This window comes from Candidatus Symbiopectobacterium sp. 'North America' (assembly GCF_015762685.1).
In the GTDB taxonomy this organism is placed as follows: domain Bacteria; phylum Pseudomonadota; class Gammaproteobacteria; order Enterobacterales; family Enterobacteriaceae; genus Symbiopectobacterium.
The window spans coordinates 1-46,793 of record NZ_PEHF01000023.1; the positions used below are offsets into that span (position 1 = coordinate 1).

At 50.5% G+C, this 46,793-nt stretch carries 41 protein-coding genes and 6 pseudogenes; 29 read left to right on the forward strand and 18 right to left on the reverse strand.

All coding sequences use genetic code 11. From position 1 onward, the window contains the following. Window positions 1-731 precede the first annotated feature (731 nt). From rfbD to rfbA, 3 genes are all read right to left on the reverse strand, one after another. Entirely contained in the window at window positions 732-1,577 is an 846-nt protein-coding gene (gene rfbD / locus CS369_RS05100; RefSeq protein WP_196906260.1) for a dTDP-4-dehydrorhamnose reductase, read from the reverse strand. Continuing rightward, the gene (rfbC, locus tag CS369_RS05105) at window positions 1,577-2,110 is read right to left on the reverse strand and encodes a dTDP-4-dehydrorhamnose 3,5-epimerase (RefSeq protein WP_196906261.1); all 534 of its coding nucleotides are present in this window, start codon (window positions 2,108-2,110) and stop codon (window positions 1,577-1,579) included. Before rfbC ends, rfbD begins: the two co-directional genes overlap by 1 nt. A gap of 83 nt (window positions 2,111-2,193) precedes the next feature. Next, entirely contained in the window at window positions 2,194-3,069 is an 876-nt protein-coding gene (gene rfbA, locus CS369_RS05110) for a glucose-1-phosphate thymidylyltransferase RfbA (protein ID WP_196906262.1), read from the reverse strand. Window positions 3,070-3,275: 206 nt separating this feature from the next. Between rfbA and CS369_RS05115 the strand changes: the two genes are divergently transcribed. The 8 genes and pseudogenes from CS369_RS05115 (at window position 3,276) to CS369_RS23040 (ending at window position 11,414) form a co-directional block, all read left to right on the forward strand. Next, window positions 3,276-4,178 carry a sugar phosphate nucleotidyltransferase gene (locus CS369_RS05115; protein WP_196906263.1) on the forward strand — a complete coding sequence of 301 codons (903 nt, stop codon included), beginning with the start codon at window positions 3,276-3,278 and terminating at the stop codon, window positions 4,176-4,178. A gap of 168 nt (window positions 4,179-4,346) precedes the next feature. Continuing rightward, on the forward strand, window positions 4,347-5,753 hold the full coding sequence (gene gndA / locus CS369_RS05120; RefSeq protein ID WP_196906264.1) for an NADP-dependent phosphogluconate dehydrogenase: 1,407 nt from the start codon (window positions 4,347-4,349) through the stop codon (window positions 5,751-5,753). A 408-nt stretch (window positions 5,754-6,161) separates the two neighbouring features. Then, window positions 6,162-6,428 (forward strand): hypothetical protein, encoded by a 267-nt coding sequence (locus CS369_RS05125; RefSeq protein WP_196906265.1) that lies wholly within the window; start codon window positions 6,162-6,164, stop codon window positions 6,426-6,428. Between the two features lie 74 nt (window positions 6,429-6,502). Beyond that, window positions 6,503-7,180 carry a YjbF family lipoprotein gene (locus tag CS369_RS05130; protein WP_196906266.1) on the forward strand — a complete coding sequence of 226 codons (678 nt, stop codon included), beginning with the start codon at window positions 6,503-6,505 and terminating at the stop codon, window positions 7,178-7,180. A 9-nt stretch (window positions 7,181-7,189) separates the two neighbouring features. Then, complete coding sequence (locus tag CS369_RS05135; protein ID WP_196906267.1) at window positions 7,190-7,969, forward strand: capsule biosynthesis GfcC D2 domain-containing protein; 780 nt, start codon at window positions 7,190-7,192, stop codon at window positions 7,967-7,969. Continuing rightward, window positions 7,969-10,137 (forward strand): YjbH domain-containing protein, encoded by a 2,169-nt coding sequence (locus CS369_RS05140; RefSeq protein ID WP_196906268.1) that lies wholly within the window; start codon window positions 7,969-7,971, stop codon window positions 10,135-10,137. Before CS369_RS05135 ends, CS369_RS05140 begins: the two co-directional genes overlap by 1 nt. Window positions 10,138-10,353: 216 nt before the next feature. Next, complete coding sequence (locus tag CS369_RS23035; RefSeq protein WP_244664780.1) at window positions 10,354-10,773, forward strand: MASE2 domain-containing protein; 420 nt, start codon at window positions 10,354-10,356, stop codon at window positions 10,771-10,773. Between the two features lie 170 nt (window positions 10,774-10,943). Continuing rightward, window positions 10,944-11,414 (forward strand): annotated as a pseudogene (locus tag CS369_RS23040) (diguanylate cyclase). 33 nt (window positions 11,415-11,447) lie between these two features. Here the strand turns inward: CS369_RS23040 and CS369_RS05150 are convergent. Then, window positions 11,448-12,041 carry a hypothetical protein gene (locus CS369_RS05150; RefSeq protein WP_196906269.1) on the reverse strand — a complete coding sequence of 198 codons (594 nt, stop codon included), beginning with the start codon at window positions 12,039-12,041 and terminating at the stop codon, window positions 11,448-11,450. 305 nt (window positions 12,042-12,346) lie between these two features. Between CS369_RS05150 and CS369_RS05155 the strand changes: the two genes are divergently transcribed. The 10 genes and pseudogenes from CS369_RS05155 (at window position 12,347) to CS369_RS23045 (ending at window position 18,200) form a co-directional block, all read left to right on the forward strand. Next, complete coding sequence (locus CS369_RS05155; RefSeq protein ID WP_196906270.1) at window positions 12,347-13,168, forward strand: MurR/RpiR family transcriptional regulator; 822 nt, start codon at window positions 12,347-12,349, stop codon at window positions 13,166-13,168. A 289-nt stretch (window positions 13,169-13,457) separates the two neighbouring features. After that, entirely contained in the window at window positions 13,458-14,000 is a 543-nt protein-coding gene (locus CS369_RS05160; RefSeq protein ID WP_196906271.1) for a hypothetical protein, read from the forward strand. Window positions 14,001-14,167: 167 nt separating this feature from the next. Further along, window positions 14,168-14,560: an extracellular solute-binding protein gene (locus CS369_RS05165; protein ID WP_196906272.1), complete on the forward strand. Its 393-nt coding sequence runs from the start codon at window positions 14,168-14,170 to the stop codon at window positions 14,558-14,560. Further along, on the forward strand, window positions 14,560-14,799 hold the full coding sequence (locus CS369_RS05170; RefSeq protein ID WP_196906273.1) for an ATP-binding cassette domain-containing protein: 240 nt from the start codon (window positions 14,560-14,562) through the stop codon (window positions 14,797-14,799). Before CS369_RS05165 ends, CS369_RS05170 begins: the two co-directional genes overlap by 1 nt. After that, complete coding sequence (locus CS369_RS05175) at window positions 14,799-15,419, forward strand: ABC transporter ATP-binding protein (protein ID WP_196906274.1); 621 nt, start codon at window positions 14,799-14,801, stop codon at window positions 15,417-15,419. Before CS369_RS05170 ends, CS369_RS05175 begins: the two co-directional genes overlap by 1 nt. A gap of 20 nt (window positions 15,420-15,439) precedes the next feature. After that, a complete protein-coding gene (locus CS369_RS05180) occupies window positions 15,440-15,700 on the forward strand; it encodes a hypothetical protein (RefSeq protein ID WP_196906275.1) in 261 nt (86 codons plus the stop codon). Window positions 15,701-15,709: 9 nt separating this feature from the next. Beyond that, window positions 15,710-16,270: an ABC transporter permease gene (locus CS369_RS05185; RefSeq protein ID WP_196906276.1), complete on the forward strand. Its 561-nt coding sequence runs from the start codon at window positions 15,710-15,712 to the stop codon at window positions 16,268-16,270. A 146-nt stretch (window positions 16,271-16,416) separates the two neighbouring features. Then, window positions 16,417-16,872, forward strand: a complete 456-nt coding sequence (locus CS369_RS05190; RefSeq protein WP_280514723.1) for an ABC transporter permease — start codon at window positions 16,417-16,419, stop codon at window positions 16,870-16,872. Next, window positions 16,832-17,071 (forward strand): ABC transporter permease, encoded by a 240-nt coding sequence (locus tag CS369_RS25055; RefSeq protein WP_374191033.1) that lies wholly within the window; start codon window positions 16,832-16,834, stop codon window positions 17,069-17,071. Before CS369_RS05190 ends, CS369_RS25055 begins: the two co-directional genes overlap by 41 nt. Continuing rightward, a pseudogene (locus tag CS369_RS23045) lies at window positions 17,064-18,200 on the forward strand (M24 family metallopeptidase). Before CS369_RS25055 ends, CS369_RS23045 begins: the two are co-directional and overlap by 8 nt. A 103-nt stretch (window positions 18,201-18,303) precedes the next feature. On the opposite strand, the gene CS369_RS05210 reads toward CS369_RS23045, so the two are convergent. Continuing rightward, a complete protein-coding gene (locus CS369_RS05210) occupies window positions 18,304-19,290 on the reverse strand; it encodes a class I SAM-dependent methyltransferase (protein WP_196906279.1) in 987 nt (328 codons plus the stop codon). 163 nt (window positions 19,291-19,453) lie between these two features. Between CS369_RS05210 and CS369_RS05215 the strand changes: the two genes are divergently transcribed. Then, window positions 19,454-20,365, forward strand: a complete 912-nt coding sequence (locus CS369_RS05215) for a helix-turn-helix domain-containing protein (protein ID WP_196906280.1) — start codon at window positions 19,454-19,456, stop codon at window positions 20,363-20,365. A gap of 71 nt (window positions 20,366-20,436) precedes the next feature. Here the strand turns inward: CS369_RS05215 and CS369_RS05220 are convergent, their stop codons facing one another. The 4 genes and pseudogenes from CS369_RS05220 to CS369_RS05235 all read right to left on the reverse strand — a co-directional run bounded on the left by CS369_RS05220 (window position 20,437) and on the right by CS369_RS05235 (window position 26,955). Continuing rightward, window positions 20,437-21,174: a carbonic anhydrase family protein gene (locus CS369_RS05220; protein WP_196906281.1), complete on the reverse strand. Its 738-nt coding sequence runs from the start codon at window positions 21,172-21,174 to the stop codon at window positions 20,437-20,439. A 294-nt stretch (window positions 21,175-21,468) separates the two neighbouring features. Beyond that, on the reverse strand, window positions 21,469-22,932 hold the full coding sequence (locus CS369_RS05225) for an AMP nucleosidase (protein WP_196906282.1): 1,464 nt from the start codon (window positions 22,930-22,932) through the stop codon (window positions 21,469-21,471). Window positions 22,933-23,203: 271 nt separating this feature from the next. Beyond that, window positions 23,204-25,570, reverse strand: a pseudogene (locus tag CS369_RS05230) (TIM-barrel domain-containing protein). A gap of 77 nt (window positions 25,571-25,647) precedes the next feature. Further along, a complete protein-coding gene (locus CS369_RS05235; RefSeq protein ID WP_196906283.1) occupies window positions 25,648-26,955 on the reverse strand; it encodes an MFS transporter in 1,308 nt (435 codons plus the stop codon). Window positions 26,956-27,286: 331 nt separating this feature from the next. Between CS369_RS05235 and CS369_RS05240 the strand changes: the two genes are divergently transcribed. Beyond that, on the forward strand, window positions 27,287-28,357 hold the full coding sequence (locus tag CS369_RS05240; RefSeq protein ID WP_196906284.1) for a LacI family DNA-binding transcriptional regulator: 1,071 nt from the start codon (window positions 27,287-27,289) through the stop codon (window positions 28,355-28,357). A gap of 60 nt (window positions 28,358-28,417) precedes the next feature. Here the strand turns inward: CS369_RS05240 and mgtA are convergent, their stop codons facing one another. Both mgtA and CS369_RS05250 read right to left on the reverse strand, forming a co-directional pair. Then, a complete protein-coding gene (mgtA, locus tag CS369_RS05245) occupies window positions 28,418-31,126 on the reverse strand; it encodes a magnesium-translocating P-type ATPase (RefSeq protein WP_196906285.1) in 2,709 nt (902 codons plus the stop codon). A gap of 726 nt (window positions 31,127-31,852) precedes the next feature. Next, window positions 31,853-32,584, reverse strand: a complete 732-nt coding sequence (locus tag CS369_RS05250) for a GntR family transcriptional regulator (protein WP_196906296.1) — start codon at window positions 32,582-32,584, stop codon at window positions 31,853-31,855. Between the two features lie 280 nt (window positions 32,585-32,864). Between CS369_RS05250 and CS369_RS05255 the strand changes: the two are divergent. Both CS369_RS05255 and CS369_RS24820 read left to right on the forward strand, forming a co-directional pair. Further along, a pseudogene (locus tag CS369_RS05255) lies at window positions 32,865-34,217 on the forward strand (adenylosuccinate lyase family protein). A gap of 39 nt (window positions 34,218-34,256) precedes the next feature. Then, window positions 34,257-35,677: pseudogene (locus CS369_RS24820) on the forward strand (DASS family sodium-coupled anion symporter). A gap of 140 nt (window positions 35,678-35,817) precedes the next feature. On the opposite strand, the gene CS369_RS05265 reads toward CS369_RS24820, so the two are convergent. Together CS369_RS05265 and CS369_RS23050 are read right to left on the reverse strand one after the other, a co-directional pair. Continuing rightward, complete coding sequence (locus tag CS369_RS05265; RefSeq protein ID WP_244664782.1) at window positions 35,818-36,990, reverse strand: GGDEF domain-containing protein; 1,173 nt, start codon at window positions 36,988-36,990, stop codon at window positions 35,818-35,820. Window positions 36,991-36,996: 6 nt separating this feature from the next. Continuing rightward, entirely contained in the window at window positions 36,997-37,227 is a 231-nt protein-coding gene (locus tag CS369_RS23050; protein ID WP_244664783.1) for a hypothetical protein, read from the reverse strand. 264 nt (window positions 37,228-37,491) lie between these two features. On the opposite strand from CS369_RS23050, the gene CS369_RS05270 reads away from it, so the two are divergent. Continuing rightward, a complete protein-coding gene (locus CS369_RS05270; protein ID WP_196906286.1) occupies window positions 37,492-38,064 on the forward strand; it encodes a hypothetical protein in 573 nt (190 codons plus the stop codon). Between the two features lie 187 nt (window positions 38,065-38,251). On the opposite strand, the gene CS369_RS05275 is transcribed toward CS369_RS05270, so the two are convergent. Together CS369_RS05275 and katG are read right to left on the reverse strand one after the other, a co-directional pair. Continuing rightward, window positions 38,252-38,863: a DJ-1/PfpI family protein gene (locus tag CS369_RS05275; RefSeq protein ID WP_196906297.1), complete on the reverse strand. Its 612-nt coding sequence runs from the start codon at window positions 38,861-38,863 to the stop codon at window positions 38,252-38,254. A 485-nt stretch (window positions 38,864-39,348) separates the two neighbouring features. Further along, a complete protein-coding gene (katG, locus tag CS369_RS05280; RefSeq protein ID WP_196906287.1) occupies window positions 39,349-41,547 on the reverse strand; it encodes a catalase/peroxidase HPI in 2,199 nt (732 codons plus the stop codon). Between the two features lie 505 nt (window positions 41,548-42,052). On the opposite strand from katG, the pseudogene CS369_RS05285 reads away from it, so the two are divergent. Next, window positions 42,053-43,006: pseudogene (locus CS369_RS05285) on the forward strand (chemotaxis protein). Window positions 43,007-43,070: 64 nt separating this feature from the next. On the opposite strand, the gene CS369_RS05290 reads toward CS369_RS05285, so the two are convergent. Beyond that, on the reverse strand, window positions 43,071-43,964 hold the full coding sequence (locus CS369_RS05290) for a DMT family transporter (protein WP_196906288.1): 894 nt from the start codon (window positions 43,962-43,964) through the stop codon (window positions 43,071-43,073). A 267-nt stretch (window positions 43,965-44,231) separates the two neighbouring features. On the opposite strand from CS369_RS05290, the gene CS369_RS05295 reads away from it, so the two are divergent. From CS369_RS05295 to CS369_RS05315, 5 genes are all read left to right on the forward strand, one after another. Then, on the forward strand, window positions 44,232-44,570 hold the full coding sequence (locus CS369_RS05295; RefSeq protein WP_196906289.1) for a hypothetical protein: 339 nt from the start codon (window positions 44,232-44,234) through the stop codon (window positions 44,568-44,570). Between the two features lie 95 nt (window positions 44,571-44,665). After that, on the forward strand, window positions 44,666-44,944 hold the full coding sequence (locus CS369_RS05300; RefSeq protein ID WP_196906290.1) for a hypothetical protein: 279 nt from the start codon (window positions 44,666-44,668) through the stop codon (window positions 44,942-44,944). 33 nt (window positions 44,945-44,977) lie between these two features. Then, on the forward strand, window positions 44,978-45,334 hold the full coding sequence (locus CS369_RS05305; RefSeq protein WP_196906291.1) for a hypothetical protein: 357 nt from the start codon (window positions 44,978-44,980) through the stop codon (window positions 45,332-45,334). Continuing rightward, window positions 45,327-45,566, forward strand: a complete 240-nt coding sequence (locus CS369_RS05310) for a hypothetical protein (RefSeq protein ID WP_196906292.1) — start codon at window positions 45,327-45,329, stop codon at window positions 45,564-45,566. Before CS369_RS05305 ends, CS369_RS05310 begins: the two co-directional genes overlap by 8 nt. Before the next feature lie 80 nt (window positions 45,567-45,646). Further along, window positions 45,647-46,036 carry a CesT family type III secretion system chaperone gene (locus CS369_RS05315; protein ID WP_196906293.1) on the forward strand — a complete coding sequence of 130 codons (390 nt, stop codon included), beginning with the start codon at window positions 45,647-45,649 and terminating at the stop codon, window positions 46,034-46,036. A gap of 107 nt (window positions 46,037-46,143) precedes the next feature. On the opposite strand, the gene CS369_RS24450 is transcribed toward CS369_RS05315, so the two are convergent. Together CS369_RS24450 and CS369_RS05320 are read right to left on the reverse strand one after the other, a co-directional pair. Further along, the gene (locus CS369_RS24450) at window positions 46,144-46,302 is read right to left on the reverse strand and encodes a hypothetical protein (protein WP_280514721.1); all 159 of its coding nucleotides are present in this window, start codon (window positions 46,300-46,302) and stop codon (window positions 46,144-46,146) included. Further along, the gene (locus tag CS369_RS05320; protein ID WP_280514722.1) at window positions 46,247-46,693 is read right to left on the reverse strand and encodes a Na+/H+ antiporter NhaC family protein; all 447 of its coding nucleotides are present in this window, start codon (window positions 46,691-46,693) and stop codon (window positions 46,247-46,249) included. Before CS369_RS05320 ends, CS369_RS24450 begins: the two co-directional genes overlap by 56 nt. Window positions 46,694-46,793: the final 100 nt, after the last annotated feature.

Below are 46,793 nucleotides of genomic sequence, written 5' to 3' on the forward strand. Positions count from 1 at the left end.
GGACATAATCAGTATGTCAGAAGATCTCTAAAAGTGAATGGTTCGGTTTACCGGGATACTTACATCACCACCCAAGAGATTGGAACCTATGGTGGTGGGTAAATACGATCCTCATCGGAGGCTGCCTCAGGCTACAATCCTCAACCAGACTCACTCGTTATTGACCGTTCCATTTAACGCAGGCACTGATTTCACTGTTCTGGCCGCATTTTTCAGATGCTATGCTCGAATGTGATGGTAGTGCTCTGAAGCTGACACTGTGTGGTCGACTCGCTACCTGTCTCAGGTTATTGAAATCCAAACTGAATGCATCCATTCCGCATCATCTTGTCGAGAGTCTAGCCGTTGATCTGCTTCCTGCCACTCCTCCGCGTTTTGAACCTGATTCTGAATCTCTCTGTCAATATTGCCAAACTTTAGCGCAACTGCTCACGGAGCGGAAGTTATCTTCAGAAATGACTCCGGTTGTCATTGAGCTATTAGCTGAGCTGGTTTGTTTTTTGTGGCTAGTCTAAAAGCCCCGCTTTGGTTGAAAGCAGAACAGGGGATTAGTGAGATTGATGAAAAGCTAATTGATGCCTGCTGAGCAGTATGAAAATAAAGCTGTGATCAGCGGTTGATTATACGAGAGCTCCCGCAGAGGCAGAGAACGTATTTTCCCTGGGGGAGATTCCCGCTTTCGCGGGAATGACAGAAAATGTAGCGCGTAGATGGTCGGGGAAGGGAAACTCTTAAATGGTTTTCTTTAACGCACCTTGCCAGTCTGATAACGCAATTCCCAACCCCATGACTTTTTCCCCGGCCAGCGTCGAATAGGCAGGGCGGTGTGCCGGTGTGGGATACTGTGCTGTAGTAATCGGTGTGAGCGTCGGTGCTTTACTCAGAACCGCTTTCTGCACCGCGACAGAAAAAATAGCCTGAGCAAATTCAAACCAGCTCACTTCTTTATCACCGGCGTAGTGATAAATGCCCCCGGCAGCATTCTGTTGTAGCAGCGCAATAATCGCCTGTGCCAAATCGCCCGCATAAGTGGGGCATCCGCGCTGGTCGTCAACAATGCTGAGCGCATCTCGCTCTTTGCCTAAACGCAGCATGGTTTTCACGAAGTTATTGCCGTATTCGCTAAATACCCAGGCGGTGCGCACGATAATCGCGTCAGGAGCAGCTGCGCTAACGGCGCGCTCACCCACCAATTTGGTGATGCCATACACGCTGAGCGGGTTGGTCACGCTTTCTTCGGTGTAAGGCGTGTTGGTGTTGCCATCGAAAACGTAGTCAGTTGAAACGTGCACCAAACGAATGCCGTGTTGAGTAGCCACACTTGCCAAATTAGCCGGGCCAACTGCATTAATGCGTTCCGCGACTGCTACTTCGCTTTCTGCTTTATCAACTGCGGTATAGGCTGCTGAATTAACAATGGCATTCGGTTTAAAGGCACTGACAGTTGCAGTAACTTGAGCCAGATCGGTGATATCCAATTCGGTAGAATCAGTGGCAAGAATTTGCCAACCAAATGGCAGTCTATCTTGAAAACAGCGTCCTAGCTGGCCGTTAGAGCCGGCCAATAGCACTTTCATCAAAACAACTCCTTGAAGCGTTTACCGAGTTTGTCCTTTTCTGAAAGCTGTGGCGATTCCAGCGGCCATTCAACCCCTATGTCAGAATCGTTCCACAATAGACAACCTTCATCGGAAGGTTGGTAATATTCTGTGCATTTGTATTCAAAGTCGGCGATGTCGGAGAGCACAGCAAAGCCATGTGCCAACCCTGGTGGCAGCCAAAATTGCGTTTTGTTTTCCTCGGTGAGTAGCACGCCAAACCATTTGCCATAGCTAGGGGAATCTCGGCGAATGTCGACCACTACATCATAAACTTCACCAAGCACTACACGCACCAGTTTTCCCTGTGGGCGTGTTTTCTGGAAATGCAGCCCCCGCAATACGCCTTTGCTGGAGCGTGAGTGGTTATCCTGCACAAAATCCAGATCAATATTCAGCATCTGCTGATAACGGTTTTTTTCAAACGTTTCTAAAAAAAATCCACGAGCATCACCGAAGACTTTAGGCTGAACAACTTTTGCGCCAAAAATAGGGGTGTCGATAACTTGCATAGTATTTTTCAATAAGTAATAGGTTGAAAGTGTGTTTATTCTGCTTGAGATCCCCGGTGTACGCCGAGGATGACGGATGCTAGTTAATGCTGGGATTCTGCAACCAGTCGCGCGAGATACTGCCCATATTGTGTTTTGCTCAGTAATTGGGCTTCTTTTGCTACTTGTTCACGCGAGATCCAGCCCTTACGGAAAGCGATCTCTTCCAGGCAGGCCACTTTCATTCCCTGCCGTTTTTCAATGGTATGAATAAACTGCGAGGCCTCAATCAGACTATCATGGGTCCCAGTATCTAACCAGGCGAAGCCACGGCCCAGCAGCTCAACGTTAAGTGTGCCCTGTTCCAGATACATCTGGTTGAGCGTGGTAATTTCTAACTCCCCGCGCGCCGAGGGTTTAACTTGCTTGGCCATGTCAACGATATTGTTGTCATAAAAATAGAGCCCTGTCACCGCCCAGTTAGATTTGGGCTTAAGCGGTTTCTCTTCAATCGAGAGGGCTTTGAAATCGGCATCAAATTCCACTACGCCAAAGCGCTCTGGGTCGGTCACCTGATAACCAAACACCGTTGCGCCTTGTTCTTGCGCTACCGCACTTTCCAGCTTTTTACCGAAGCTCTGGCCAAAATAGATATTGTCACCCAAAATCAATGCACAACGCTCACCGTTAATAAACTCTTCACCGATGATGAACGCTTGAGCCAGCCCGGACGGGCTCGGCTGCTCCGCATAGCTGAGGTTGATGCCAAAATGGCTGCCATCACCTAACAGGCATTGGAATGAGGGAAGGTCTTCGGGGGTACTGATAATCAAGATATCCTGAATGCCTGCCAACATCAGCACTGAGAGTGGGTAATACACCATGGGTTTGTCATAGATGGGCAGTAGTTGCTTCGATATGCCACGAGTGATGGGGTAAAGTCTGGTGCCAGAACCACCTGCCAATACGATGCCTTTCATTGTTTTAACCTTTGCTGTGGATACTTGAAGTAGCTGGTTGAGATCATACAATATCGATGCGGAATTGTATGAACTATAAGAATAGTTACGCCTTTCAGGTAGCGTTGTGAATAATTGGGTGTAACCTTATTCTCACAATTCTCACAATTCTCACAGCCACGTTATGATGGCAGAAGAATGACAACAGATAACAAGAGAGTTAATGCATGGCAACAACATTGAAAGCGATTATCCCTGTCGCTGGGCTGGGTATGAACCTGCTGCCGGTAACAAAAGCGATCCCAAAAGAGATGCTGCCGTTGGTGGATCGCCCGGTAATTGAGAAAATCGTTAACGAGTGCGTCAATGCGGGTATTAAAGAGATTGTGCTGGTTACACACGCCTCGAAAAACGCCATTGAAAACCATTTCGATACCTCTTTCGAGCTAGAGTCTTTGCTGGAAGAGCGACAAAAACGCCAATTGCTGGCCGATGTGCAAGCCATCTGTCCTAAGGGCGTGACGATTATGAACGTGCGCCAGGGCGAAACGCTGGGGCTGGGCCATGCCATCAACTGCGCGCGTCCTACCGTAGGCAACAACCCGTTTGTGGTGGTGTTGCCGGATGTGGTGATGGATGAAGCCAGTGCAGATCAGAGTAAAGAGAATCTGACACAGTTGATTGCGCGTTTTGAAGAAACGGGCCACAGCCAAGTATTGGTAAAACATCGTCCTTATGAAGTGTTGCCAGAATACTCCGTGGTGGAGTGTGAAAAGCCGCTTAACCACGCAGGTGACGCAGCAGTTATCACTTCCATGATCGAAAAACCGGAAGTGCCGCCGGAAGAAGGGTCTGATTTATCGGCGGTCGGCCGTTATGTACTGTCTGCGGATGCCTGGTCTATTCTGGAAAAAACGCCTGCCGGTGCCTGGGGGCGTATCCAACTGACTGATGCCATTGCCGAACTGATTGAGCAAAATCATCAGGTAGATGCGGTGCAGATGTCGGGCCGCAGCTTTAACTGTGGGCGCAAGCTGGGTTATATGCAGGCATTTGTTGCATATGGGTTGCGTAATCCTGAGTTTGGCGATGCGTTTAAAGCCAGCATCAAAGAATTGCTGAATAAATAATTGGCATTGATACCATGCTACTAAGCCCTGCCACCGTGCGGGGCTTTTCTCTTCTTTAGACCTATCACTATCCACATGCCTTAAGCTGAGTTACCATATCTGCCTGCTTTTGCGTGTCTGTCGTCGTCGTGATACAGGCAGGTTATCCTTCAGACAGGAGTTGCTTTAATGTCCAAACAGCAAATTGGCGTGGTGGGTATGGCGGTGATGGGGCGCAATCTGGCGCTTAACATCGAAAGTCGTGGTTACACTGTGTCCATTTTCAACCGCTCTCGTGAAAAAACCGAAGAGGTGGTGGCCGAAAACCCCGGCAAAAAACTGGTGCCTTATTACACCGTTGAAGAATTTGTGGCGTCTCTGGAATCTCCGCGCCGTATTCTGTTGATGGTAAAAGCGGGCGAAGGCACGGACAAAGCGATCGAATCCTTGAAACCTTATCTGGATAAAGGCGACATCATCATCGATGGCGGTAACACCTTCTTCCAGGACACTATCCGTCGTAACCGTGAGCTTTCTGCTGAAGGGTTCAACTTTATCGGCACCGGTGTATCCGGTGGTGAAGAGGGCGCGCTGAAAGGGCCTTCCATCATGCCGGGTGGGCAAAAAGATGCCTATGAGTTGGTGGCCCCGATTCTGGAAAAAATTGCCGCCCGCACCGAAGGCGAAGCCTGCGTCACCTATATCGGGCCAGACGGTGCCGGTCACTATGTAAAAATGGTGCACAACGGTATTGAATATGGCGACATGCAACTGATTGCTGAAGCCTATTCATTGCTGAAGCATGGCTTGAATCTTTCCAACGATGAGCTGGCAGAAATCTTCTCTGAATGGAATGCGGGCGAGCTGAGCAGCTACTTGATCGACATCACCAAAGATATCTTCACCAAGAAAGATGAAGAAGGTAACTATCTGGTTGATGTGATTCTGGATGAAGCGGCTAACAAAGGCACGGGCAAATGGACCAGCCAAAGCTCTTTGGATCTCGGCGAACCGTTGTCGCTGATCACAGAATCTGTGTTTGCTCGCTATATTTCTTCACTGAAAGATCAGCGCGTTGCTGCGTCCAAAGTGTTGACCGGGCCGCAGGCAAAACCGTTTAGCGGTGATAAAGCGACCTTTATAGAGAATGTGCGTCGTGCGCTCTATCTGGGTAAAATTGTTTCCTATGCACAAGGTTTCTCACAGTTGCGTGCAGCTTCAGAAGAGCATCAGTGGAACCTGAACTACGGTGAAATCGCCAAGATTTTCCGCGCCGGTTGCATTATCCGCGCACAGTTCCTGCAAAAAATCACCGATGTCTACGCAGCAACGCCGGATATCGCTAACCTGTTGCTGGCGCCTTACTTCAAGAAAGCAGCCGATGACTACCAGCAGGCATTGCGTGATGTTGTTGCCTATGCAGTGCAAAACGGTATCCCGACACCAACTTTCTCTGCGGCCATCGCTTATTACGACAGCTATCGCTCAGCGGTGTTGCCTGCCAACCTGATCCAGGCGCAGCGCGATTACTTTGGCGCACACACCTATAAAAGTACTGATAAGGAAGGCGTATTCCACACCGAGTGGTTGGAATAAGTTATTTCTTAAAATCACGTTGTTAAATAAACGCCGAATAGTGTCGCTATTCGGCGTTTTGCATAGGAAATTATGATTAAATCAAAGTTAATCATACCATTATGATTAATTCTCTTTTTATTACTACTTGTTTTTGTTAACGTCAATACGAGCGTAATTTACAATTTCACTGTTTATTGTAGCGAGATCTTGCTATTTTTAAGCGTGTGTAAAAAACCTGAGTCAGGGAATGGGGAGCGTTGAGATTCCCTGTCCTATAATTTATTGCTGAGAGTCTCCTCAGTGGAGCGATGTCGCCGCGGTCGGAGTGGGCTGTGCCGCGCATCGCGGTTAAAGAAAGTAGGGATGCGGTTCTACTGAACGGTATTCCTCCCTGAAGCGCTTCATTTGTTAATAAAGGAAATAGTAATGAAGAAGACGTTATTTACGTTGGCCCTTGCAGTGGCTATGTCCTCTAACGCGTTTGCTGCTACAGTGGGTACAGCTGGCACCGTTTCTACCACTACCACGGCAGCTGCCGCTGGTGCTGCAGGTGCGGGTGCCGCTGCGGGTACTACTGCTGCTGTGGCACTAGGTGTCACTGCGGCGGTCGCGGCAGGTGTGGCTATTGCTGTTGCTACTAGTGATGACGGTGGTAACACCGGTACCACCACGACGGGTACTATACCTCGTTAAGGTCATTTGATAACCAAGGCCACTTCGGTGGCCTTTCTTTTATTTTTCTGGCCGTTTCGCGAGATATTCACGCAATGATAAAAAAAACGCTCGTGGCAAAACGCAGAGTGCTGGTGCTATTGCCACTGTTCGCGCTGGGATTGGTCGGTTGTTCACAAAAAATGAATGCGTTCCAAAAAACGGCCAAACTGGCGATTTGGGGCATGGATGACGTGCAGGTCTCTGCAGAGAAAGTGGCACAAACCCCTTATGCATCAGCCTATCTACGGGTAGGAAAAGCATCTCAGGTTTTTGTGGTGCTGGCCTTTGCTGAAAACAATCGGCTTAAATGGATTGGCGCTGACAGTAATATTCTGGTGACGCAGAACGGCCGCATTGTTAAAACTCAGGGATTTGGTGAAGATATCACCCACGTCCTTAACGTGACGCCTGATCCACTTGCTGCTGGCTTGCTAAAACCGTCAACGTCGCTGAACTGGCAGGGGAAAATGGCTTGGTCACAGGTGCTGCGCGGTGATTATGCGGTAGAGTCCGTATTTCAGGCGCGCGGTAAAGAAACGGTGACCATTTTGGACAAGCCGCGCCAACTGTTGAAATTTACCGAACAGGTTTCGGTTCCCGCCTTAAACGCGGAATATACCAACACCTATTGGCTCGAACTAACCACAGGGCAAGTGGTGCAAACCTGGCAACAGATGGGGCCGGACATGGCACTGGTTAAATTCACGGTATTAAAACCCTACGTACAATAAGGGACTGACATGTTGGCATTTTCCCGTATGGCACTCCTGATGCTGTTCACGGCGGGGGCTGCACAGGCAGCACAGTTAACAGTAAAAACCCCGCAGCAAACGCTGGCGGTGGTGAAACAAGCCTATGGTACGCGGCTGACGGCGTTTTATCAGCAGGTGGCGTTTCCCGCTGACGTTAACTGGCGCACCGCATTGATTTCTGATTATGCCAGCACGCAAAAGGTCTATGCACAGGCAGAAGCGCTGCGTAAATCGCTGGCTGAGTTGGAAACCCGCTGGCGTAACTCCGGCGATGGCGATTTGGCTATCTCCGCCTGGCTGATGCGCAAAATGCTGGATCAGGTTGACGTGGCTGGGAGAATATTAACGCCGCTCGACCCTGACCAGGTTCGTGTCAATCCGCGTCTTAACCGCCCGTTGGTGGGTGACTATGCGCTGTATATTGCGCCGTTGGCATCCCGCTTTAGCCTGGCTGGGTTGATTAACACCGATCCTGATATCGCGGAGCTGAAAATCGTGGGTGATGTGGCGTTGCAATCCGGCGGGACGGTTAGAGATTATGTGCTGGATCGCCGCTTTCTGACCGGTGCCAATCGAGATGCCGGTTATCTTATCGATGGTCAAGGCGCATGGCGCAAAGTGCCACTGGCACTGTGGAACCAGCAGCATATTGAGCCTGCGGCGGGTGAAATGCTGTTTATTGGTTTCGATCCCGGCGTATTACCCAACGAGTTTGCTTCTCTGAACGATCAAATTGCTGATTTTCTGGCTAACCGGATCCCACACTAATGACAAAGAACAGAAGATTTAAAATTGGCTGTCTGTCGTTGGCCATCGGCAGTGCCTTGAGTGGTCAGGCTATGGCGCAGGATGTCGCCGATAAAAGTGATATCGTTAAAAGCGTTACCAACCCCAATACCCGTTTTGATAGTGCAGGTGTATCACAGTCTGACTTTGGTGGCACCGGACTGTTGCAAATGCCGACGGCGCGCATGGCGCGCAGCGGTGAATTCAACCTGAACTATCGTGATAACGAAGAGTACCGGCGTTATTCCGTGTCTATGCAACTGTTTGACTGGTTAGAAACCACGGTGCGCTATACCGATATTCGTACCCGACCTTACAGTAACAATACCGATTTTAGTGGCAATCAAACCTATAAAGATAAATCTTTCGATGTTAAAGCGCGGCTTTGGCAGGAAAGCGCATGGCTACCGGATGTTTCTTTCGGTTTACGTGATATTGCTGGTACCGGACTGTTTGATAGCGAATACTTGGTCGCCAGCAAGCGTATGGGGCCGTTTGATTTTACGTTCGGCATTGGCTGGGGCAACATGGCCGAAAGCGGCAATATTAAAAACCCTGCCTGCGAATTTAAAGCCAGTTTCTGTCAGCGCAGCGGTAGTTATAAAACAGGCGGCGGGCAGTTTGAGGTGGGGAACTTTTTCCATGGCCCGGCTGCCCTATTTGGTGGGATAGAATATCAAACCCCATGGAATCCGCTGTGCTTTAAGCTTGAATATGACGGCAATGATTATAGTGATGAGGCGGCCGATCGTATCAAAGGTCGAAGTGATGTGGGCATACGCATCAAACAAGACTCCCCCTTCAATATCGGTATGGTCTACCGCGTCAGTGATTACTTTGATACCACGCTTTCCTGGCAGCGCGGCAACACCCTGATGTGGGGCTTTAGCCTGCGCACCAACTTTAACGATCTGCGCCCGGTGCATCCGGAAGATGTTCCGCCTGTTTATGCGCCTGTTAATTCTGATAATGGAACCAACTGGCAACAGGTGGCGCGTGAACTGGATGAGAAAGCCGGTTACAGCGATGCCGATATTTATGCCGATGCACAGCAGGTCACTATCGTTGCCGATCAAGAGAAATACCGTGATAAAAACGAAGCCAATCAGCGCGCTGCAACCATTTTGGCGAATCATGTGCCAGATAGCGTAGGGGAATACCATATTGTGCGCCGCAGCCAACGTCTGCCTGTGGAAAGTACGGCGGTAAACACCAAAGCGTTCCGCGAGGTGCAAACCGCCTCAACGCCGTTAGGGCAACCGGAGCCGGTGAGCCACCTTGCAGAGCCCGTTTCTGATATCAACGGGCAATCGGTGTTACGTAGCGAGCCATCGCGCTTTACCTACGGAATAGAGCCTGCCTTGACGCAATCTGTCGGTGGTGCGGAATCGTTTTATATGTACCAGGTGGCGCTGAAAGGTAGTGCAGATTATCGCCTGAGCGATCACTGGTCGGTCGGTGGTGCCGCATCCTTGAACCTGATCAATAACTACGATCGTTTTAATTATAAAACGCCGCCTAACGATAGTAGCTTGCCGCGTGTCAGGACTTGGATTCGTGAATATGTGACCTCTTCGGACCTGCTGCTGACCAACCTGCAATTGACGCGCTTGGATAACCCGGCGACAGACTGGTATACCCAGGTGTACGGCGGTTATCTGGAAATGATGTATGCCGGGGTCGGTTCAGAAGTACTGTATCGTCCGTTCGGAGAACGTTGGGCGCTGGGGCTGTATGTCAACTACGTCAAGCAGCGTGACTGGAATGACATTATGCGTACAGCGGATTATGACGTGGTGACCGGGCACCTTACCGCGTATTGGGAAATGCCTTATGTTGAAGGATCGTTTGCGAAAATCAGCGTCGGGCGCTATTTGGCTGGAGACTATGGTGTAACGGTCGATCTGTCGCGTCGCTTTGACAGCGGCATCACCGCCGGGGTGTTTGCTACCAAAACCGATATTAGCAGCAAAGACTACGGGGAAGGCAGCTTTACCAAGGGCTTCTATATCTTTATTCCGTTCGATTTAATGTTTACCGAACCAACGGTGAAACGCGGTGTTGTCGGCTGGGTGCCGCTGACGCGTGATGGCGGTCAGATGCTGCAACGGCGTAACGGCCTCTATGGCGTGGCGGGTGAAATTCGCTAATAGCAATAGGTAGCAGACATCGATATGCGGCCTTACTCTTCGTGAGTAAGGCCGTATTGTTTTTACCTGATAAAGGAATATTTTCGGTTCGCAGTGGACGTTATGCGAGTTTCAGGTAACGATATAAATAACAAATTAACTGCGTTAATGTGCCGTGAATGGCATGATTTAGGTCATACTGTTTACCCTTTGATGCAATGGAATGGGAGAGGCGTCATGTCTGTTAAATCGCCTACATTATTGACAGTGGACTCTCGTCTTTCCGGGATACGCTTTTCCAAGCGGGTCTTTCTACCGCGTATTATCGGTACGCTGTTGTGCTCCCTCTTTATCACTTCCGTGTTGGTGACAAAAACCACTCCGTTTTGGGTATGGGTACTGCTTTTTCTCAATGTGTTTGTATGGCCCTACCTTGCCTATTACCTGTCTACGCGTTCCGCCGATCCCATGCGCTTTGAGCGAGGGAACTTACTGGTGGATGTGGTTAATGGCGGATTCTGGATTGGTATGATGGGGCTCAACGTGTTGCCCAGTGTCATCATCATCGCCATGGTAGGTATGAATAGCATGACCGGAGGGGTATCCGCTTGTTTATCCAGGGCGTCAGTTTGCAGCTGCTCAGTGCTGCCCTGGTAGCAGGCCTTAACGCACACCGCATCGATTTAGTGACGACACCCACTCAGCTCTACGCCTGTTTGCCCATGCTGCTTGTCTATCCGATGGCACTTGGCTATGTGACGTATGTGACGGCGACCAAACTGGCGGAATACAAGCGCAGATTGATGTTGATGAGTACCCACGATGGTATGACCAACGTCTATAACCGCCATCATTGGGAGCAGTTGTTGCACAACGAATATGAAATCTGTCGCCACATTGATGAGCCCTCTACATTGGCGTTGATCGACATCGATCATTTCAAAACCATCAATGACAGCTTCGGTCACAATGTGGGTGATGAAGCGATCCTGTTTTTGACGAAAGAACTGCGCAACGGCTTACGCGCGACTGATGTGATTGGTCGCTTCGGGGGGGACGAATTTGCGGTGATTTTGCCTGAGGCGCGTGCTACCGATGCGGTTGAGATCATTAACCGTATTCGTAGTCGTTTGGCCGCCAAGCGCTTGACGCAAACGCCGTAGTTGGGGATTCGCATCAGCGTTGGTGTAGCGAAATATCGCCCGACCATGAACCAGTATCACGATTGGCTCAAAGCGGCAGATATTGCACTCTATATGGCGAAAAACAAAGGCCGCGGACGCACCGAAGTGGCCTAACCGCCTCACCTTCATGGCGTGCAATTACGCTGACTACGGCAGTGAGTTCAGCGGATGGTAGACTTTGAAGTCAATAATCCGGTTGGTTATTTCTCCCAGCGGTTTTCCCGCATCAATCATGGCGTGAATATCCGTCGTGAGGTGTGTGAAGTTATCTAGGTTTACCGTTCGCTTTTTTTGATCGACATGCTGACTGATGGCATAAATCGCAGCTTCTGTTGCGTAAACGCCTGACGAATTTTCATAGGATCGCGTCATATGCTGGTTTACTGCACGGCGTAATCTGACTTCCGGGGCGGGTGTCGCTTGTTCTGTTGGTGAAAAAACGTTTAAAAATTGCCGTATCTCCTTAACCCGATCAAGCGCCTTGCCAAGATGCTGATACTTATCTTCCCGAATACGTTGTTGATGCGAACGTGAACAGCTGTAGGGATACGCCTCGAAACGCGTCAGTGATTCAAGGTGGGTATCGGGTGCCGCCTTTTTTATCCTAAGCAGTGTTTCTGCAAAGGCGATGTGCTTGGGCGATTTTGTTTTGTCTGCAAGTTTGACAGCCGAGGTCAAGCTGTGGGTAAAACGTGCCCTAAAAGAAAGCAGTAGTGTTGATGTTGCAATATTGCTTATCATGATGGTTTTTTGTGATCACGGTGGTAGCGGGGAGTTAAGACTGTAGCGCACCACCGCTAACGCTTTCTTCAATATTCCGTCTCCTGCGCAAAGTCGCTGTTCCAAAGCCGCATTGGCAAGCGGTTGTCTGCAAATTGGCCTAAAATGTTTTATGTCTGAAGCAAATACAACCATTCTTTCACGAATGGGTTATTAATAGCCTGCTACTTATTTTTTTATGCGTTAATAAGAAAAAATAAAATGCAGTGTTGCAATTGCTACATTTTTTATTTTAAATGTAGCAACTGATTCTTTAAGGGTACAGTATGGAGTTCACCGCTTTATTGAGGGAACGTTTTTCGAGCTTGACCCCGTCACAGCAGATGATTGCACGCTACATCGAACGCAACAAAGATCGCGTAGCATTCATGACGGCCCGCCAGTTGGCCGCTGTGATGAACATCAGTGATGCCGCCATTGTGCGCTTTTCACGTGCAGTGGGGTATGAGGGCTATGCCCACATGAAAGAATCATTGGGAGATGCTTTGATTGAGCGCACTGGCGCCAGCGGCATCTTGCATCGCGAACCTGCGTTGCCCAGTGAGACAGAATTAAAAGAGAGCGTATTTGCCAACGCCAACCAGCTCTTGAAAGCCACGGCAGAATTGAATGAAGACCGTATTGTTTCAGCAGTCGCTGGGCGTATCGCTGCCGCAAGGCGTATTTGGGTGAGTGGTAACGGAACGTCGTTTTCCATGGTCTCCTATCTGGCGATGCAACTGAATCATTTTCTCGGCAACACCGAGGTGTTCAATATCGGTCACGGTGATGTAGCAGACCGCATATTGCAGGTGAATGAGCAGGATGTGTTTATTGGTATCGGGTGGGAGCGTTACATCCCCTATGCCATTGATTTTATGAGCCTTTCCCGGAAACGGGGAGCCTATGTCGTCGCGATGACAGACCGAACCAGCTCTCCTTTAGCCAATGAAGCTGATGAAATGTTGTATATCGTGCGCAGTTCATCAGCAGTAGCATGGTGGTCGAAAGTGAGTCCGATGATCGTCGCCGATTGGTTGATGGCGCAGGTAATCACTAAAAATGAGGAGAAAATCAAAGCGAATTTAAAACTTTCCGATGATGCCTAGCGTCTTCTGGGTCATTGGAAAAATGCCAACACCAGGGAATTATTTAACAATAATAAATAGATATAATTATAAAGTAGTAAAAATAATAAGCAGTAAAACAGCGGTGGTTATTGCCACCGCTGTAACATTATAAAGAAATACCTTCTCGCCTTCCTTTCATTGTTTGACTAATCAATATGTTGCTGGAACACCATTTTTTGTTTAATCCTCATTTTGATTAAACCGTGTCTTATGTTGCTGACATCAGAGAAAAGTAGTTTCTTACCGTTTGTTTCTCAAAGAAAAACATATGAACAAAGGAAACGAAAAGCAACAGCGTTTCATGCCGTCCAGCGTTGATGAAGGGGTTAATGCCGATCGTCGTCGCTTAATAAAACAAACATCGATTATTGGTGCAGGGGCTCTGCTCGGTGCCTTCTCACCTGCGGTTTTTGCCGCACCCAGCAAAGAAGTGATTGTGCGCGGGATTGGCGGAAGCTATCAGGAAGCGCTGGAAAATGCGGTCTATAAACCTTTTACGGAATTGACCGGCATTAAAGTGATCATTCAGCCTTCTACGGCTGCGCAGATCATGGCAATGATCAAAGCAGGACGTGTGACGCTTGATGTTCTGGATATCGGCGATGTCACACAAACCAACCTCAATGCGGCCGGGGCGTTGATGCCAATCAACTACGCGGGCATGAAGTTTACCAATCCCGACGATATCTTCCCCGAAGTACGCCGTCCCAATATGGTCGGTAACCTGTTCTTCTCGACCGTGATGGCAACCATCCCCGTACCTGGGCAGAATTTTGGGATGCGGAGCGTTTCCCCGGTCCGCGTACTTTAACAGATCTGCGCACCACTTCTACTGAGCTGGAGTTTGCCTTGCTTGCCGATGGCGTAGACATGAAAGACATCTACCCAATTGACATCAAGCGTGCGTTTGCTTCTCTGAGCCGAATCAAACCCCATGTCGTGAAATGGTAGGATACGGGGGCGCTATCCGTACAATTGATGGCGCGCAAAGAGGCGGTATTAGGGGCATTGTGGAACGGTCGTGCACAAGCGCTGATCGATCAGGGCGCACCGTTAGCCATTGAGTGGAACCAGATCAAACAGCAGTTGCAGTATTGGAGCGTGCTGAAAGGCTCTCCGAACCCGGAAAATGCGCAGTTGCTGATTGATTTTGCGTTACAGCCCGAGGTTCAGGCGAAAATTACCCAGTTTATCGCCTATGGCCCCACCAATAAAAAAGCCTTCCAGTTTGTTCGCCCAGAGGATTTGGTGAAACTACCTTCCAACCCTGAGTATTACTCGCGCTCCTTTGTGCAAGATGCGCAGTGGTGGACAGATAACATTGAGGAAGTGGGCAAAATCTGGCAACCATGGATCTTGGGTCAGGGGTAATGAAAACGGATTTAACACACCACAGCTCCCGGCGTCAGACAGGAGCTGCACTCCGCCTTGAGGGGCTGACCCGGCGCTACGAACAGGTTGCCGTCGTCGATAATCTGGATTTGGCGATTGCGCCAGGCGAGTTTATCACGCTGCTTGGCGCCAGCGGTTCAGGGAAAACCACCATGTTGATGATGGTCGCGGGCTTTACCGAACCCAGCCAAGGGTGCGTGCTGATTAACGATCGTTGATGGACGAGCCGCTGGGTGCTCTGGATAAAAAGCTGCGCGAACATATGCAGTTGGAAATAAAACGGTTGCATGTGGCTTCCGGCTCTACGGTGGTGTTTGTCACCCACGATCAGGAAGAAGCCTTGACCTTGTCCGATCGTATTGCTGTGATGCAACAGGGGCGGATTGCCCAAATTGATACCCCGCACGATCTCTATACCAAACCAAAGAATCGCTGGGTGGCTGAATTTATTGGTCAATCCAACTTTATCGACGGCCAGATAAGCGCCATTCAGCAACACGGCTATGACATGCGCCTTTCAAGCGGTGAAACGGTGTGCGGTAAGGGCGTAGCACATCTTGGCGTCGGAGAGTCGGTCTTGGCGGTGCTGCGGCCAGAGCATATTCGCATTGTGCTGCCGGGAGATTCATCCGCACATTTGCCGATTAGCGCCACCATTGCTGAAATGCTCTATCTGGGGCATACGCTTAAATTAACGCTGGTGCTGAGTGATGGCGCGACGTTGTTAGCGCAGTTACAGAACTCGGCGCTGGAGGGGACTCTGCGGCCGGGAGCCAGCGTGCGTATCGGGTGGGCAACGGAAAGTCTCTGGTTTATTCCCGCCGAGGCTCAGCGATGAACGGGCGGGATGACAGGCGTGTGAGTCGCTGGAAACCCTGGCTATTGCTGGCACCAACGCTGTTGGCCCTGACGATTTTTTTGCTGATTTCGCTGGCGAAAATGCTTGGTTACAGCCTGTTCGATCCGGGGTTTACCAGCAAGCACTTTGCGCGCATTGTGCAGGAACCAGTCTGGCTGCAAGTGCTGTGGATTACGCTGCGCACCTCACTGCTCGTCACGCTGGTGACGCTGATGTTGGGTTATCCGGTGGCCTGGGTGTTGTGTAAACTCCCTGCGTGATTAGCCAGTATGGCGATTGTCATCATCATTATTCCCCATTTTACCAGTGTCTTGGTGCGCATTTATGCCTGGATGGTGCTGTTGGGCAGTGATGGGTTTGTCAATCAGGTGCTACGGGCGTTGGGGCTTATCGATACGCGGCTCAAACTGATGTATACCCCGCTCGGCGTGTTAATCGGTATGACCTATATCTTGCTGCCCTATATGGTACTGGCGCTTTACAGCGTGATGCGCGGTATCGATCCGCAACTGCTGCGGGTGGCGTATAGCCTTGGCGCTTCGCGCTTTCGAGCCTTTTGGCGCATCTTTTTGCCGCTGTCGCTGCCTGGCGTTGCCGCGGGTAGCCTGCTGGTGTTTATTTTGTCTATTGGCTTCTTCGTGACACCGGCGCTGATGGGCAGCCCGCGCGACACCATGATCGCCATGGTTATCGAAAATCAGTTGGAAGTCTATTTCAACTGGGGCTTCGCGTCGGCGCTGTCTGCGTTGCTGCTGCTGTGCACCTTATTGCTGTTTTGGGTCTATGTTCGGGTCGTGGGATTGGAACGACTCTTTGAGGCGAAAGGATGAACGGAAACCGCCCCGGCTGGCTGCCGCTACTGATCACGCAGTTGACCCTCGCTTTTTTGTTGGTCCCGATTGCGATGATCTTTCCTCTGGCATTCAGTACCAATAGCTATTTGTAGTTTCCACCACAAGGATTCTCCTTGAAGTGGATGCGCGCGATTTTGCAGGACTCGCAGTGGCTACAGGCTATCGGCCTGTCGTTTATCATTGCGCTAATGTCCACCTTGTTAGCCATGGTACTGGCGCTGTTTGCCGCTCTGGCACTGGTGCGCTGTCGTTTTGTCGTTAAAAGTCTGGTGTGTGCGCTGATTGTGTTGCCGATGATTGTGCCCAACGTGATTGTGGCGTTGACGCTGTTCTTCTTCTTTTCCGAGTTGGCGCTGTTTAACAGTTTCACCCGTATTGTTATCGGGCATGCCCTGATTGCGCTGCCTATTGCCACCATTATTTTGTCTTCGACGCTGCAAGGCATGGATTATCGCTTGGAGCAGGCGGCAATGAGCCTGGGGGGCCAGCCACTTCAACGTATTACGACGCATCACGCTGCCGCTTGCCGCACCGGGTATGTTCTCGGCAGCGATTTTCTCGTTTCTCAGTTCGTTTGATGAACTGCTTATTGCATTGTTCCTTTCCGATCATGGCAGCCAAACGCTGTCGGTGCGAATTTGGAACACGGTACAGTTTCAGCTCGATCCTTCTATTGCAGCCGTCAGCGTGCTGTCGATCGGCGTGACAATAGTGACACTGGGGATTACGAGTGTGGTGAATAGAAAAAAAACGACATCAGGTAACCGTTATGAATGAAAGTTGGCTTTTCCCGCTCCACGAGTATCAGCAGCGCGTCGCAAAGATCCGCGCTTATATGCAAGATAGGGATATATCCCTGTTGCTGATTGACCAGACTGAATTCCTGTTTTATCTCACTGGATTTGGCATTTCCGAAAACATGTACCATACCTGCTTGCTGCCGTTAACGGGCGACCCGGTGATGGTATTCCGCGCCATGGACGAGCGTGCGTTCAGCGAAAATAGCTGGATCACTGACACCGTCACCTTCCATGACTGGCAGGATCCGTTAGCGGTGCTGGCCGATACGGTGCGCGCTCGCGGCTGGGAAAGCGCTACGCTCGGCATCGATTTCGATTCTTACTGCATGACCATCAACCGCTTCCAGCGCTTGCAGGCGATGTTGCCACAGATTCAGGTAAAAGATTTCTCCGGTGTGCTTAAACAATTGCGCACTCGCAAAATTCCGCAGGAAATCGAGTGCATCAAACAATCAGCGGCGGCGAACGATCAGGCGATCCGTGAAGTGGTTGCCGAAATGGGTGTTGGGAAAACGGAGCGTCAGGCGGCAGAAATTATCCACCGTGTCCTGATCCGCCACGGGATGGATTCCAACCGCTGTGGCATCGTCACGACCGGCGGTGGCAACAGCTTTCTGCATGCCAACATGCAGGAACGGCCGCTGGAACAGGGCGATATCCTGCATCTTGAAGTGGTTTCCTTTAAACGCGGCTACAGCTCCAAGATCATGCGTTCGGTGATTATCGGTACGGCGTCACCCGCATAGCAAGAGATTGCTCAGCAACTGATCGCAATCCAGGATAAGCAGCTCGCGGCCATGAAGCCCGGTGCAGTGGCTAAAGACATCGATGCACTGGCACGTAATGCGGTACTAAAAGCAGGGCTGCGTCAGGATTACGCCAGCATTACCGGCTATACGCTTGGTTATTATCCGAAGACGACGCCGCGCACCAGCGATTTTAGCCACGTGTTTTTACCCACGGCTGAGTGGCTGCTGGAAGCCGGTATGGTGTTTCACATGTACTTGTATGCGGCGGGCCTCGCCATCAGCGAAACGGTGCTGGTGACGGAAAACGGCTGTGAGCGTTTGACGAAGATCCCGCGCCAACTGTTTACAACCGCATAACGCGGCCACCTGTGATTCCCGCGCAGGCGGGAATCACCTACAGGCTAAATGCGTTAATTCCGCACGAGGTCCTCGGCCTGCGCCGAAGACGACGGGAATGCGCCTATTTTCGTGCGATTAAGACGGTCAGTGGCGACATCGGAAAAGGTTGATGTCGCCGTGTTTCTACACGGCTGAAACCGGCATCACACAGCAACGATGCCAATTCCCCTTCTCGCGTTACCCTGCGTCCGCGCAGCATCAATGGCAGGTAGAAGGGCAATACCGATGCGGCATCCTCTTGGTTGGACGCTATTTCTGCGTGCACAGCAACCAACACGCCGCCTGGCGTCAATGCGTTGAACAGTTGCGCTATGCTGGTGGTGATATCTTCGACAAAGTGAAGAAAGGAAGAACACCAGATAATATCGGCATAGCCTGCAGCAAACGGTTGAGTGGAAAAATCTCCGCTAGCGGTGCTTAAACGCTGGTGCAGACCGGCGGCAATAATATTCTCTTGCGCCACTGCGGCAGTTTGTGGCAAATCGAACACCACCCCTTGCAGCGTGGGATGGCGCTGTGTCAGGCCGATGGCGATCATGCCTGGGCCACCGCCCACATCCAGCAACGTTTTGGCCTGCGGGAACTCTGGCAATGCGCCCACTATGTCGCAGGCACGATCGACTGTCAGAGCTCGCTGCTCTTGCGCTGCCTGCGCCCAACCGGCATCCATGCGAGCTGCGGGAGGCGATGTACCGGATGTTTGCTGCATAAGTGCGGCGAGCTGCTGCCCGACGTCACGCAGCGATTGATAGCGAAAACGCCAGCTATCGCCAATATAACGCTCGCCGGTTTGACACAGATAGGCTTGCATCTCGGCGCTGGTTTGATAGCCTGCCGCGTCGCGCGTCAGCAGTTTCATGCTCCACAGCAGTTCCAACAGCGCTGTGGCTTGCTGTGGTTCCCATTGTTGGCGCAGCGCGAACTGCTCAACCGTTGAGGGCTGTGCCAGTTGATCGAACAGTGCGCTATCCAGGGCCAGTCGAATGGCTTCTGTTTTGATGCTGCTGGCGGTCAGTGTCCATAAATCGGTCAACGTGGTGGGGAACATAGTGGCTCCTTGCAGGCTGTGTTGCGGCGTTAATCACGTCGCGTTGGTTAACGTGGGCGTTGCCGCCAGGGATAGCCTTATGTTATCTATAAATGAGAATTATTATTGTCTTGGTTTGTCTGCGTGACGGCGGTTTTTCTCTGAGGACGGGAGGTGAGAGAAAATGGGAGAAGGGCGAGGTTCATCAACGCAGCGTGTGATGCCGCGTATGGTATTGCGCGAGGGTAACCGTCGCCAGTTGCCGGATCAGTTTGGCCAGTGCTGGTCGCAATCGGATACGCTTGCTGACGGGTTGACACTGGTGACCTCTTCCTATCAGCCGCTGAAACCGCTGGTGGAGGAAGCTGAAACCGCCCACTCTCAGCCTGTGTTGGTGATGACTTTTGGTTTGAACGGCAAGTCGAACTATAGCGAAAAACGGGGTGCCAGCATGACGTTCCGCCAACAGCATGTGACCATCGCCAGTTTTCATCATAGCCTGGGTGAACGTTATTACCCGGAACGACAAAAAGTGGACCAACTGCGCCTGTTGGTGAGTGAATCGATGCTAGAGCGCTACATTGGCGGTGCGGCAACAGAGCGGCTGTTTGGTGATTATCGACTGCGGCAGCATGCCTACAGCCGGTTGGCCCCTGTCGCGCAACAGCACTTGCACGCACTGCAACAGGCACAGGGCGATATGCTCTCCATGCACATCCATGCCCTGAATCTGCTGGCTGCGCACCGCTATTTGTTTGAGGAGACGCGGAAAGCGGCACGCTTACATCCTCAGGATGTGGTAGCGGTGGAGCGCGCTCGTGATTGGATGGTGGCACACCTGAGCGAAACCCTTTCTCTCGGCGCGCTGGCATTAGCGGTCGGTTTAAGCGAATACAAGCTCAAGCTGGCGTTTCATCGCCATTTCAACACCACGCCGGGGCCGATGTTGTTAAAATTGCGCATGGAAGAAGCGCACCGGTTGTTGGAGCAAGGCTTACAGGTTGCGCAAGTTGCCTGGCGGGTGGGATATCGTCACGCCAACAATTTTAGCGTAGCGTTCTGGCGTTATTATGGGCGTTACCCAAAATCCATCTAATCCGGTTTGGATGCCGTGACAGTCTGACTGCCACGGCAGGAGGGTTATGGCACATTTTTCTTAGGCAGGCTTCAACTCAGAAACTCAACTTCGCCGCCAACCAGGTGGTACATGCTGCTGACGATCTTGATTTTTCCCTCTTGTTCCAGCTTTTTCAGAATCGGGCTATGTTCACGAATGTGTTCGACGGTGAGCGCCATATTGGTTTTCGCTACCGCATCGACAAACGCCATGTTTTTGCCCGTACGGTCGCCCTCATAGACGGTTTTCTCGACGGCGGGTTTAATCTTGTTCAGCAGCCCGGTCAGGTTGCCCAACGCAACATTGTCTATTGCGCCGGCCACGGCACTGCATGCGGTATGCCCCATCACCAGCACCACTTTGGCACCCGCCGCCGCACACGCGAATTCCATACTGCCCAGAATGTCTTCATTTTGCACATTGCCTGCCACGCGCGCGTTAAACGTCTCGCCAATGCCCGTATCCAGCAAAATTTCAGCAGGCGCGGGCGAGTCGATGCAACTTAAAATCACCGCTGCGGGGAACTGCCCCTCTTGGCTGCTGATTTTTTGCGCTACGAAGTCATGCTGTTGCATTTTTCCTTCCCGAAAACGCGCATTGCCCGCTTTAAAGCTTTTGATGACATCGTCAGGTGTCATGCTGTCAGGCTGTGCTTTGGTCAACGATGCGGCATAGGTGACGTGGGGAACCATAAAACCACTGATGCCGGTGAGTGCCAGCACGGAGAGGGCGGCAGTACGCTTGATCACATCACGGCGAGATGGCTCGGTAGCGTCGAACTTATTCATAATAGTACCTCATTGTTATTGTGGGTATGGCGACGCCGCAGCCTGGTGCAGGACGTCAATGACACGCTAGTCACGTGATCGGTGGTGGTGCTGATAATGACCGTTAGTAATTAATTGCGGTAAGTGTAGTTGCGCCACAGATGGGATTGTTGCTGGTGGGAGGACATAAAGAGGCTATGCAGTAAGTTTTTTTCTTCTTGTTGATGTAAATCAATTGGTTATTTCTATTTTTCTGTTTGTGTCCGGCAATTCTGATAATCGCTGTCGGGCCCGGGAGGGCCCGACAGCGGGTATTTAGCGAAACGGTGGCTCGTTAAAGGTGCGAAGTTTGCGTGAATGCAGATGGTCGCCTTCTGCGCGTAACAGATCCATGGTGCAAATACCGATTTGCAGATGCTCGGAGATGGCGCCTTCATAAAAACGGTTGGCCTGACCGGGCAGCTTTATTTCACCGTGCAGCGGCTTGTCAGAGACGCAGAGCAGCGTGCCGTAAGGCACTCGGAAGCGATAGCCTTGTGCTGCAATCGTCGCACTTTCCATGTCCACAGCCACGGCGCGGCTCAAGTTGAAACGCAGCGCGGAGACGGAGTAGCGCAGCTCCCAATTACGGTCGTCGGTGGTCACCACCGTGCCGGTACGCAACCGCTGTTTTACCGCTTCGCCAGCCATACCGCTCACCATTTTGGTGGCGTCGTACAGCGCGCGCTGCACCTCGGCGATGCTTGGAATGGGAATATCCGGCGGGAGCACGGCATCAAGCACGTGATCGTCGCGCAGATAGGCGTGCGCCAACACATAGTCGCCTATGGTTTGGCTTTCGCGCAGCCCGCCGCAGTGACCAATCATCAGCCAGGCGTGCGGGCGTAGCACGGCAAGATGGTCACAGATGGTTTTGGCGTTGGAAGGCCCAACGCCAATATTGATGAGAGTGATCCCCGGCCCTTGCTTGGCGATCAGGTGATAAGCCGGCATCTGATGTTTCTTCCAGGCAACATCAGAAACGCACGCCTCGGCGGTGGCGTCTTTACCGGTGAGGAATATTCCGCCTGCGGCGGCGAGCGCCTCGTAAGGACTGTCAGGATCGGCGATTTGTTCACAGGCCCAACTGACAAACTCATCCACGTAGCGCGTGTAGTTGGTGAACAGGATATAAGGCTGAAAATGCTCGATGGCTGTACCCGTGTAATGGCGCAAGCGTGCCAGAGAGAAATCGGTACGCAAGGCATCAAAATGCGAAAGCGGAAAACGGGTATCGGTGGTGTGAAACAAACCATCTGCAGTTTCATCGCCAATTTGGGCCAGTTCCGTGGTGGGGAAGTGCTGCGAAATCCCGGCAGACATCGAACGCTCCAGCGCTAAATCAGAGCCGTCAATCACATAAGGAAAGGGAATTTCCTGTTGTGATGGGTATACCTCAATGTGCGCGCCATACTCTTCGACCAGTAAGGTCAGTTGCTCAGAGAGATAGCGGCGAAATAGCGCAGGTTGCGTGACCGTGGTGCTGTAACTTCCAGTATGAGTGAAACGCCCATAGGCGCGGGTGCGGCTTTTCCCTTGCTGTACGCCATCCCAGCTTACGCGCAATTCTGGGTAGACGAACAACCCGTTGCGGCGCGCTTCTGCATCGGGCAAGGAGCCATCTGTCACGTAGGTTTTTATGGCTGCGCGTAGCGCGTTAACCGCATCGTTATACTGCGAACTTAGTAAATCCAGCGCTTGTGCGGCCGTGAGGCGGGTAGGGGAACCACAATGCGTCATCGTTCTTCCATCCTTTTTGGGTTATCTCCCGCAATGTCATTGCGGCGGTTACACCCAGCATAGATCAGCCACGTGACGAAACGTATATCCATTGTTCTGTTTGGTGAGGCTTTGAACAATATCTCGGTAGTTCCCTCCATCATTCCCGCCCACCACTGTCATTCCCGCGAAGGCGGGAATCTCGCACAGGGGAAACGCATTCTTTCTGTCAGAGATCCCCGGCTTTCGCCGAGGATGACGAGGGGTAAGTGACGTAGTCGATGGGGTGCCGTTACGCGCGATCCCAGTGAGATTGTGCTTCACCGTTGATGTAGAGCGTGCGTTGGTCCTGCGCAGGCAAACGAACATGCAGGCGTTTCCAGGCAGGAGCAAAGTCACCTTCCTGCGTGAAGGTCACATCAATGCGTGAGTTGTCACTGGTGATGTTCCAATGCAGCCACAGTGCGTTACCTTGCTGCCAGACATGGGTTTCACCGTCATCTTCAAACAGCAGGCCGCTGTCCTGACCTTTACCGCACGGTGGGAACAGCAGCAGATCGCGCTGATCGTCCGTTTGGTGCTCGACGTGCTTCAAGCGTGCAGAAGTTGGCAGCATCGCACCGGCGCGAACCAGCAACGGCAGGCGTTCCAACGGCGCATCCAGGGTGATGGTTTGTCCGCCGCTGAACCAGGTGCCGGTGTAGAAATCGTACCAGCCAGACCCGTTCTTCGGCAGGTAAACCTGACGCTGACCTTGTTCAACCACGCTGGCAACCAGCAAATTACGGCCCAGCAGGAAGTCATCGGTTTCCTGGAACGTGACGGTGTCGTGTTCGTGATCGAGGAAGGTGGGGCGCAGCATCGGCTCATCGTCCTGGCTGGCGTGCCACAACTGGGTGTACAGGTAAGGCAACAGGCGATAACGCAGTGCAATGGCGTCACGGATTGCCGGGGTGACTTCCGGGTACATCCACGGTTCGTTGACCGTGTGATCGTCATTCCAGGAGTGAATGGTGAAGCGCGGGTGCATCACGCCGTTTTGTACCCAACGTACGAACAGTTCCGCATCAGGCTTATCGCCATAGAAACCGCCAACATCCTGACCGACGTTGTACAAACCGGAGAGGTTCATACCAACACCCATACGGATGTTATAGCGCAACGTGATCCAGTTGGTGCGGTTATCGCCACTCCAGGTTTGCACGTAACGCTGCATCCCGGCACAGCCGGAACGGGAGATCAGGTAAGGGCGTTTTTCCGGTGCAAAACGCTGTTGCGCTTCCATCGATGCACGCATCATCAGCAGCGGCATTACCGGGCGAATGTGTTTGATGGCGATCGGTTTGCCAAAGCCAAAGCAGCGCGCTTCGACGTCCCACACTTCATATTCGTTGTTGTCGTTCAAGGTGGAATCGATACCCATTTCCAGCAGTTGCGAGGTGACGTTATCTTGCCACCACTTCACCGTTGCAGGGTTGGTGAAGTCAAGGTGTGAGCCTTCATCGTCCCAGAAGCAGGAGCGTTCTGGTGCATCTTGCTCGGAATCACGGATAAACAGTTGCTGTTCTGCCAACTGCTGGTACATCGGGTGGTCTTGCAACAGGCACGGCTTAATGTTGGCAGCCAGTTTCAGACCGGCATCGTGGAACGATTGGCTCAGCACTTTCGGTTGCGGCACTTTATCGTAGTTCCAGTTAAAAACGTAATGTTTGTTGCCAATCGATGTGTAGCCGGATTACAACTGGAACGAATCACACGGGATAGCGTGCTCTTTACACAGCTCGATAAATTTCAGCAGTTGTTGCTGTGCATCAGGAGCGTCGGTGTAGTGCATGGTCGAACCGCTGTAACCCAGGCTCCATTTGGGGCCAAACAGGGTTTTACCGGTCAGACGCACGAATTTCTTGGTGACATCAAGCACGCGTGGACCGAGGAACAGGTAGTAGTCGAGATCGCCAGCTTCTGCGCTGTAGCGACGGTAAGCAACGTGGTAGTTATCCAGTTCGTTACCCAGATCCAGACGAGTGCTGCTCAGGTTGTCGTAAAACATCCCGAAGCTGACGTCACCGCGACGAATGATGGTGAAGGGTAAGTGTTTGTAAAGCCGGTCGGTAGACTGCGCGTTGTAGCCCATGGCATCGAGGTTACGCATTTCGTAACGGCGGCCAGCGTGGTTCAAATCGCCGGCTTTCTCACCCAGCCCGTAGTACTGTTCTTGCGGATGGCGACGCTGATAGTGCTCAACGCCATCACCGTGGGCATTCAGCAGGTACGCACTGGTGTGGCAGTCGGCTGCGAGCGATTGCCATTCACCCTGTTGGTCACGGTATTCCCATGACAACCACAGCGGTTGATGCACGGTAACGCGCAGTTTATCGGTAGCGACTTGCAGACCGTCTTCAAGGGTCGTCAGGGTAAAGCCGGGCAGGGCAAAGCCCGCGGTGCTTTCGCGTTTACGTCCTTCCCATGCCACATCTTTCCCTGCTTCCGGGGCGATGCTCCAAGTGCGAGCCAGGGCGAGTTCCCCTTTACGTTTGATCAGCACACGAAACAGGTCATTTTCCAGCACATAGAGGCGAAACAGATGCTGGTTGTCTACGTTGATTTCAACAAACGCTTGTGTTTGTTGGCTTAGCACCCAGTTTTTCAAAATTTTCATAGCAACGTTCCAAACTAAACAATCGAAGACATCACAGTACGAAAGGCCTTGTCGTAACAAGGCCTTTCGACAACACGTTATGCAGCGCGCGCTTTATTACGACGCTCGGCGATGAAGGCAACCAGGAAGATGGCACCAATCAGGTCAAAGAAGCCCATTGCGATAAACAGCGGGTTGTAGCCGATTTTGTCTGCTGTCACACCAATCAGCAGTGAGAACAGGAAGCTGGCGATCCAGGCAAAGGAGCCACGCATACCGTTGACCGTTGCCATTTGGCCTTTCTCGAACGATTCAACCACCAGCGCACTCAGCATGCAGGAGATGATCTGGTGACCGAAACCACCGACGGAGATTAGCAGGATGGTGATGTACGGGTCTTTAGTCAGCGCGACTAATGCCAACGAAATCATCAGAAATGCGCCGGTGACGGAGCTGGCAACGACAGAGTTGACGCGGCTGCAACCAAACAGACGGGTATAGACGCGAGTCAGGTAACCACTGGCGATACTGCCCAGGTCAGCAGCCAGGAAGGGCAGCCAGGCGAACATGGCGATCTGTTTCAGATCCATTCCGCGCTCTTTTGCCAGATACAGCGGTACCCAGAAGCTCAGCAGGGCCCAGGCCGGTTCTGCCATAAAGGCCGGAATGGCAATACCGTAAAAGCGTTTGTTTTTACCCACGATTTTCAGTGCAGTGAAGAAAGGCAGCTTAACCGGCGCAGGTTCGTTGTCCTGTTTGATGAATTCCAGCTCGGTTTTGCTCAGATTTGGGTGTTTTTTCGGGTCATAATAGAACAACCACCACAGAACCACCCACAGCATGGCCAGAACGCCGGAGAACATGAATGCGCCCTGCCAGCCGAGGTAGCTGTGTGCAATAACAATGATGGGCGGCGCTAACATGGCACCGATAGAGAAGCCCACGCCAGCCCAACCTGCGGCAATCGGACGTTCCTTTTTCGGGAACCATTCCCTGAGGGTTTTGGCGTTAGCTGGCGTAGCTGCCGCTTCTGAAGCCCCCATAAAGAAGCGCAGAATCGCCAGATGTAACCAACTGCCTGCGCCTGCGTGGAACATACACATCAGGGCCCAGATAGAGGCACACACCAGGAAGCTGACTTTCAGACCAATCACGTCAATCCGCCAGCCGCACAGCGGTTGGAAAATGGTATAGGCTAATTGGAATGCGCCAACGATCCAGGAGTATTGCTCCATGGTGATCCCCATGGTGGCTTTTAATTCATGTGCCAGGATACCCAACGAGTTACGCGTAATGTAGTTAACGGTGACGCCTAAGAGAAACAGCCCCAAAACCCACCAACGCAGGTTTTTGATTTTTCGTTTCCCGTGCGCTGCGGGGGCAGCGTTGTCAATATTGAGACTCATGATAATCTCCGTCAGAGGGTGATGATTGATTTGGCCTGATAAGTTATTCTTTCTGTTACACCATCAGTAACCTAAAATACTCACCCTATCGCTATATTCTGATTATTTATATTAAAATTCAGTTTTTTATATAAGACTCCTCTTGAGGTTCTGTTTTCTCAATTGGTCTACCAATTAAGCCTAAAAGAGATAATCGATGTGGGATACGCCCTTTTTTGCAAAAATTTTCATAACGTTGGCTTATTTTAGCGTTGGACATAAAAACCGGTTAGGATATGGGCAATTCTAGTGTGAAAATTTTTTCATCTTCAAATTTGAAGGGGATCACAAAATGAATGGAAAGCTTAAAATCAAGGAAATTGCGGCACAAACCGGGCTTTCTATCAGTACGGTATCTCGCGTGTTATCAGGCAAATTTAACACTAGCGAAAAAGCCAAGCAGCGCGTGATGGCATGTGCGCGAGAGTACGGTGTACTTGATGATATCGCCTCTGGACGCCTGTTAATCAACGGAATTATGGTGTTTGCACCGTCGCGAGCGTTTGATTCGCGGTCTGACATCTTTTACTACAAAGTGATCCAGGGGCTTGTCAATGCGTTGGCTCCCCATGAGGTGCGTTTACGCTACTGTGGCCTGGAAGAAAACAACAGTGATGCAGCCCTGTTTCTGGAAAAAATGAACGATCCCCTTACGGAAGCAGCCCTGCTAATTGGGATAGATGATCCCTATATTCACGCCCTGGCAGCGGATTTGGGTAAACCCTGTATCCTGATTAACAGCTATGACAGAAAGATGCGTTTACCCAGCGTCTCGCCGGATCACCGCTTGATTGGCGAAGTGGCGATGCACTATTTGATTGAGCAAGGGCACCATAACATTCTCAATCTGGTCTGCTTGCGGCGCTATACCATGGAGTGGCGTTTACAAGGGATCCGTGAAGCGCTTAACGCCCATAATCTTCCTTTTGACGAGCCACGTCATCTGCTGCTGGCAAACGGTTTTAGCGCTGCGGAAAGTGAACGCGCATTGACGGAATTTCTCGCACAGTGCCCGAACGATCAGCGACCAACCGCTATTTTGGCCGGCGGCGATTTTATGGCGTTAGGGGCAATGAATGCGCTGCAACATGCGGGGATGCGCGTACCGCAGGATATCTCCATCATGAGCATTGATGGTTTTAACCTCTTGGCGTTGCATGATATTCCTCTGACCTCGCTGCATGTGCCGCGTGATGAATTGGGCGAAGAGGCGATCAGGTTATTGCAGCAGCGTCTGGCATCACCACTGCGCCCTGCCAGCAACATTTTGCTGCATGGCACGATGGCGCTTAATGCCTCTGTCAAACGACTGCGCGCCAGCCGAACGCCAGCGCGCGGTGATGAAGAGAAACTCTACGATTAAGATGACTCACGCCGCAAGGCAAAAGACGCGCAATGTTGCGTGAGTGACCGTCTGTTCAGCTTAGAACCACTGACCGAAACGTCGGATATAGATGCGTTTCATCACCTGAGTGAGCAGGCAGTAGCTCAGCAAGGTGCCGACCAGCCAGGGGAAATATTCCCACGGCAGCGGCGTTAAACCGATATACGCCCCCAGCGGTGAGAACGGAATATAGATCCCAATCGCCATGACCAATGCGGTGGTCAGCATCACCGGTAGCGCTGCGGTGCTTTGAATAAAGGGAATTTTCTGAGTGCGCAACATATGCACTACCAGCGTTTGCGACAACAGCCCTTCAACAAACCAGCCTGACTGAAATAATGCCTGATGCTCGACGCTGTTGGCGGCGAACACATACCACATCACGGCAAAGGTCGTAATGTCGAACAACGAAGAGGTCGGTCCAATCCATAGCATAAAGCGACCAATGTTCTTTGCATCCCATTTGCGCGGGCGTTGTAAGAACGACTTGTCCATTTTGTCCCACGGCAGGCTAAGCTGGGAGATATCGTACATCAGGTTTTGCAGCAGCAGATGAATGGCCAGCATCGGTAAAAAGGGAATAAAGGCGCTGGCAACCAACACGGAAAACACGTTACCGAAGTTGGAACTGGCGGTCATGTTCAGGTATTTGATGATATTGCCGAATGTCTCACGTCCGGTGATCACCCCTTGTTCCAGTACCATCAGGTCTTTTTCCAGCAGAATGATTTCTGCTGACTCTTTGGCGATATCCGTTGCGGTATCCACCGAAATACCGACATCAGCATCACGCAGTGCCGGAGCATCGTTGATACCATCCCCCAAAAAGCCGACGGTATGCCCGTTGCGTTGCAACATTTTTAGTACGCGCGATTTTTGCATCGGCGTCAGCTTGGCAAACAGTGTACGTTGCTCCACTTCGCGCGCTAGCGTGGCATCATCCATTTTATCGATATCCGCACCAAGCAGTGGCTGGTCTGCATCAAGCCCAACATCTTTGCACACTTTGCTGGATACCACCGGGTTGTCACCCGTGAGCACTTTGACCTGCACACCGTTTTCTCGCAGCGCGGTGATCGCGCAAGCGGATGAGGGTTTCGGAGGATCGAGGAAGGTCAATAGGCCATGGATTACCATGTCCCGCTCATCAGCCTCGGTGAGTGGGAAGTGGTAATCGCTGGCACCAAATTCACGCATTCCTATCATCAATACACGGAAACCCTGCTGGTTATAACGCTCGGTCAGTGCAAGCAGCGCGCTACGACGGGCATCATCCAGTGGATGTTTTTCACCGTTATCGTCGATATGAGTCGCAATGGAGAGCATTTCTTCTACCGCGCCCTTACAGATCAACTGGTACTGCTGGTTTCCGCTGTTGAGTAAAATGGACAGGCGGCGGCGAATAAAATCAAAGGGCAACCCATCGATTTTGTCATGTTGGGTCAGCGCCGCAATGTTCGGCTTTTCCTTGCCGAAGCGGATGATGGCCTTGTCCATCAGGTTTTTCATCCCGCTTTGATGGAAGCTGTTCAACCAGGCTAGTCTCAGCACCTGCTCGCTCTCTTTACCGTTGACGCACAGATGGTGTTCGAGAATGATGCGATCCTGCGTCAATGTCCCGGTTTTGTCGGTGCAGAGCACATCCATGGCACCAAAGTTTTGGATGGCGTTCAGATGCTTGACGACTACTTTGCTGCGCAACATTCTGATTGCCCCTTTCGCCAGGTTGGCAGTGACAATCATTGGCAACATTTCTGGCGTCAGACCAACCGCGACGGCCAACGCGAAAAGCGCTGCTTCGGCCCAGTCACCTTTGGTAAAACCGTTAATCAGCAATACCACGGGCACCATCACCAACATAAAGCGGATCAACAAACGGCTCACGCTGTTGACACCGCGATCGAACGCCGTTTGCGCACGGGTGCCTATGATGGATTTAGCCAACGAACCAAAGTAGGTGTGATTACCGGTAGCCACGACAACGGCTTTGGCGATACCGCTGGAGACATTGGTACCCATCAGGCAGATATTGCCCATTTCCAGCAGAGAGGCCCCCTCCTGATCGATAGGCGTCTGACAGGATTTCTCTGCCACATGGGCTGAGGTGTCATATTTCTCTACGGGAAGGGATTCACCGGTTAGGACTGCCTGGCTGATAAACAGATCGCGCGATTCAACCAGTTTTACATCTGCGGGCACCATGTCACCTGCTGAAAGTAAAATGATATCGCCAGGCACTAACGCTTGCAGCGGGATCTCATGGCATTCTGCGCGAGCATTGGGATGGGCGCGGCGCAGTACGGTGGCGGTGGTGCGTACGAGAGATTTCAACGCTTCTGCTGCCTGATTGGTGCGAAACTCTTGCCAGAAACGTAGCAGACCGCTCAGCGTTACCATGACCAGAATGATGATGGTGCCCGTTAAGTCGGTCTCTTCTCCGCGCTGCAAGGGTAGCCAATAATCGGTAAACGTACCGATGGCGGCCAACGCCAGTAAAATAAAAATAAAGGGGTTATTAAAGGCGCTGATGAGCCGTGTTAACGCGGGAGGCACTTTCTCTTGCGCCACCTGGTTGGGGCCGTTTTCAAGTAAGCGCTCCTTTGCCTCTGCCTCAACCAAACCGTCCAGGTTGGTAGAAAGCGAGGTCAGGGTGCTATCAAGGCTTTTTGTCGCTTCATCTGCAATAAGGTAACTTTTTTTTACCGACTGCTGACGGAGAACGGGCAAGTTTTCTAACATCTGAGTCATAACCGTTACTCATTTTTAGGCACATAGCTTTCAGGACGTCTTTTTAAAGACGTGGAGAAGCCGTCCTTCAAGGGCATGATGTGCAAACGGACTAATTGTTATGCGTGGCAGAGAGGATGGAGAAGCAAACGAGTTAGCGTGTCATCCTTTGCAACGCGTTGTAGATTGCTGACTGGGGTGATCGTCCATTTCGGCTCCTTAACCGCTGAGAAGCGATAACGTGAACGTAGTGATGCCGGAACGCCAGGATCGCAGAAATATCCAGAGAAACCGGGCGTGTATTCAGTATGATCGCTTGACGTTAAGGTGGTGGTGGGCTGTTATAACGCCTTCACCGCTGCCTGAAAACAAGTGATTACTGGATATAAAGGCGCTGATGGCTGGGAGGGAAGAGTGCGTAAGTGTAGAGATGCATTCTGATGCTTCCTGTTTATACGGCTTTTCATATCTGCCGTTATGGATGAACGTTTAACAGGGATGCAATCGTGATCGAAATGCTGATTGCGTTGCCCGCCGTTACCGGCAAGCTACGCACATTAGAGTGTGTCAGTTTGCCGGAGAGATAATGCTGTTGTTTTTACGATCAATGCTTTCACAACGTATATTGCTTTGACTGTCCAAAAATCTCTCTCCGTAGTTATACTGAAACTACTATAGCAACTGAATTATAAACGTATCTGCAACGTGTGAGTGATTCATATCCGTTTCATGAGGAACGCGGCGCTCTCAGCCTTTTGCCCGCGTCAGTACGATAGAACACGCATAGCGATCGGCAGGGTGCACCGAAATCGTGGTTTCAAACGTATTGCCATCGCGATCCAGATAGCGGCGTACAATCTTCAGTGCGGGCGATCCTGGCTCAATGCCCAGCACCTTGGCAATTTTCGCTGACACGGTGACCGCAGAGATGGTCTGCCGCACCTCCTCACTTTGAATGCCGTAGTGGGTTTCGATCAGATCGCTGATCAGCGCAAAGGGATCGCTGCGCACCAATTGGCGCACTTTGGTGAAGGTGGCGCTGGCATAGCTGTCCGTCCAGCATATGGGGGCGTCTTTGTTTTCGCTGTCTTCCCGAATGCTGGCAACGTGTAGCCAGCGAGATCCCGGCTCACAGCCGATAGTCTGTGCCAGGTCATAGTCAGCAACCACTTCATCAATCCTTTTCACGACGCGCGGATTGTTTTTCGCCAGAAAAAACAGATCTTCCAGACAAGCCAGCGGGTGGTTTAGCCCTTTATGCTGCGCTTTGTCAGCCACTTGTGTGCCTGACCCCTTGCGTCGCGTAATCAATCCCTGCTCGGTCAGGTCGCGTAGCGCCTCTCGCATGGTGTGTCGGCTGACCTGATAGTGCTCGCACAACACCATTTCCGTCGGTAACAGGGAGCCCACCGGATATTGTCCGGAGAGGATTTGCTGTGCAAGTTCACGCGCAATGCGCCGATACAACGATTCTTTCATAGGCAACGGTTTTTTTCCCGCATAGCTGATCAATATCACAAAGCTGCGCTAAAACGCTTTCGCTTTAATGTCCGTACATTCTATCTTATCTGTACATTCACAATGTCCGTATATTTAAATTTGTTCGTACATTTAACTGCGCTTGTACGTAAACAATAGTACAGATAGGTGAGTACCCGATGCGCCTGTCATGCCTCTTAACAGTATTGGCTTACTGGTAACCCCATTACGGCATGACAGGCGCAGTTTATCACTCTTACTCTCATTTCAGGATGCTTTTATGGCTTCGAATGTGCTTGATTTCGTACTGTTTCGTGATGCATTTGGCACGCCAGCAATGCGCGCCGTTTTTGACGACCACGAGCTGATTAGAAAATATGTCATTGTTGAGATAGCGCTTGCCAAAGCGCAGGCGCGCTGTGGCGTCATCCCTGAGGCGGCGGCGCAAGAGATTGCCCAGCGCTGCAATGCCGATACGCTGGATTTTGATCTACTGCGTCATGAAACCGAAATTGTCGGCTACCCGATTTTGCTGCTGGTGCATCAAATCTCCAAACAGGCAGGTGAGTCCGGTGGGTTTGTTCACTGGGGGGCAACCACTCAGGACATTATGGACACCGCTGTGGTTTTGCAAATCCGTGATGCTTTTGAGCTGATTGAGCAGGAAATCAAGACATTGCGTGGGACGCTTGCTGGCCTGGCGCAGCGTTATCGCACTACGCCGATGGCAGGGCGTACCCATTTGCAGCAGGCTTTGCCAGTGACCTTCGGCTATAAAGCGGCTATCTGGCTTGATATGTTCGATAGTCATCAGGATCGTTTGGAGCAGGCGCGTCCTCGTATTCTGGTCGGTGAATTTGCCGGTGCCGCCGGAACCTTGGCCTCTCTGGGTGATAAAGGGTTGGGCATTCAGAAAGCATTGATGGAAGATTTGGGGCTAGGGGTGCCTGTCTCTACCTGGCATGTGGCGCGCGATGGGTTTGCCGAAGCGGTTAACCTGCTGGCGCTGATGACCGGGTCGCTGGGCAAGATTGCCTATGATGTGATGTTGATGGCATCCAATGAGTTTGGCGAACTGTATGAACCCTTTGTGAAGGGGCGTGGTGTCAGCAGCACCATGCCGCAAAAGCGCAATCCTATTTCGAGCGAATTGATGCTGGCATGTGCCAAAGGTGTGCGACAGCAAGCCGGTTTGATGTTAGATGCTATGGTACAGGATCTCGAACGTGCCACTGGGCCGTGGCATGCAGAATAGATCGCCATTCCTGAAAGCTTCATTCTCTCCGCCGGTGCGCTGCATCAGGCCAACTTTATGCTCAGCGGTCTGATCGTGGACGAGCAGGCGATGGCACGTAATCTTGATATGACCAAGGGACTTATCGTCGCGGAAGCGGTGATGATGGGGCTGGCACCTTATATTGGTCGGCAGGATACGCACGATATCGTCTACGATGCTTGTCGCATCGTGAATGAGAAAGGCGGCCGACTGGCGGATGTGCTCAATGCGATGCCGAACGTGGCCGACCGTTTGGCACCTGAACTGATTGAGCGTTTGACCGATTCGACCAACTATCTGGGAATGGCACCAGAAATGGTCGATCAGGTGCTGAAAAGCTCTGCCAGCCGGTCGTAATGTCCGGCGTTCACCCGCTCTACGTATGAGGAGATGATTATGTCATCGGATTCATCCACAGGGAAAAAGGTGTTCACCGTGGTGGTGCCCATCGCATTAGGCATCGCTATCTGGCTTGCTCCCCTACCTGCCAACCTTTCTCCCCAGGCGTGGCATATGTTCGCCATTTTTGCTGCTACCATCGCAGCCATCCTGACGCAGCCATTGCCCTCGGGGGCGGTAATGCTGATCGCGCTTTGCGTGGCCATCTTTACCCAAACGCTTACCGAAGCAAAAGCGCTGTCTGGTTTTGCCAGCGGCACGGTGTGGTTGATTTTCTGCGCTTATATCCTGTCTCTGGGGTTTGTCACTTCAGGACTGGGTAAGCGTATCGCTTATAAAATGCTTTCTTTATTTGGCGGCAGCAGCCTGGGTATTGCCTATTCACTGGGCATATCTGATTTGATCATGGCACCCGCGATTCCCTCGGTTACCGCCCGTTCAGGGGGCATAATCTTCCCCATCGCGCGTTCTATTATACCGTATTAGGATCTGCGCCGGGTGAAAGCGGTAAAAAGATCGGGGATTTCCTGACTATGGTCTGCTTTCAGTTTACCCCGATTACCGGTGCCATTTTCCTGACTGGTATGGCCGCGAATCCCTTAGTGAGTAGTCTGGCAAAAAGCTCGCTTGGTGTTGAAATAACCTGGAGCGGATGGTTTATTGCCGCTGTGGTGCCCGCTCTGGTCTGCTTTTGTTTGATGCCATTATTGGTGTACAAGCTGGTGAACCCTGAACTGAAACGCACGCCGGAAGCGAAAGTGATGGGACGTGAGGCGCTGTCTCAGTTAGGCCCCATGACCACAACGGAAAAGAAAGTGGCGTTTGGTTTTCTGTTGGCATTGGTGGGGTGGGGAACCAGCCTGATCACCGGCCTGTCCGCGACATCCGTAGGATTAGGGCTTGCGGCGTATCTGTTTGCCGTCGGTGCCGTTGATTGGAAAGCCCTGCTGAAAGATCATGCTGCCTGGGATACGGTTATCTGGTTCAGCGTTATCATCAGTCTGGCTACCGGGCTTTCCGATCTGGGATTCATCAAATGAATGGCGGGCTTGCTGGTTAGCTTGATCCACGGGTTTGGTACCATGGAAACCTTTGTGCTGCTGGGCGTGCTCTATATCTATGTGCATTACCTGTTTGCCACGGCTTCCGGACATGTCGCTGCCCTTTATGTGCCTTTTGCTGCCACAGCCATCGCCGCAGGGGCACCACCGATGATGGTTGCCATCTGCTTCGGGATTTTCAGTAACCTGATGTGGGGCAATACCGAATATGGCGGCGGGCCGGGGCCTATTTATTTCGCTCAGGGCTATTTCACGCGACCGCGCTTTTATAAAATTAATGCGGCGGTGGTTACCTTTAACGTAGTGCTGACCTTCAGCGTGGGCTTACTGTGGTGGAAACTGCTTGGCTTCTATTAATGTAATCGCTGCGTTTTGCTTCCCCTGCGTCTGATGACGGTGAAAGTACGATGAGACAGGTTGCCTTAGCCGGTATCAGGCAACCTGCATTTGCACGTAGTGCCTATCCCACAAGGGCAGTCAGTGCTCGAAATAGTCGCTTACTGTACCGTCCGGTTGCGGCCTTCCCGTTTGGCGATATACAAATTTTTATCGGCGGCAGCAAAGAGTTGGTGCACATGTTGCGTCAGGTCTATCGCTGAAGAAGGCGCATAGGCAATACCGATACTCACGGCAACGGATACCGGTGAGCCATTAATGATGCAGGGTGTGTCGTGAATTTGCATGCGCAAGTGTTCTGCTAATGCAAAAAAGTCCTGCTCAGAGAAATCAAAACACACTGCCGTAAACTCTTCTCCACCGATGCGGCTCACCAAGCCCGGCTCAGGGATGGATTGCTTAATCAGATTCGCGACGTGTTTCAAAACATAGTCACCGTTATCGTGTCCGTAACTGTCGTTGATGGTTTTGAAGTGATCGATATCAACCAGCATTACATTGATGGCCGCTTGGCGATAACGGGGTATTTTCCCGTAACGGTTTAACGCATCGTTAAAGCCATAGCGCGAAAGCAGGTGAGTGAGGAAATCGTGGCTGGCCTGCATCAACAAGCGCTGATTGAGCTGGCGGATGGTTTTGGCGTTCATGGCCATCAGCAACGGGCTAAAGATGATGGCGGCGATACTGATACGGGCGATGGTGATCGCCTGCATAAACAGGGCATCCTGATGGTCATAAATCCCCTGAACATGAAGCGCTGTTGCGATCAGTTCAACAATACCCGTGCACAAGGTAATCAGGCGTATCGCCCACAACGGGTACACGATGGCGCACCAGGTGAGCGCGGGCAGGGGGAACGCCAGAATGGCAATCGGACCAACCAGCGTACCCAATCCCAGTGACAGCGCAAGAAACAGTAAGGGAATGCTGCTGCGCCAGTCTGCTTTGGGCATGCGCAACGTGAAATCGCTGCGCAGCGCCAGCAGTAACGGTAAAAACAGTACTGCGGTATAAAACTGATCACTGAACCAGTTGAGCACATCCTGTTGAAACGGCTGACGCGTTTGCTCGGCCATGTGTTGCGCGAAAGCGCCAACCAACGCACAGCAAAGAGCTGCGATCATACAGGAGGCAAACAGGTGTAATGAGGTGGTGATATCGGCTTCTTGCTGACGATATCGTTCTGGCCAACACAATAATTTGACCAGCACAAAGATAAACACCAGGTTGACACCATTAATGGTGAAGGCGCTGACGCCCCAGCCATAAAGCAAGCTATCTTACGCGATCATGGCGTTATAGGCAACGCAGCAATACCACGGCGTATTCAGGTAGTGATAGCGATAAAACAGGGCGGCAACCAGAATGTTCACGGGCCAGAGAACAGAGAGATCGATGCCTGACATACGCGCATGTGAACCTAACATGCAGCCCAGTAGTGTCAAAATAAAAACGTTAAAGCTGTTTAAAAGCACATTGTCACTTTTAAACAGTGTCAGGTTTACACGCATAATCTCTGCCCATTTCTCCACGGGATAGTGCTCTGCCTCTCAAATAGCGTGCAATCATACACGTAAACCCAAGAGCAAACAGTACCCTGCATGAAACCTGCTGGTTTTTAACGTATTGTTTTTGATCACATTAGAGGCAAATTCTCGGCATTCCGGTAAAAAAAGCCGCTAATAGCGGGATAGAAAATCCTTTTTGGCGCTAGTGTTATAATTAGAATACTGCGTGATGGCATGCGCATACTTTTTCACTGTCAGGAGTTCACCATGAGAATAAAACAGGGTATGTGCGGATTGTTGATGATGCTGCCACTGTATGGTTTGGCACAGACGACGAGTTCCGATGTTATCGAGGGTTATACCACGCAGCAGATTGCCGATGTGTTACCGAAAACGTTAGATGGCTTGCAGCGACGCACGGTTGAAGTGGTCTCGGATTACTATACTTTTCAGGTGGAATACGTTGATCCTGCTACCATGCGTAAAGTACTGGTCACGCTTTATACCTTACCGGCAGATGCAAAAGGCAATATCCCCGTGGCATCCAGCGATCGTAATTTGGACGCAGTGGTCGCCAGTGCTGAAAAAGAAATGTTGCGTCAGCGTATCAAACCGGAAATGAAAGATCTAGCGATGCCGAATGCGCCCCAATTTCGCTGCCTGCAAACGATAATGAATGAAAAAGTGGTGCACCAGGTGTGCTCAACCTTGTTTAAGGGGCGAGTGCTGGAGATCCAACCGGTCACTATGGTAAACGACAAAGCTTATGCGCCGGCGATGCAACGCTGTGAGGAGTGGGTGGTAAAACTCGGTAAAATCATGAGCAATGCAGTGAAATAAAGCACAGTAACAGGCTGGCGAGCCAGCCTGGCGTTGCTGACATCCACCGTCATTCCCGCGAAGGCGGGAATCTTTTGCCGAAGAAACGTGTTCATTCTCACAGAGATCCCAGGCTTTCGCCGAGGACGACGAGGGGAGAAAGTGACTTTGCCGTCAATCTGAGGTTGGTTCGACAACCTGTTTTGCATCAGTCAGGGTTTTCTGTCCAGTCAAACTCCAGTTGTCTGGCGGTTCTTTCTGCCAGCGTACGTCCCGCAAAACGCTCGACCAGATGCAGGCTCATATCAATACCAGCAGAAATCCCTGCTGATGACACAAACGCCCCTTGATCAACCCAGCGCACATCACTTTTCACGTCCAAGTTCGGGAACATCATCTTCAAATCGGCAATGTCTTCCCAATGGGTGGTTACCGAACGGTTGTCAAACAGTCCGGTTTTGGCGAGCAAAAAAACACCAGTGCAAACAGATGCAGTAATGGTTGCTTGCGAGATTTGGCGAGTAAGCCAGTCAATAACCGCGGTTTTTTCTATCTCTGCGGTAACCACCCCGCCGGGGACAATCAGACAATCCAACGCAGGGTGATCGTCGAGGGCGTAGTCGGAATCGATCTTTAATCCAGCACGTGCGCGCACTGAGGCACGCTTTTCTCCGAGCGTGAACACGCTAAAACGCGGTTCGGATCCACCTGCCACACGCGTTGCGCAGGTAAAGACTTCATAGGGCCCTGCAAAATCTAATACCTCAACATTATCAAAACATAAATTCCAATTTGCAGCGTCATTGCCGGCTCTCCGCAGGAAGGGTCATCTTTTGGATGGTATAACCTGGTGCAGAAAAAAGAAACGTCAAACCAGCAAGCACATAGTGCTTACAGGTAGGGTTATGGTAGTTGCTTATTCCGAAAATTAAGAAATGCTACATATTTTCGTACTGCCATTATCACTCTGTTGTAGTATATGCTGGTATGTATTTCTCGTTTACTTGGTATCAAATTTCGGCACGTTTTATTGCGTGCCACTTTAGCGTGAGGTATTTATGCAACGACAGAAGTGGTTTAGCGTGTGTGTCCTAACTATTCTGCTGATGACGACAGGAACCTGGACTTTGCACTTTTTCTTGGATGGCGGGGCTGTCAAAGGGATTGCCTGTTACTTTGTAAAACTGATGAGCGGAATTACGCCACTGGCGGCAATCCGCTCTGTGGTTATGCCCCAACATGGCCCTAAGATCATGTTGGGACGCCAGAAGAGCCTTACTGCACGATCCTAGCTCCGAATAACCGCTACACCAGATCGAAACGATCCAGATTCATTACTTTATTCCAGACAGCCACGAAATCGTGCACAAACGATGCCTGCGCATCAGAACTGGCGTAAACCTCCGCCAGCGCTCGTAGCTGTGAGTGTGAACCGAAAATCAGATCTACGCGTGTTCCTGTCCATTTTGGCTGACCCGTGGTGCGATCGCGCCCTTCAAACAGTGTGTGCGATGCATCAATCGGGTGCCACGTGGTATTAATATCCAGCAAGTTGATGAAGAAATCAGTGGTCAAGGTGCCTGGACGTTGGGTAAAGACACCGTGCGCTGTTTGCCCGGTATTGATATTCAGTACGCGCAACCCGCCGAGCAGCACGGTCATTTCCGGTGCTGTAAGGGTAAGCAACTGCGCCTTGTCCACTAGCAATGCTTCTGGACTGATGCTGTATTGCGCTTTCTGATAGTTGCGAAAACCATCGGCAATGGGTTCAAGTACGTCGAATGAGGCGATATCGGTTTGCGCTTGAGAGGCATCCATCCGTCCAGGAGTAAAAGGAACGCTGACCGATTGGCCTGCGTGTTGCGCAGCTTGTTCGACGCCCACGACGCCACCCAGTACGATGATATCGGCCAGTGAAACACGTTTGTTGCCTGATTGTGCGTCATTAAATGCGTTTTGCACGCGTTCCAGAGCGCTCAACACCTGCGCCAACTGTGCGGGCTGGTTCACTTCCCAATGGTTTTGTGGGGCAAGACGCAGACGCGCGCCGTTAGCGCCACCACGTTTGTCTGAACCACGAAACGTGGATGCGGATGTCCAGGCCGTTGCGACCAACTGCGATACGCTTAGCCCCGTTGCCACAATCTGTTGTTTCAGCGTGGCGATATCCTGCCTGTTGATCAGTTCATGATTCACTGCGGGGATCGGGTCTTGCCAAATGAGTTCTTCGCTCGGTACTTCTGGACCCAGATAACGTTCGCGTGGCCCCATGTCGCGGTGAGTCAGTTTGAACCAAGCGCGCGCAAAAGCGTCGGCAAATTCCTCGGGATGTTCATGGAAGCGGCGTGAGATTTTCTCATAAACCGGATCAACGCGCAGGGAGAGGTCGGTGGTCAGCATGGTGGGAACGTGGCGCTTTGTCGCATCGTGAGCATCAGGTATTTCTCCTGCGCCCGCGCCATGTTTGGGTTGCCACTGGTGTGCGCTCGCCGGGCTTTTAGTCAGTTCCCATTCGTAGCCAAACAGATTTTGAAAGAAGTAGTTGCTCCACTGCGTAAGAGTTTGTGTCCAGGTGACTTCCAGTCCACTGCCAATGGTGTCGCCGCCTTTCCCACTACCGAAACTGCTCTTCCATCCTAATCCTTGTTCTTCGATGCCTGCGGCTTCCTGTTCGGGCCCGACCAATGCGGCATCGCCTGCGCCGTGTGTTTTGCCGAAGGTATAACCGCCAGCGATCAATGCCACGGTCTCTTCGTCATCCATTGCCATACGGCTAAAGGTTTCCCGAATGTCTTTGGCGGCGGCGAGAGGATCGGGGTTGCCGCCGGGACCTTCCGGGTTGACGTAAATCAGGCCCATTTGTACCGCAGTCAGCGGGTTTTCCAGATCCCGTTCACCAGAATAACGTTTATTATCAGCAAGCCAGGTGGTTTCCGCACCCCAGTAAACATCTTCTTCTGGTTCCCACACGTCGTGGCGACCGCATGCAAATCCAAACGTTTTAAAGCCCATGGATTCTAATGCTACGTTACCGGTCAGGATCATCAAATCGGCCCAGGAGATGTTTTGACCATATTTTTGCTTGATCGGCCATAGCAACCGCCGTGCCTTATCGAGGTTTACGTTATCAGGCCAACTATTCAACGGAGCAAAGCGTTGCTGTCCAGCTCCTGCACCACCGCGGCCATCGCCAGTACGGTAGGTTCCGGCGCTGTGCCAGGCCATACGAATAAACAATGGGCCATAGTGGCCGAAGTCCGCAGGCCACCAGGGCTGGGAATCGGTCATCAAGGCATGGAGATCTTTTTTAACCCCCGCCAGATCGAGACTGTTGAAGGCGGCGGCGTAATTGAAATTTTTACTAAGAGGGTCGGAGAGCGGGCTGTGTTGATGGAGTACTTTCAGACTGAGCTGATTTGGCCACCAATCCTGATTCCTGGTGCCGTTGCTCGCGGTAGGTTTGCTACCACCGCCAGAAAATGGGCATTTGCTTTCAGTTGTCATGCAATATCTTCCTTTGCTGATGAGTTCCATGGGGCCTGGCACAAGGTCGCCCGGTACAGTGCTGTGGACACATTAAGCGTAGTCATCTTGTGGACATTGTTAAAATCGAAAAAGGCAACTATTACGATAGTTTTTATCTATGTTTATTTATGAATCGATAGGTCGAGTGGTTTATGGCAAGGTAGGAGATGACAAAGCACGCTGGGTAGCCGGCAGGTTAGCACGTCGGCAGATTTTTATGTCTGAAGAGTGAACAGTAAAAAACAAAAGCCACTGAAATAAATTCATAAATATTATAGTTTTATAATATCTCATTGATTTTAATGGCATGAGGTTGTTACTGAAGCGCTCATGTTTTTGTCGATAGCGGTCGATAACAGATAACAGGGAGTTGAAGAATGCCACGGATAGCTTACAGTGAAAGGGCTGTACCTTGTCATCTGAACTCGGACGACGCGCGACACCTCGCTACTGCACATAAATACGCATTCTTATTGAGGGTATAATGGATAATTTTCAAAAAGAGATAGATGAGAGAACAAATCTCACTTCCTCCAATAAATTTGAACTGCTGTTGTTCCGTTTGGGCCCCGCTACGCAGGGTGCCGAGTCTGAGTTGTACGGTATCAATTTGTTTAAACTACGCGAAATCGTGCCGATGCCCTCGCTGACCAAAGCGGCGGGCATGAAACCGCCGATGATGGGTATGGTGAACATTCGCGGGCAGGTCATTCCGGTTATCGATCTGCCAGCGTTGCTGGGCTGCGAGCCAAGCACTGGATTGAACATTCTCCTCATTACCGAGTATGCGCGCAGCACGCAGGCTTTTGCCGTGGAATCGGTGGATGATATTGTGCGTCTGGACTGGAGCCAGGTGCTGGCCGCTGAGAATGGGGTTAATTCAACCTACATTACCAGCATCGCACGATTGGATGCCGATAAATCCAGTAATCGCCTGGCCTTGGTACTGGACGTAGAATAGATTCTGCACGACATGAATCAGGTCGATCGCGACATCAAAGAAGATAAATTGAAAACCAAAGGGTTCCGCCTGAAACCGGGCACAGTAGCGATTGTGGCAGATGACTCCAAGGTGGCTCGCTCCATGCTGGAACAGGGCTTGAGCGTCATGCAGATCCCCACGTTGATGCATGTCACTGGTCAAGAGGCCTGGAACAAGATTCAAGCGATGGCGAAGGAAGCTCAGCAGGAAGGGCGTCCGATTACGGATAAGATCTCCTTTGTGCTGACGGACCTGGAAATGCCGGAAATGGATGGTTTCACGCTGACCCGTAACATCAAGCGTGATGAGTTCCTTAAAAAACTACCGGTGATTATTCACTCTTCACTCTCTGGCAGCGCCAATGAAGATCAAGTGCGCAAGGTGGGCGCGGATGCTTATGTGGCGAAGTTTGAAATTAATGAATTGGCAGAGGCGATTCACTCTGTTTTAGACTGATATTGTTGCCAATATTGAATATTCATGCCGCTGGTGCTTTGGTGTGCATCCGCGGCATTTTACATTATGCCTGTTGTGGTGTTTTGGAACACAGCCAGATACCAAAGACAATCAGTAGTGCGCTGACCAGATGAAAGGTTTCCAGCGTGGTATTGAGGAACACCAGACTAAATACCCCGCCCGATAATGGAATCAGGTGGGTATAGATTTCTCCCCGCGTCGCGCCAATATCGCCGATACCTCTGTTCCAAAAGACATAGGAGAGCCATGACGGGAATATTACCAGATAGGCCAACCCGGTTAAAAAATCCCCGCGAAAGTAAGGCGCTACGTCGAGAGAGGGAAGGTCGATGACATGAATAAACACTAAGGGAATAAGCAATATTGCACCGAGCAGTGCGCTAACGTCCACAAATGCGTTGCCCGGTATACTTTTATCTTTTTTCCTTAAAAAAGTGCAATAGAACGCCCAACTGAGCGCCGATCCCATTGTCCATAAATCTCCCCGATTGAGCGCGCTAAAGGTTTCAGGCGTGGAGAGTTCTCCCTTTACCACCAGATATAACACGCCACCGGTGCTGAGGATGACGCCGAGCATATTGTTACGAGAAACAGGATCGTTGAATACTAAACGGTTAAGCAATAGTACGACGACTGGCGTTACTGACATGTAAATTGCAGCGTTTAACGATGTGGTATATTGCAAGCCAATATAAAGCGTCAAGGGAAAAAGGACTTGCCCGCATACGGAGAGAAAAAACAGGATCCCTATCGATGCCCGCATCGTTGGCCAGTGCTGTCGCACCTGTTTGAAATAAAGGGTCATCAACAGGATCGCGGTAATAGCCCAGCGCGCTTGTGTCATGATGATTGGATCGGCTCGTGTAACCAGAACATGGCCAACAACGTAATTTCCCCCCCAGAATAGGGCTGCCATGGTGAGTAAAAGATAAGGCATGATTCCATTCTCTTAATTAGTGTATTGGCGATGATTTATCATTGGTATAAAGTTGGCAATGATAAAAATCAATAATGATTAATTTAAATAACTGTTTGTTTACTGATGGGGGCGCTGTTTCCATTTTTCGAAAACATTATATGTGATGATGGGATTGATTTTTTATGAATTTATAGTGTTAACGCCTGATTATAAAATAGTGAGTGGTGATTATTATTTTGTTGGATATTAATAATATACCATTGATTTGATGATATTGAAGGGGAAATGCCGCATTGTATCACGTTTAAAGAAGTCGATCTCAGCTATTCTCATTTTGTGAGTGTCTGTGATAAATCAGAGTCTGATGATGTTATTCGATTAATAAGAAATAATAAGGGCGAAGTTTGTTTGTCATCGAATTACTCTATAGCTGAACATGCTATATTGTTTGTTTCTAAGATTCCATGGCTCTCTGATTTTAAATGCATATCTAACTATAAACAAGAAATTGAGTTCCAGCAACACGATGCAGTTATAGCTTTTTTAGAAACATTGAATAAAGGGTTCGGTAATACGTTTTCACTTGACCGTTTGCCAGAGGTTAAATCTGGGGGGGGTATTTGAAATGTAAGAATATTACTAAGTACTTAACATTAGCATCTAAAATAAACCCTTCATCATTTACCGCCAAATATTGTAATCAAGAAAACCTTATATTTATGAAAGAAGGACTGGTTCATAATTTTCCAGAAATTAACAGGGAGTTTTATGATTTTCTATCTGGAAAGGATGATGGGGTTTTAAAAAAATCCCACGATGAAATAAACCATCAGGTAAATGAAATTTTACAAGCTAATAGAGTCCCTGGTAATATTTATAATGCCATTAAGGCCCGGATGTTGGAGTTTTTAAATATAAATGCATTAGGGAATAATTATTCGTTGGACGCTCTGAAATGCTATTTTTATACCTTATCTGGTTCGAATAAAAAGAAATAAGGCCTTAACCAGGTTCCTGAAAAACCGTTTGCGTTGAAAATGAATGAAAGGTTAGCTCTACTCAATATATCTATAGGTGATGATTCGTGTGCATTAGATAACTTGCTCTGCGATGTTTTTTTACTCAATGATAAACTAAAATTAAAAAGTAGTGAAGATAAAAATCTGTTGTGTAGCGGTATGTATGCTTATTTAGCGAAGCAGTTCTACGATGGCCTTATAAGAGACTCTATCGATAAAGCGAATTTAGAACGGGGGCATTCTGAGCATCTCGCTCCATTATCAGTTCCGGTAACACCTTATGGTTTGCCAGAATCGTTATCAGATACGTTAAGTATTGACAGTTTTTTTAGTTCAGTATGCAGTGAAGACGATGATATCTTTGGCTGACAGTGATTATTTTCCACCAGCGCCAACGCCAGAAGAACTTGAACTTTTACAGGGTGATTTGTCAGATATTGATGATTTTTCTCCACCACCAACAGCGGAAGAACTTATTTTATATCAAGAGGCTCCATCAGAGCCCTATGAGATAGATAGTCTTTACGGTTCAGCGTCAGACGAATCCAGTAGTGATAATGAAGCCTATTTAACAGGTAGAGAAACTGCGAGGCTATTATAAGCAGTAATGTATTTTTTGATTTCATACTTTCAGATATGTTAAAGGAAAATAAAATTTTACATCTATCGGGAGGGAGATTAATGACAAATGCTGGTTCGGAAAGACAAATTCATTTTTTAGGTGAAAAGCTAGGGTTAGATCTTAAATTAGATGAAAAACAACAGATTTTATTATTAATCGATGGTAAATACCCAGTGTCACTACAACTTGATGATGGGAAATGGTATTTTTATGGCATGGTGCGCCATTTGATAAATGAAGATATTCCATGCGCTTTCTATCAAAAAATTCTCATAGAGAATTTTAAAGAATTACGCTCAGGAATAGGGAGTCTGTGTCTAAATGAATCATCTGATATTCTCATGTACGTCGGTGGGGCTGGAAAGACGAATCACAATGCGGATGAGTTGTACGAAAGTTTAAATCAGTATATGCAGCGTTTGGACAGTTTGCGTGCAGCCTGGGAGTAAGAGTGGTTTAGAAAGGTCATTCGTCACGCAGAAACAGTAGAAACAAATTGGAAAACCTTCCCTGCGAAAGGCTGCGAGCGGGGAAGATTGCCGTTATGGCATTGCATTTAATCTGAGTTGGCTTGTGTCGAATTTGCGGCAGTGACGAGAATGGGCTTAATATTTATTCCAGTGATGCCCAATGCCAGCGTGATCAGCGGGGCGGCAATGTTAAAGATGGCAAAAGGCATGTAGGCCATGGTAGAGACACCGAGCACAGCCGCCATATAAGCAACACAGGAGCTCCAGGGAATCAACAGCGAAGTAACAATACCCGCAAACTGCTCTGGAAAGGTTTTCCGGTGCCAACCCTCGTCGGGCAAATTCAGATTTGAATAAGCGAGTGGGTAAGAGCAGAGCAATGTATTGATCGCCTGCGGCAATGTTTAAACCAATAGCCGTAGCAACGACCGAGGCAATCAAGCGGCCGACCGTTCTGGCCCGTAATAACAGCAGTGTAACCAGTTTGTTCCGCAGACCAAAATCATCCACCATAATGCCAAAGGTAACTGCACCGATGATGGGCCAAATGGTCAGCAACATGCTATCCATGCCACCGCGCGACAGCAGCGCATCGATCTGCTCAATCCCTGAATTCTCTTGAAAACCTGTTGCCATTGCTGTCCATATGGCTTTTATGGCAAGCAGTGGTGCTGTAAGTATCCCGGTAAACCGAACCATTCACTTTTAGAGATCTTCTGACATACTGATTATGTCC

Coding starts and splice junctions, on each gene's coding strand:
- CS369_RS05215 (WP_196906280.1), top strand. CDS start 19,454: ATGGGAGAAGGGCGAGGTTCATCAACGCAGCGTGTGATGCCGCGTATG.
- CS369_RS05165 (WP_196906272.1), top strand. CDS start 14,168: ATGGCGCGCAAAGAGGCGGTATTAGGGGCATTGTGGAACGGTCGTGCA.
- rfbD (WP_196906260.1), bottom strand. CDS start 1,577: ATGAAAGTGCTATTGGCCGGCTCTAACGGCCAGCTAGGACGCTGTTTT.
- CS369_RS05155 (WP_196906270.1), top strand. CDS start 12,347: ATGGAGTTCACCGCTTTATTGAGGGAACGTTTTTCGAGCTTGACCCCG.
- CS369_RS05190 (WP_280514723.1), top strand. CDS start 16,417: ATGCGCGCGATTTTGCAGGACTCGCAGTGGCTACAGGCTATCGGCCTG.
- CS369_RS25055 (WP_374191033.1), top strand. CDS start 16,832: ATGTTCTCGGCAGCGATTTTCTCGTTTCTCAGTTCGTTTGATGAACTG.
- CS369_RS05150 (WP_196906269.1), bottom strand. CDS start 12,041: ATGATAAGCAATATTGCAACATCAACACTACTGCTTTCTTTTAGGGCA.
- CS369_RS05125 (WP_196906265.1), top strand. CDS start 6,162: ATGAAGAAGACGTTATTTACGTTGGCCCTTGCAGTGGCTATGTCCTCT.
- mgtA (WP_196906285.1), bottom strand. CDS start 31,126: ATGACTCAGATGTTAGAAAACTTGCCCGTTCTCCGTCAGCAGTCGGTA.
- gndA (WP_196906264.1), top strand. CDS start 4,347: ATGTCCAAACAGCAAATTGGCGTGGTGGGTATGGCGGTGATGGGGCGC.
- CS369_RS05185 (WP_196906276.1), top strand. CDS start 15,710: ATGGCGATTGTCATCATCATTATTCCCCATTTTACCAGTGTCTTGGTG.
- CS369_RS05170 (WP_196906273.1), top strand. CDS start 14,560: ATGAAAACGGATTTAACACACCACAGCTCCCGGCGTCAGACAGGAGCT.
- CS369_RS05250 (WP_196906296.1), bottom strand. CDS start 32,584: ATGAAAGAATCGTTGTATCGGCGCATTGCGCGTGAACTTGCACAGCAA.
- CS369_RS05320 (WP_280514722.1), bottom strand. CDS start 46,693: ATGGCAACAGGTTTTCAAGAGAATTCAGGGATTGAGCAGATCGATGCG.
- CS369_RS05235 (WP_196906283.1), bottom strand. CDS start 26,955: ATGAGTCTCAATATTGACAACGCTGCCCCCGCAGCGCACGGGAAACGA.
- CS369_RS23050 (WP_244664783.1), bottom strand. CDS start 37,227: ATGCGTGTAAACCTGACACTGTTTAAAAGTGACAATGTGCTTTTAAAC.
- CS369_RS05130 (WP_196906266.1), top strand. CDS start 6,503: ATGATAAAAAAAACGCTCGTGGCAAAACGCAGAGTGCTGGTGCTATTG.
- CS369_RS05225 (WP_196906282.1), bottom strand. CDS start 22,932: ATGACGCATTGTGGTTCCCCTACCCGCCTCACGGCCGCACAAGCGCTG.
- katG (WP_196906287.1), bottom strand. CDS start 41,547: ATGACAACTGAAAGCAAATGCCCATTTTCTGGCGGTGGTAGCAAACCT.
- CS369_RS23035 (WP_244664780.1), top strand. CDS start 10,354: ATGTCTGTTAAATCGCCTACATTATTGACAGTGGACTCTCGTCTTTCC.
- rfbC (WP_196906261.1), bottom strand. CDS start 2,110: ATGCAAGTTATCGACACCCCTATTTTTGGCGCAAAAGTTGTTCAGCCT.
- CS369_RS05160 (WP_196906271.1), top strand. CDS start 13,458: ATGAACAAAGGAAACGAAAAGCAACAGCGTTTCATGCCGTCCAGCGTT.
- CS369_RS24450 (WP_280514721.1), bottom strand. CDS start 46,302: ATGGCGGCTGTGCTCGGTGTCTCTACCATGGCCTACATGCCTTTTGCC.
- CS369_RS05295 (WP_196906289.1), top strand. CDS start 44,232: ATGCCGCATTGTATCACGTTTAAAGAAGTCGATCTCAGCTATTCTCAT.
- CS369_RS05240 (WP_196906284.1), top strand. CDS start 27,287: ATGAATGGAAAGCTTAAAATCAAGGAAATTGCGGCACAAACCGGGCTT.
- CS369_RS05135 (WP_196906267.1), top strand. CDS start 7,190: ATGTTGGCATTTTCCCGTATGGCACTCCTGATGCTGTTCACGGCGGGG.
- CS369_RS05210 (WP_196906279.1), bottom strand. CDS start 19,290: ATGTTCCCCACCACGTTGACCGATTTATGGACACTGACCGCCAGCAGC.
- CS369_RS05270 (WP_196906286.1), top strand. CDS start 37,492: ATGAGAATAAAACAGGGTATGTGCGGATTGTTGATGATGCTGCCACTG.
- CS369_RS05315 (WP_196906293.1), top strand. CDS start 45,647: ATGACAAATGCTGGTTCGGAAAGACAAATTCATTTTTTAGGTGAAAAG.
- CS369_RS05140 (WP_196906268.1), top strand. CDS start 7,969: ATGACAAAGAACAGAAGATTTAAAATTGGCTGTCTGTCGTTGGCCATC.
- CS369_RS05115 (WP_196906263.1), top strand. CDS start 3,276: ATGGCAACAACATTGAAAGCGATTATCCCTGTCGCTGGGCTGGGTATG.
- CS369_RS05300 (WP_196906290.1), top strand. CDS start 44,666: ATGAAAGAAGGACTGGTTCATAATTTTCCAGAAATTAACAGGGAGTTT.
- rfbA (WP_196906262.1), bottom strand. CDS start 3,069: ATGAAAGGCATCGTATTGGCAGGTGGTTCTGGCACCAGACTTTACCCC.
- CS369_RS05175 (WP_196906274.1), top strand. CDS start 14,799: ATGGACGAGCCGCTGGGTGCTCTGGATAAAAAGCTGCGCGAACATATG.
- CS369_RS05220 (WP_196906281.1), bottom strand. CDS start 21,174: ATGAATAAGTTCGACGCTACCGAGCCATCTCGCCGTGATGTGATCAAG.
- CS369_RS05290 (WP_196906288.1), bottom strand. CDS start 43,964: ATGCCTTATCTTTTACTCACCATGGCAGCCCTATTCTGGGGGGGAAAT.